This is a genomic window from Pseudomonas sp. BP8 (assembly GCF_017875955.1).
Classification (GTDB): Bacteria; Pseudomonadota; Gammaproteobacteria; order Pseudomonadales; family Pseudomonadaceae; genus Aquipseudomonas.
The window spans coordinates 5,962,791-6,004,477 of the sequence record NZ_JAGINK010000001.1 but is presented as its reverse complement, the minus strand read 5'-3'; the positions used below and the strand labels follow the sequence as shown (position 1 = coordinate 6,004,477).

Genomic DNA, 41,687 nt, shown 5'->3' with positions numbered 1-41,687 from the left:
GTCTTTGCACGTTGAAAAATCGGCGGTGAGATGCCTATCCCGGGTACTCCACCCAGACGCTTGCGTGCCACTGCCAGGCTGTCGCCGCATGAGCGCTCAGCATGCCCTTTTCCTATGCAAGCCCTCAGGCCATAGCTATCATTCCAGCCTTATTCCAAGTCGAGACTGGCATGCTGAAGTTGTTGAATCTCCTCAAGGATGGCCGGTTTCATTCCGGACAAGCGCTCGGGGAAGCTCTCGGGGTGAGCCGTAGCGCCGTTTGGAAGCAGCTGCAGCACCTGGAAACCGAATTGAACCTGACCATCCACAAGGTTCGCGGGCGTGGCTACCAGTTGGCGGCGCCGTTGGCGTTGCTTGAGTCACAGGCGATCGCCGGCTATTCAGAAGGCGAAGTCTGGCCGCTGTATATCCATGATGCGATCGATTCGACCAATGCCGAGGCTTTGCGCGGCGTCGCGCAGGGTCGTGCTGCGCCATTCCTGGTACTGGCTGAACGGCAGAGTGCCGGTCGCGGCCGTCGAGGTCGGCAGTGGGTCAGCCCTTTCGCAGAGAACCTCTACTACAGTCTCGTGCTGCGGGTTGAGGGTGGCATGCGCCAGCTGGAGGGCTTGAGCCTGGTGGTCGGCCTGGCTGTCATGCGCGCGCTGCAGGCCTTTGGTGTTAAAGGTGCAGGCTTGAAGTGGCCCAACGACGTGCTGGTCGGCGATCAGAAGATTGCCGGCATCCTGTTGGAGTTGGTCGGCGATCCGGCCGACGTATGTCATGTGGTGCTCGGTATCGGCATCAATGTGAACATGCAGGCGAATGAGCAGGTCGATCAGCTGTGGACCTCGATGAGAAAAGAAGCGGGGCTACCGATTGATCGCAATCAGCTCGTCGCGAGGCTCAATCAGCAGCTGCAGCATGAGCTGGCCCGGCATCGTCGTTATGGTTTCCCGGCCTTCCAGGAAGAATGGGAGCAGGCCCATCTATGGCAGGGGCGCAAAGTGTCGCTGATTGCGGGTAGTAGCCATACCGACGGCGTAGTGCGCGGTGTGGATGGTCAGGGTGGCTTGCGTCTTGAGGTCGAGGGTGTGGAAAAGAGCTTTAGTGGTGGTGAGCTCAGTCTGAGGTTGCGTGATGATTCTTGAGCTCGATTGCGGAAACAGCTTTATCAAGTGGCGGGTGATTCATGCTGCTGACGCGACGATCGTCGGAGGTGGCATCGTCGATTCGGATCAGGCGCTGTTGGCTGCGGTTTCAGCATTGCCTTCCTTGCGCCTGAATGGCTGTCGAATTGTCAGTGTGCGCAGTGAGCAAGAAACTGAAGAGCTCCGGTCTGTCCTGCTCGCAGGCTTCGCCATCCAGGCGTGCATTGCATTGCCCGCGCAGGAAATGGCCGGGGTGCGTAATGGTTACGATGACTATGAACGGCTGGGGATGGATCGCTGGTTGGCTGCCCTGGGGGCATACCACCTGGCCAAAGGGGCATGCCTGGTGATTGATCTGGGCACAGCAGCCAAAGCCGACTTTGTCGCTGCCGATGGTGAGCACCTGGGCGGCTACATCTGTCCGGGCATGCCTCTTATGCGTAGTCAGCTGCGTACGCACACCCGCAGGATCCGCTATGACGACGCTTCCGCCGAGCGCGCCGTGAGCACGCTCGAGCCGGGGCGTTCTACCGTTGAGGCGGTTGAGCGTGGCTGCGTGCTCATGTTGCAAGGCTTTGCCCGAACTCAGATCGAGCAGGCGAGGGCGCTCTGGGGCGATCACTTCACTGTGTTCCTGACCGGGGGGGATGCGCCGTTGGTGCGTGAAGCCGCGCCGCAGGCCCGGATCGTGCCTGACTTGGTGTTTGTTGGCCTGGCCATGGCTTGTCCATTGGATTGAGGTGCCTATGCGTTGGTTGTTTCTGTTGTTGCTGGTGCTCAACGGTGTCTATTACGTCTGGCATCAACAAGAGGCGCCATTGAGGGTGAAAGAAGTGGCGCCGCTTTCTCTTTATAAAGGTAGCCAGCAAGAAATCCGCTTGTTGCGCGAAACGGTTGCCGCTACGCCAGCCAAGCGCCGTGATGAATGCCTGGTGGTGGGTGGTCTGGCTTCCCGCGAGCAGCTCGATGCGCTTCGTCAAAGGCTACTGACCCTGGATATCACGACCCAAATGGTGTCTGGACAGCTCCCAGGTGCCGACGGCCAGTGGCTCAAGGTTGATGCGCAAAGCGAGCGTTTGCTGGACCAAACCGTCCTTGGCAGTCTTTCTAAGGATTTCAAAGACTTAAAACATAAAATTATTTACTGCGGGGGTATTGCAACTGGCGGATAGCTTGATAGAATGGCGCCCGCTTCACAGGGAACACCACTCAGGTGGTTGAACCGGAAGCTGTTGTCAACGCAGCTAACTTCAAGATTTAATTGAAAAAAAAGCTTGACAGCAGGACGGCAAAAGCTGAAAATGCCGCCCACGCTCAGGAGGGGTTCCCGAGCGGCCAAAGGGAGCAGACTGTAAATCTGCCGTCTTCGACTTCGAAGGTTCGAATCCTTCCCCCTCCACCATTTTAGCGAGAGCAGCAAGCTCGCGGGTATAGTTTAGTGGTAGAACCTCAGCCTTCCAAGCTGATGATGCGGGTTCGATTCCCGCTACCCGCTCCAAGTTTGCTGTTATTGCACAATGTGTTTCGCTCTTGTAGCTCAGTTGGTAGAGCACACCCTTGGTAAGGGTGAGGTCAGCGGTTCAAGTCCGCTCAAGAGCTCCATATAACAAGGCAGATATGAAAATATCTGCCTTTGTTTTATCGGTAGTAGTGACTATTTTCTTCTGCGGAGGACTGCATAGATGGCTAAGGAAAAGTTTGATCGTTCCCTACCTCACGTTAACGTTGGCACTATTGGCCACGTCGACCACGGTAAGACCACTCTGACCGCAGCTCTGACTCGCGTCTGCTCGGAAGTCTTCGGTTCCGCAATCGTTGACTTCGACAAGATCGACTCGGCTCCAGAAGAGAAAGCTCGCGGTATCACCATCAACACCGCGCACGTTGAGTACAACTCGACCATTCGTCACTACGCTCACGTTGACTGCCCGGGTCACGCTGACTACGTGAAGAACATGATCACCGGTGCTGCCCAGATGGACGGCGCGATCCTGGTTTGCTCGGCTGCCGATGGCCCGATGCCACAAACCCGTGAGCACATCCTGCTGTCCCGTCAGGTTGGCGTTCCGTACATCGTGGTCTTCCTGAACAAGGCTGACCTGGTAGACGACGCTGAGCTGCTGGAACTGGTCGAGATGGAAGTTCGCGACCTGCTGTCCACCTACGACTTCCCAGGCGACGACACTCCGATCATCATCGGTTCCGCTCGTATGGCCCTGGAAGGCAAAGACGACAACGAAATGGGCACCACTGCCGTTCGTAAACTGGTTGAAACTCTGGATACCTACATCCCTGAGCCAGTGCGTCTGATCGACAAGCCGTTCCTGATGCCAATCGAAGACGTATTCTCGATCTCGGGTCGTGGCACCGTTGTTACCGGTCGTATCGAGCGTGGCATCGTCCGCGTTCAAGACGCCCTGGAAATCGTTGGTCTGCGTGACACCACCACCACCACCTGCACTGGTGTTGAGATGTTCCGCAAGCTGCTGGACGAAGGTCGTGCTGGCGAGAACTGCGGCGTGCTGCTGCGCGGCACCAAGCGTGACGACGTTGAGCGTGGCCAGGTTCTGGTCAAGCCAGGTTCGGTCAAGCCGCACACCAAGTTCGAAGCTGAAGTGTACGTACTGTCGAAAGAAGAAGGCGGTCGTCACACTCCGTTCTTCAAAGGCTACCGTCCACAGTTCTACTTCCGTACCACCGACGTAACTGGCAACTGCGAGCTGCCAGAAGGCGTTGAAATGGTCATGCCAGGCGACAACATCAAAATGGTTGTCACCCTGATCAAGACCATCGCGATGGAAGACGGTCTGCGTTTCGCTATCCGTGAAGGCGGTCGTACCGTCGGCGCTGGTGTTGTAGCGAAAATTATTGAATAAGTAGTTGATTTCATAAGATCAGGTCGGCATAATGGTCGGCCTGGTACAGTGTTAAAGGTCAGTAGCTCAATTGGCAGAGCGACGGTCTCCAAAACCGTAGGTTGGGGGTTCGATTCCCTCCTGACCTGCCATTCACCTCGGTGTGATTGGCTTTCTTCTCACAGGATCCTCCTCAATGACTCCCAAAACTGAAGCCCAAGATTCGCGTTTTGATCTTTTCAAGTGGCTCGCTGTTGTTGCACTGGTAGTCGTTGGTGTCGTGGGTAATCAATATTACTCCGCCTCTCCGATTCTGTATCGCGTACTCGCACTGCTTGCTCTGGCTGCTGCTGCTGGCTTCGTTGCCCTGCAGACCGCGAAGGGTAAGTCGTTCTTTGCGTTGGCGAAGGAAGCTCGTACCGAGATCCGTAAAGTCGTGTGGCCGACCCGCCAGGAAACCATGCAAACCACGCTTATCGTCGTGGTTGTTGTATTGGTTATGGCGCTGCTGTTGTGGGGTCTCGACTCCCTGCTCGGCTGGGCGGTCTCCTTGATTGTTGGCTAAGGGTGTCCCGTGGCTAAGCGTTGGTACGTTGTGCATGCTTACTCGGGTTACGAGAAGCATGTAATGCGCTCTTTGACTGAGCGTGTGAAGCTGGCTGGCATGGAAGACGGTTTCGGCGAGATCTTGGTTCCGACCGAAGAAGTCGTCGAAATGCGCAATGGCCAGAAGCGCAAGAGCGAGCGTAAGTTCTTCCCTGGCTACGTGTTGGTCCAGATGGAAATGAACGAAGGTACTTGGCACCTTGTCAAGGATACCCCTCGTGTAATGGGCTTCATTGGTGGTACTGCAGATAAACCTGCGCCGATCACCGATAAAGAAGCTGAAGCTATCCTGCGTCGCGTTGCCGACGGCAGCGACAAGCCGAAGCCCAAAACGCTCTTTGAGCCAGGTGAAGTGGTTCGCGTCGTTGACGGTCCCTTCGCTGATTTCAACGGTACCGTTGAAGAAGTTAACTACGAAAAGAGCCGGCTCCAAGTGGCGGTGCTCATTTTCGGCCGCTCCACTCCGGTGGAGCTCGAGTTCGGCCAGGTCGAGAAGGTCTAGGCGAACGACGCATCCCATACCCCGCAGCCCTATGTGCTGCGGGGTTTTGTCGTCACTGGGATAAAACGCATGTCATCCGGGGAGCCATCTGGCGTTCGTACCCGATATTGGAGTAGCTCATGGCTAAGAAGATTCAGGCTTACATCAAGCTGCAAGTAAAGGCCGGCCAGGCCAACCCAAGCCCACCCGTTGGTCCAGCACTGGGTCAACACGGTGTGAACATCATGGAATTCTGCAAGGCCTTCAACGCCCGTACTCAGGGTCAAGAAGCCGGCCTGCCGACTCCTGTGATCATCACTGTTTACAGTGACCGTAGCTTCACCTTCGAAACCAAAAGCACCCCTGCTTCGGTTCTGCTGAAGAAAGCAGCTGGCCTGACCAGCGGTTCCGCGCGTCCGAACACCGTCAAGGTGGGTACTGTGACTCGTGCTCAGTTGGAAGAGATCGCCAAGACCAAACAGGCTGATCTGACTGCCGCTGACATGGATGCAGCCGTGCGTACCATCGCCGGTTCTGCTCGCAGCATGGGCCTCAACGTGGAGGGTGTGTAATGGCTAAGCTGACCAAGCGCCAAAAGGCCATTGCTTCGAAACTCGAAGCTGGCAAAATCTACAACTTCGAAGACGCAGCAGTGCTGCTGGCCGAACTGTCCACCGTGAAGTTCAGCGAATCCTTCGACGTTGCCGTCAACCTCGGTGTTGACCCGCGTAAATCCGACCAGGTCGTTCGTAGCGCTACCGTGCTGCCACACGGTACTGGCAAGACCGTACGCGTTGCTGTCTTCACCCAGGGTCCAGCTGCTGAGGCCGCTCTGGCTGCCGGCGCTGACCGTGTAGGCATGGACGACCTGGCTGCCGAGATGAAAGCCGGCGACCTGAACTACGACGTAGTCATCGCATCCCCGGATGCCATGCGCGTTGTTGGTCAGCTGGGTCAGGTTCTGGGTCCTCGCGGCCTGATGCCTAACCCGAAGGTTGGTACCGTAACTCCAGACGTAGCCACCGCGGTTAAAAACGCCAAGGCTGGTCAGGTTCGCTACCGCACCGACAAAAACGGTATCATTCACACTTCCGTTGGCAAGGTTGGCTTCGAAGCCGGCAAGCTGAAGGAAAACGTTGAAGCCCTGATCGCTGATCTGAAGCGTATCAAGCCAGCTTCCTCGAAAGGCATCTACGTCAAGCGCGTTACCCTGAGCACCACTATGGGCCCAGGTCTGGTCATCGACCAGAGCTCGCTGGACGCGTAAGACAATGCCGGCGTGCGTAAGCACGCCAGCAGCAAAAATTGGGGTCCCTGCCTGGCGGGGGCTATCCAAGACCGTAGGCGGCTCAAGCCTTAAACACCCAGCCTACGCAGATGGTGCTCCCGGTTCCTTACCGAATCAGACACCAAAACGACATCCGGCTTCGGCCAGATGAAACGGTAACAAGCAGGAGTTTTACCCGTGGCAATTAAACTCGAAGACAAGAAGGCCATCGTCGCTGAAGTCAACGAGGCTGCCAAAGTCGCTCTGTCCGCTGTCGTGGCTGATGCCCGTGGTGTGACTGTAGGCGCAATGACCGGACTCCGTAAAGAGGCTCGTGAAGCTGGCGTATACGTACGTGTCGTACGTAACACCCTGCTCAAGCGCGCTGTTGCTGACACTGAATTCAGTGTCCTCAACGACGTGTTCACTGGCCCTACCCTGATCGCGTTCTCCAACGAACACCCGGGCGCTGCTGCTCGTCTGTTCAAGGAATTCGCCAAGGGTCAGGACAAGTTCGAGATCAAGGCAGCTGCGTTTGACGGCAAGTTCATTGCAGCGAACGAAATCGACGTGTTGGCTACCCTGCCGACTCGCGACGAAGCCATCGCAAGGCTGATGAGCGTCATTCAAGGCGCTACCAGCAAGCTGGCTCGTACCCTGGCAGCCATTCGCGACCAGAAAGAAGCTACCGCTGCCTAAGGCAACGAAGCACTTTCAAAATCATACGTTTAATTTGATGGCTGCGTAGGCCTTCACCCCAATACAGGATTTAAGTCATGTCCCTGACTAACGAACAAATCATCGAAGCAATCGGCCAGAAAACCGTTCTGGAAGTTGTTGAACTGATCAAAGCAATGGAAGAAACCTTCGGCGTGACCGCCGCTGTTGCCGCTGCTGGCCCAGCTGCTGCTGCTGCCGTTGTTGAAGAGCAGACCGAATTCAACGTCGTTCTGCTGGAAGCTGGCGAAAAGAAAGTCAACGTGATCAAGGCCGTTCGTGAACTGACCGGTCTGGGCCTGAAAGAAGCCAAAGAGAAAGTTGACACCGCTCCTCAGGTCGTTGCTGAAGGCGTTTCGAAAGAAGCTGCTGAAGACGCCAAGAAGAAGCTGGAAGAAGCAGGCGCTAAAGTCGAACTCAAGTAATTTCGACTTTGCGACTCCAGCCGGAGCTTTAGCGTACGGCTGATGGCTGGTGGCTTTTGCCACCGGCCTTTTTCCGTTATTGGCGGCCGACCAGGTCGGCCCCGATAACGTGCAGTAACCACCTAGAGGGTGGAGCAAACCACGGGGTTTGCACGATTTTCTGGCTGCTCCCGCCGGGAGAAGCCAAACAAGCAGGTGACCAAGCTGGGGAACGCTGATGGCTTACTCATACACTGAGAAAAAACGTATCCGCAAGGACTTTAGCAAGTTACCGGACGTGATGGATGTGCCTTATCTCCTGGCCATCCAGCTGGATTCGTATCGCGAATTCCTGCAAGCGGGAGCATCCAAGGATCAGTTCCGCGACGTCGGTCTGCATGCTGCCTTCAAGTCGGTCTTCCCGATCATCAGCTACTCCGGCAATGCTGCCCTGGAGTACGTTGGCTATCGTCTGGGCGAGCCGGCTTTCGACGTCAAGGAGTGCGTCCTGCGCGGCGTGACCTTCGCCGTGCCGCTGCGGGTGAAAGTCCGTCTGATCATCTTCGACAAAGAATCGTCGAACAAAGCGATCAAGGACATCAAAGAGCAAGAAGTCTACATGGGTGAAATCCCCCTGATGACTGAGAACGGTACCTTCGTAATCAACGGTACCGAGCGTGTGATCGTTTCCCAGCTGCACCGTTCGCCGGGTGTGTTCTTCGACCACGACCGTGGCAAGACGCACAGCTCCGGCAAGCTGCTGTACTCGGCTCGTATCATTCCTTACCGCGGTTCCTGGTTGGACTTCGAGTTCGATCCGAAGGACTGCGTATTCGTGCGTATCGACCGTCGCCGCAAACTGCCGGCCTCGGTACTTCTGCGCGCGCTGGGCTACAGCACCGAAGAGGTTCTGAACGCCTTCTACAGCACCAACGTGTTCCACGTGTCGGGCGAATCGCTCAGCCTGGAGCTGGTACCTCAGCGTCTGCGCGGTGAAGTTGCGGTCATGGATATCCATGACGAAAATGGCAAAGTCATCGTCGAGCAGGGCCGTCGTATCACTGCGCGTCACATCAATCAGCTCGAGAAGGCTGGCGTCAAGCAGCTGGACGTGCCGATGGAGTACGTCCTGGGTCGCACCAGCGCCAAGGCTATCGTGCATCCGGCTACCGGCGAGATCCTTGCCGAGTGCAACACCGAGCTGACCACCGAGCTGCTGATCAAGATCGCCAAGGCTCAGGTTGTACGCATCGAGACGCTGTACACCAACGACATCGATTGCGGTCCGTTCATTTCGGACACCCTGAAGATCGACACCACCAGCAACCAACTGGAAGCGCTGGTCGAGATCTACCGCATGATGCGTCCAGGCGAGCCACCGACCAAGGATGCCGCCGAGACCCTGTTCAACAACCTGTTCTTCAGCGCCGAGCGCTACGACCTGTCCGCTGTCGGTCGCATGAAGTTCAACCGTCGTATCGGTCGCTCCGAGATCGAAGGTTCGGGCGTGTTGAGCAAGGAAGACATCGTTGACGTGCTGAAGACCCTGGTCGACATCCGTAACGGTAAAGGCATCGTCGACGACATCGACCACCTGGGTAACCGTCGTGTGCGTTGTGTCGGCGAGATGGCCGAAAACCAGTTCCGGGTTGGCCTGGTACGCGTCGAGCGTGCGGTCAAAGAGCGTCTGTCGATGGCCGAAAGCGAAGGCCTGATGCCGCAAGACCTGATCAACGCCAAGCCGGTTGCGGCGGCGGTGAAAGAGTTCTTCGGTTCCAGCCAGCTCTCGCAGTTCATGGACCAGAACAACCCGCTCTCGGAAATTACCCACAAGCGTCGTGTCTCTGCACTCGGCCCTGGCGGTCTGACCCGTGAGCGCGCTGGCTTTGAAGTCCGTGACGTACACCCGACCCACTACGGCCGTGTGTGCCCGATCGAGACCCCTGAAGGTCCGAACATCGGTCTGATCAACTCCCTGGCAGCCTATGCCCGCACCAACCAGTACGGCTTCCTCGAGAGCCCGTACCGCGTGGTGAAAGAGGGTGTTGTTTCCGACGACATCGTGTTCCTGTCGGCGATCGAAGAAGCTGATCACGTCATCGCTCAGGCTTCGGCCACGATGAACGCCGAGAAGCACCTGATCGACGAGCTGGTTGCTGTTCGTCACCTGAACGAATTCACCGTCAAGGCGCCGGAAGACGTCACCTTGATGGACGTTTCGCCGAAGCAGGTTGTGTCGGTTGCAGCGTCGCTGATTCCGTTCCTCGAGCACGACGACGCCAACCGTGCGTTGATGGGTTCGAACATGCAGCGTCAGGCTGTACCCACCCTGCGTGCCGACAAGCCGCTGGTAGGTACCGGCATGGAGCGCAACGTTGCCCGTGACTCCGGCGTCTGCGTCGTGGCTCGTCGTGGCGGCGTGATCGACTCGGTCGATGCCAGCCGTATCGTGGTCCGTGTTGCCGATGACGAAGTAGAAACCGGTGAAGCCGGTGTCGACATCTACAACCTGACCAAATACACCCGTTCCAACCAGAACACCTGCATCAACCAGCGTCCGCTGGTGAGCAAGGGTGATGTGGTTCAGCGTCACGACATCATGGCCGACGGTCCGTCCACCGACATGGGTGAACTGGCGCTGGGTCAGAACATGCGCATCGCGTTCATGGCGTGGAACGGCTTCAACTTCGAAGACTCCATCTGTCTGTCGGAGCGTGTGGTCCAGGAAGATCGCTTCACCACCATCCACATTCAGGAACTGACCTGTGTGGCGCGTGACACCAAGCTTGGCCCAGAGGAAATCACCGCAGACATCCCGAACGTGGGTGAAGCTGCGCTGAACAAGCTGGACGAAGCCGGTATCGTCTACGTGGGTGCTGAAGTCGGCGCTGGCGACATTCTGGTTGGTAAGGTCACTCCCAAAGGCGAGACCCAGCTGACTCCAGAAGAGAAGCTGCTGCGCGCAATCTTTGGTGAAAAAGCCAGCGACGTTAAAGACACCTCCCTGCGCGTGCCGACCGGCACCAAAGGTACTGTCATCGACGTCCAGGTCTTCACCCGTGATGGCGTAGAGCGCGACAGCCGTGCCCTGGCCATCGAGAAGATGCAGCTGGACGAGATCCGCAAGGACCTCAACGAAGAGTTCCGCATCGTCGAAGGTGCAACCTTCGAACGTCTGCGTTCTGCCCTGAACGGCCAAGTGGTCGACGGTGGCGCGGGCCTGAAAAAAGGCACCGTGGTCAGCGACGAAGTACTGGACGGTCTGGAGCACGGCCAGTGGTTCAAACTGCGCATGGCCGAAGACGCGCTGAACGATCAGCTGGAAAAGGCCCAGGCCTACATCGTTGATCGCCGCCGTCTGCTCGACGACAAGTTCGAAGACAAGAAGCGCAAGCTGCAGCAGGGCGATGACCTGGCTCCGGGCGTACTGAAGATCGTCAAGGTCTACCTGGCTATCCGCCGCCGCATCCAGCCGGGCGACAAGATGGCTGGTCGTCACGGTAACAAAGGTGTGGTCTCGGTGATCATGCCGGTCGAAGACATGCCGCACGACGCCAACGGTACGCCGGTCGACGTCGTACTGAACCCGTTGGGCGTACCTTCGCGTATGAACGTCGGTCAGATCCTTGAAACCCACCTGGGCCTCGCGGCCAAAGGTCTGGGCGAGAAGATCGATCGCATGATCGAAGAGCAGCGCAAAGCCGCTGAACTGCGCAGCTTCCTGACCGAGATCTACAACGAGATCGGCGGTCGTCAGGAAAGCCTGGAAGAGTTCACCGACGCAGAGATCATCGCCCTGGCGAACAACCTGAAGAAAGGCGTGCCTATGGCTACTCCGGTCTTCGACGGTGCCAAGGAAAGCGAGATCAAGGCCATGCTGAAACTGGCAGACATGCCAGAAAGCGGTCAGATGGTGCTGTTCGACGGCCGTACCGGCAACAAGTTCGAGCGTCCGGTGACCGTTGGTTACATGTACATGCTCAAGCTGAACCACTTGGTGGACGACAAGATGCACGCGCGTTCCACTGGTTCGTACAGCCTGGTTACCCAGCAGCCGCTGGGTGGTAAGGCGCAGTTCGGTGGTCAGCGTTTCGGGGAGATGGAGGTGTGGGCGCTGGAAGCATACGGCGCGGCATACACCCTGCAAGAAATGCTCACAGTGAAGTCGGACGACGTGAACGGCCGTACCAAGATGTACAAGAACATCGTGGATGGCGATCACCGTATGGAGCCGGGCATGCCCGAGTCCTTCAACGTGTTGATCAAAGAGATCCGTTCGCTCGGTATCGACATCGATCTGGAAACCGAATAACACGTGACGCGAAGGGGGGCGGGGCTGTAACAGCCCGCTCCCTGCTCCGCCAGGAGGAAAGGCCTTGAAAGACCTACTGAATTTGCTGAAAAACCAGGGTCAAGTCGAAGAGTTCGACGCCATCCGTATCGGTCTGGCGTCACCTGAGATGATCCGTTCGTGGTCGTTCGGTGAAGTTAAGAAGCCGGAAACCATCAACTACCGTACGTTCAAACCTGAGCGTGACGGGCTGTTCTGCGCCAAGATCTTTGGCCCAGTCAAGGACTACGAGTGCCTGTGCGGTAAGTACAAGCGCCTCAAGCACCGTGGTGTGATCTGTGAGAAGTGCGGCGTTGAAGTCGCCCTGGCCAAGGTTCGTCGTGAGCGCATGGCGCACATCGAACTGGCCTCGCCGGTTGCCCACATCTGGTTCCTGAAGTCGCTGCCGTCCCGTATCGGCTTGCTGATGGACATGACCCTGCGTGATATCGAGCGCGTTCTCTACTTCGAGAGCTACGTCGTTATCGACCCGGGCATGACCACCCTCGAGAAGGGTCAGCTGCTCAATGACGAGCAGTACTTCGAAGCGCTGGAAGAGTTCGGTGATGACTTCGACGCCCGCATGGGTGCCGAGGCTGTCCGCGAGCTGCTGCACGCTATCGACCTGGAGCACGAGATTGGCCGCCTGCGTGAAGAAATTCCGCAGACCAACTCGGAAACCAAGATCAAGAAGCTGTCCAAGCGCCTGAAGCTGATGGAAGCTTTCCAGGGCTCGGGCAACCTGCCTGAGTGGATGGTCCTGACCGTTCTGCCAGTACTGCCGCCGGACCTGCGTCCGCTGGTACCGCTGGACGGTGGTCGTTTCGCGACCTCCGACCTGAACGACCTGTACCGCCGGGTGATCAACCGTAACAACCGTCTGAAGCGCCTGCTCGATCTGTCGGCGCCGGACATCATCGTGCGCAACGAAAAGCGCATGCTGCAGGAAGCGGTCGACGCCCTGCTCGACAACGGCCGTCGCGGTCGCGCCATCACTGGCTCGAACAAGCGTCCGCTGAAGTCGCTGGCCGACATGATCAAAGGTAAGCAAGGTCGCTTCCGTCAGAACTTGCTCGGTAAGCGCGTGGACTACTCCGGTCGTTCGGTAATTACCGTAGGCCCGACCCTGCGTCTGCACCAGTGCGGTCTGCCGAAGAAGATGGCACTCGAGCTGTTCAAGCCGTTCATTTTCGGCAAGCTGGAAATGCGTGGTCTGGCGACCACCATCAAGGCCGCCAAGAAGATGGTCGAGCGCGAGCTGCCTGAGGTATGGGACGTACTCGCCGAGGTTATCCGCGAACACCCCGTACTGCTCAACCGTGCACCGACCCTTCACCGTCTGGGTATCCAGGCCTTTGAACCGGTACTGATCGAAGGTAAGGCTATCCAGCTGCACCCGCTGGTCTGTGCTGCGTACAACGCCGACTTCGACGGTGACCAGATGGCCGTTCACGTGCCGCTGACGCTGGAAGCCCAGCTCGAAGCGCGCGCGCTGATGATGTCGACCAACAACATTCTGTCGCCAGCCAACGGTGAGCCAATCATCGTTCCGTCGCAGGACGTTGTACTGGGTCTGTACTACATGACCCGTGAAGCCATCAACGCCAAGGGCGAAGGTCGCGTATTCGCTGACCTGCAGGAAGTCGACCGCGTATTCCGCGCCGGCGAAGCTGCCCTGCACGCGAAGATCAAGGTTCGTATCAACGAAACCGTGAACGACCGTGATGGCGGCAGCGTCAAGAACACCCGTATTGTCGACACCACCGTCGGCCGTGCGCTGCTGTTCCAGGTTGTACCACCAGGTCTGTCGTACGACGTGGTCAACCAGCCGATGAAGAAGAAGGCGATCTCCAAGCTGATCAACCAGTGCTACCGCGTGGTTGGTCTGAAAGAGACCGTGATCTTCGCTGACCAGCTGATGTACACCGGCTTTGCCTACTCGACCATTTCCGGCGTTTCGATCGGTGTTAACGACTTCGTTATCCCGGACGAAAAAGCCCGCATCATCGGTGCAGCCACCGACGAAGTGAAGGAAATCGAGAGCCAGTACGCCTCCGGCCTGGTTACCCAGGGCGAGAAGTACAACAAGGTCATCGACTTGTGGTCCAAGGCGAACGACGAAGTTTCCAAGGCGATGATGGCCAACCTCTCGAAAGAGAAGGTCATCGACCGCAATGGCGACGAAGTCGACCAAGAGTCCTTCAACTCGATGTACATGATGGCTGACTCCGGTGCCCGGGGTTCGGCAGCTCAGATTCGTCAGTTGGCTGGTATGCGTGGTCTGATGGCCAAGCCGGACGGCTCGATCATCGAGACGCCGATCACCGCGAACTTCCGTGAAGGCCTGAGCGTTCTGCAGTACTTCATCTCGACGCACGGTGCTCGTAAGGGTCTGGCGGATACCGCACTGAAGACTGCGAACTCGGGTTACCTGACTCGTCGTCTGGTCGACGTGGCGCAAGATCTGGTGGTTACCGAGATCGATTGCGGCACCGATCACGGCCTGCTGATGACCCCGCACATCGAAGGCGGTGACGTCGTAGAGCCGCTGGGTGAGCGCGTACTGGGTCGAGTCATCGCCCGTGACGTATTCAAGCCTGGCACCGAAGACGTCATCGTTCCGGCCGGTACGCTGGTCGACGAGAAGTGGGTCGAGTTCATCGAACTGAACAGCATCGACGAAGTTATCGTTCGTTCGCCGATCAGCTGCGAAACCCGCTTTGGTATCTGCGCCAAGTGCTACGGTCGTGACCTGGCTCGCGGTCACCAGGTGAACATCGGTGAAGCGGTCGGCGTTATCGCTGCCCAGTCCATCGGTGAGCCGGGTACCCAGCTGACCATGCGTACGTTCCACATCGGTGGTGCTGCAAGCCGGACCTCGGCTGCCGACAGCGTCCAGGTGAAGAACGGCGGTATGGTGCGTCTGCATAACCTGAAGCAGGTCGAGCGTGCTGACGGCAACCTGGTTGCTGTGTCGCGTTCCGGCGAGCTGGCCATTGCCGACGAGTTCGGTCGTGAGCGTGAGCGCTACAAGCTGCCTTACGGTGCAGTGATTTCGGTCAAGGAAGGTGACAAGGTCGAAGCTGGCGCAATCGTCGCCAAGTGGGACCCGCACACCCACCCGATCGTTACCGAGCTGAAAGGTACCGTGACCTTCGTGGGCATGGAAGAAAACATCACCATCAAGCGTCAGACTGACGAGTTGACTGGTTTGACCAACATTGAAGTCCTGGACGCCAAGGATCGCCCTGCCGCTGGCAAGGAAATCCGTCCGGCCATCAAGATGGTCGACGCCAATGGCAAGGATCTGATGCTGCCAGGTACCGACGTACCTGCTCAGTACTTCCTGCCAGCCAACGCCTTGGTTGGTGTGGCCGACGGTGCACAGATCGGTGTTGGTGACGTTATCGCGCGTATCCCGCAAGAAACGTCCAAGACCCGTGACATCACCGGTGGTCTGCCACGGGTTGCCGACTTGTTCGAAGCCCGTCGTCCGAAAGAAGCCTCGATCCTGGCAGAAGTCAGCGGTACCATTGCGTTCGGTAAAGAGACCAAGGGCAAGCGCCGTCTGGTCATCACGCCGACCGACGGTAGCGATCCGTACGAAGAGCTGATTCCAAAGTGGCGCCACCTGAACGTCTTCGAAGGCGAACAGGTAAACCGCGGCGAAGTTATCTCCGACGGCCCGAGCGATCCGCACGACATCCTGCGTCTGCTGGGTGTCAGCGCGCTGGCGAAGTACATCGTCAACGAGATTCAAGACGTTTACCGTCTGCAAGGCGTTAAGATCAACGACAAGCACATCGAGACCATCCTGCGTCAGATGCTGCGTAAAGTTGAGATTGCCGAGTCGGGCGACTCCAGCTTCATCAAGGGCGACCAGATGGAACTGACTCACGTGCTGGTCGAGAACGAGCGTCTCGCAGCCGATGACAAGTTCATCTCCAAGTTCACCCGTGTGCTGCTGGGTATCACCAAGGCCTCGCTGTCCACCGAATCGTTCATCTCGGCGGCTTCCTTCCAGGAAACCACCCGTGTACTGACCGAGGCGGCGGTAACCGGCAAGCGCGATTACCTGCGCGGCCTGAAAGAGAACGTGGTCGTGGGTCGACTGATCCCGGCTGGTACTGGTCTGGCTTACCACAGCGAGCGCAAGCGTCGCCGTGAAGCCGACAAGCCGCTGCGCGTGAGTGCCAGTGAGGTGGAAGCCGCACTGACCGAAGCGCTGAATTCCAGCGGTAACTAAGTACAGGGCGGGGCCCCGGCCCCTCTCCGCGGTGTCCGGTGACATGCAATGTTACCGATCACCGGGCGGGGAGGGCCGGGGCCTTGTCTTGACTGGGTGCAAGAACCTCTTTAGACTTTTGTACCCTTAAATTTGGTGAGGCTCCGTCTCGTCAATTTTTGGCTTTCTTGCAAGACAATAGCGTCGCAAGACAATCAGTGGAGCTAGTAGATGGCAACTATCAACCAGCTGGTACGTCAGCCGCGTAAGCGTACCGTCGAGAAATCCGACGTACCTGCGCTGCAGAACTGCCCGCAACGTCGTGGCGTGTGCACCCGTGTGTACACCACCACGCCGAAAAAACCTAACTCGGCACTGCGTAAAGTATGCCGTGTGCGTCTGACCAACGGTTTCGAGGTTTCCTCGTACATCGGCGGTGAAGGCCACAACCTGCAAGAGCACAGCGTCGTCCTGATTCGTGGCGGCCGTGTAAAAGACTTGCCAGGTGTTCGTTACCACACCGTTCGCGGCTCTCTGGATACCTCCGGCGTCAAAGGCCGTAACCAGGGTCGTTCGAAGTACGGTACCAAGCGTCCGAAGTAATCGGCCGTTTGCACACAATCATTTTTTTCAGTCGATAAGAGTAAGGTCGGGCAGGGGTCGAAGACCCACGTCCCGGGCTAACCTGAAGACCGTTTGAGGGCTTATCATGCCAAGACGTCGTGTAGCAGCAAAACGTGAGATTCTGGACGATCCAAAATACGGCTCCCAGATCCTCGCCAAGTTCATGAACCACGTGATGGAAAGCGGCAAGAAGGCCGTTGCCGAGCGTATCGTTTACGGTGCGCTGGACAAGGTCAAAGAACGCAAGAACAGCGATCCCCTGGAAATCTTCGAGAAAGCTCTCGACGCCATCGCTCCGCTGGTCGAAGTCAAGTCCCGCCGTGTCGGCGGTGCCACTTACCAGGTCCCGGTCGAAGTTCGCCCATCCCGTCGTAACGCGCTGGCAATGCGCTGGCTTGTAGACTACGCCCGCAAGCGCGGCGAGAAGTCCATGGCCCTGCGTTTGGCTGGTGAGCTGCTGGATGCTGCTGAAGGCAAAGGTGCTGCAGTCAAGAAGCGTGAAGACGTGCACCGTATGGCTGAAGCCAACAAAGCATTCTCGCACTACCGCTTCTAATTCAAGCATCAATCATTTTGCGAGGGCTTTATGGCTCGTACTACAGCAATCAACCGCTACCGTAACATTGGTATTTGCGCGCACGTTGACGCGGGCAAAACTACCACTACCGAGCGGATCCTGTTCTACACAGGCCTGAGCCACAAGATGGGCGAGGTGCATGACGGCGCCGCGACCACCGACTGGATGGTGCAGGAGCAGGAGCGGGGTATTACCATTACCTCCGCTGCCGTTACCACCTTCTGGAAAGGTTCTACCGGTCAGTACGACAACTACCGCGTAAACGTCATCGATACCCCCGGCCACGTTGACTTCACCATTGAAGTTGAGCGTTCGCTGCGTGTACTCGACGGCGCGGTCGTTGTGTTCTGCGGTACCTCCGGCGTTGAGCCACAGTCCGAAACCGTATGGCGTCAAGCCAACAAGTACGGTGTTCCACGTGTTGTTTACGTGAACAAGATGGACCGTGCCGGCGCTGACTTCCTGCGCGTTGTTGGCCAGATCAAGAACCGCCTGGGTCACACCCCGGTTCCAATCCAGCTGGCTATCGGCTCCGAAGACAACTTCCAGGGTCAGGTCGACCTGATCAAGATGAAGGCTGTCTACTGGAACGACGACGACAAGGGTACTTCGCCGCGCGAGGAAGAAATTCCTGCCGACATGCTTGAGATGGCTCAAAAGTACCGTTCCGACATGGTCGAAGCGGCTGCCGAGTCCAGCGAAGAGCTGATGAACAAGTACCTGGAAGGCGAAGAGCTGACCGTCGAAGAGATCAAGGCTGGTCTGCGTGCGCGCACCCTGGCTGGCGAGATCGTTCCAGCGGTCTGCGGTTCGTCGTTCAAGAACAAGGGCGTTCCCCTGGTTCTCGACGCCGTAATCGAGTTCCTGCCTGCTCCTACCGAAATCCCGGCGATCAAAGGTATTCACCCTGATCTGATCGAGAAGTCGAAAGAAGAGCTGGTCGATGCCGACTTCGACGAGCGTCACGCTTCCGACGAGGAGCCGTTCTCGGCTCTGGCGTTCAAGATTGCCACCGACCCGTTCGTTGGTACTCTGACTTTCGTGCGCGTCTACTCGGGCTTCCTGAGCTCGGGCGACTCCGTGATCAACTCGGTCAAGGGCAAGAAAGAACGCGTTGGTCGTATGGTGCAAATGCACGCCAACCAGCGTGAAGAGATCAAAGAAGTACGTGCAGGCGACATCGCTGCTCTGATCGGCATGAAGGACGTCACCACCGGTGACACCCTGTGCAACGCCGACAAGCCGATCATCCTTGAGCGTATGGACTTCCCGGAGCCTGTAATTTCGGTTGCTGTTGAGCCGAAAACCAAGCAGGACCAGGAAAAGATGGGTATCGCACTGGGCAAGCTGGCTCAGGAAGACCCGTCGTTCCGCGTCAAGACCGATGAAGAAACCGGTCAGACCATCATCTCCGGTATGGGTGAGCTGCACCTGGACATCCTCGTTGACCGCATGAAGCGCGAGTTCAACGTCGAAGCCAACATCGGCAAGCCGCAGGTTTCGTACCGCGAGAAGATCACCAAGTCCAACGTCGAGATCGAAGGCAAGTTCGTTCGTCAGTCGGGTGGTCGTGGTCAGTTCGGTCACTGCTGGATCCGTTTCTCGGAGCCGGACGTGGACGACAAAGGCAACATCACCGAAGGTCTGGTGTTCACCAACGAAGTCGTTGGTGGTGTGATTCCTAAGGAATTCATCGCCCCGATCCAGAAGGGTATCGAAGAGCAGATGAAGAACGGCGTCGTTGCCGGCTATCCTCTGATCGGCCTGAAGGCCACGGTATTCGACGGTTCGTACCACGACGTCGACTCCAACGAAATGGCGTTCAAGATCGCTGCTTCGATGGCAACCAAGCAGCTGGCCCAGAAGGGCGGCGGCGTGGTTCTCGAGCCGATCATGAAGGTTGAAGTTGTAACCCCGGAAGACTACATGGGTGACGTGATGGGTGACCTGAACCGTCGTCGTGGTCTGATCCAGGGTATGGATGATTCGGTCTCCGGCAAGGTTGTCCGTGCTGAAGTGCCGCTCGGGGAGATGTTCGGTTATGCGACCGACGTTCGTTCCATGTCTCAGGGTCGCGCGAGCTACTCCATGGAATTCTCCAAATACGCCGAAGCTCCGTCGAACATCGTCGAAGCTCTCGTTAAAAAACAAGGCTGATTCAGCCCCTTTAGGCTAGGAGTTCACTGTCGTGGCTAAAGAAAAATTTGATCGTTCCCTTCCGCACGTTAACGTTGGCACCATCGGCCACGTTGACCACGGTAAAACCACTCTGACTGCAGCTCTGACTCGCGTCTGCTCGGAAGTCTTCGGTTCCGCAATCGTTGACTTCGACAAGATCGACTCGGCTCCAGAAGAGAAAGCTCGCGGTATCACCATCAACACCGCGCACGTTGAGTACAACTCGACCATTCGTCACTACGCTCACGTTGACTGCCCGGGTCACGCTGACTACGTGAAGAACATGATCACCGGTGCTGCCCAGATGGACGGCGCGATCCTGGTTTGCTCGGCTGCCGATGGCCCGATGCCACAAACCCGTGAGCACATCCTGCTGTCCCGTCAGGTTGGCGTTCCGTACATCGTGGTCTTCCTGAACAAGGCTGACCTGGTAGACGACGCTGAGCTGCTGGAACTGGTCGAGATGGAAGTTCGCGACCTGCTGTCCACCTACGACTTCCCAGGCGACGACACTCCGATCATCATCGGTTCCGCTCGTATGGCCCTGGAAGGCAAAGACGACAACGAAATGGGCACCACTGCCGTTCGTAAACTGGTTGAAACTCTGGATACCTACATCCCTGAGCCAGTGCGTCTGATCGACAAGCCGTTCCTGATGCCAATCGAAGACGTATTCTCGATCTCGGGTCGTGGCACCGTTGTTACCGGTCGTATCGAGCGTGGCATCGTCCGCGTTCAAGACGCCCTGGAAATCGTTGGTCTGCGTGACACCACCACCACCACCTGCACCGGTGTTGAGATGTTCCGCAAGCTGCTGGACGAAGGTCGTGCTGGCGAGAACTGCGGCGTGCTGCTGCGCGGCACCAAGCGTGACGACGTTGAGCGTGGCCAGGTTCTGGTCAAGCCAGGTTCGGTCAAGCCGCACACCAAGTTCGAAGCTGAAGTGTACGTTCTGTCGAAAGAAGAAGGCGGTCGTCACACTCCGTTCTTCAAAGGCTACCGTCCACAGTTCTACTTCCGTACCACCGACGTAACTGGCAACTGCGAGCTGCCAGAAGGCGTTGAAATGGTCATGCCAGGCGACAACATCAAAATGGTTGTCACCCTGATCAAGACCATCGCGATGGAAGACGGTCTGCGTTTCGCTATCCGTGAAGGCGGTCGTACCGTCGGCGCTGGCGTCGTAGCCAAAATCATCGAGTAATCACTCGATCGGTTAAAAAGACCCCCGCTCAGCGGGGGTTTTTTTTATTGGGTTGACACTAAATTGAGCCGTCTATAGAATCACGCCTCCTTTTAGCGGGCGTAGTGCGTCCGTTGGGAACAGCCTGGAGTCTGAAATCCAATGCAAAATCAGCAAATCCGAATCAGGTTGAAGGCTTTCGACCATCGCCTGATCGACCAATCCACCCAGGAAATCGTGGAAACCGCGAAACGTACTGGGGCACAAGTGCGTGGTCCAATTCCACTGCCTACCCGCAAAGAGCGGTTCACCGTTCTGGTCTCCCCGCACGTCAACAAAGACGCGCGTGACCAGTACGAGATCCGTACTCATAAGCGCGTTCTGGACATCGTCCAGCCAACGGATAAAACCGTTGATGCGCTGATGAAGCTCGATCTCGCGGCAGGCGTGGAAGTGCAGATCAGCCTCGGCTAAGACTTCGGTCTTGTCCGTGTAACGCTCTGAAATGGGCGGCCATAGCGGGTGAAAGCCCCGTACACTCATGAGGTTTACAACATGACTATTGGTGTAGTCGGTCGTAAATGCGGTATGACCCGTATTTTCACCGAAGAAGGTGTCTCCATTCCGGTCACGGTCGTTGAGATCGAGCCGAATCGCGTCACCCAGTTCAAAACCGAAGAAACTGATGGCTACCGTGCAGTGCAAGTCACTGTAGGCGAGCGTCGTGCTTCGCGTGTGACTGCTGCTCAAGCTGGTCACTTCGCTAAAGCAAACGTTGCCGCTGGTCGCGGTGTCTGGGAGTTCCGTCTTGAAGAAGGCGATTTCCAGGCTGGCGATCTGATCAAAGCTGAACTCTTCACTGCAGGCCAGCTGGTAGACGTCACCGGTCAGTCGAAAGGTAAAGGCTTCGCCGGTACCATCAAGCGCTGGAATTTCCGTGGCCAAGATAACACCCACGGTAACTCCGTATCGCACCGTGTTCCGGGTTCCATCGGCCAGTGCCAGACTCCTGGTCGTGTGTTCAAGGGCAAGAAAATGTCCGGTCACATGGGCGCCGAGCGCGTTACTGTGCAGTCCCTGGAAGTAGTTCGCGTCGACGCTGAACGCAACCTGCTGCTGATCAAGGGTGCCGTTCCTGGCGCTACTGGCGGCGACGTGGTTGTACGTCCAGCTGTCAAGGCTCGCGGTTAAGGGGAAACTGACATGCAACTTAATGTAAATGACGCTCAGGCGATCGAAGTTTCCGAACTGACTTTCGGTGGCGAATTCAACGAGACGCTGGTACACCAAGCAGTCGTGGCCTACATGGCCGGCGGCCGTCAGGGCACCAAGCAGCAGAAAACCCGTTCCGACGTATCCGGTGGCGGTAAGCGCCCATGGCGTCAGAAGGGTACTGGTCGCGCTCGTGCCGGTACCATCCGTAGCCCGATCTGGCGCGGCGGTGGCACCACCTTCGCAGCTCGTCCTCAGGACCACTCGCAGAAGCTCAACAAGAAGATGTACCGCGCAGCAATGCGTTCCATCCTCGCTGAGCTGGTGCGTACCGACCGTCTGGTCGTTGTCCAGGACTTCGCTGTTGAAGCGCCGAAGACCAAAGATCTGCTGAACAAGCTGAATGGCATGGGCCTGACTGACGTCCTGATCGTATCGGACGCTGTTGATCAGAACCTGTACCTGGCTGCTCGCAACCTGCCGCACGTCGACGTTCGTGACGTACAAGGTTCCGATCCGGTCAGTCTGATCGCCTATGACAAAGTGTTGATCACTGTGTCGGCCGTGAAGAAATTCGAGGAGCTGCTGGGATGAACCAGGAACGCGTATTTAAAGTCCTCCTTGGCCCGCATGTTTCCGAGAAGGCTACCGTTCTGGCTGAGAAAAAAGGCCAGTTCGTATTCAAGGTTGCTACTGACGCAACCAAGCTGGAAATCAAGAAAGCTGTCGAAGGCCTGTTCGGCGTAAAAGTCGAAAACGTGTCGACTGTTAACGTTCTGGGTAAAACCAAGCGTACCGCACGTGGTCTGGGCAAGCGTAATGACTGGAAGAAGGCGATCGTCTCCCTTCAGCCAGGCCAAGATCTCGATTTCAGCAGCAGTGCTGAGTAAGGAAGGGGTGCATCATGGCAATCGTTAAATGCAAACCGACTTCCCCTGGCCGCCGTTTCGTGGTCAAGGTGGTCAACAAGGAGCTGCACAAAGGCGCTCCTCACGCACCGCTGCTCGAGAAGAAATCGAAGTCTGGTGGTCGTAACAACAATGGCCGTATTACCACGCGTCACGTTGGTGGTGGTCATAAGCAGCATTACCGTCTGGTCGACTTCCGTCGCAACGATAAAGATGGCATTCCAGCCACTGTCGAGCGTATCGAATACGATCCAAACCGTACTGCTCACATCGCCCTGCTGTGCTACGCAGACGGTGAGCGTCGCTACATCATCGCCCCTAAAGGCGTGAGTGCTGGCGATCAGCTGATCGCAGGTGCCCTGGCTCCAATCAAGCCCGGTAACTCCCTGCAGCTGCGCAACATCCCAGTAGGTAGCACCATTCACGGCATCGAGCTGAAGCCGGGTAAAGGTGCACAGATCGCTCGTTCCGCTGGTGCTTCGGCTCAGCTGATCGCTCGCGAAGGTGTCTACGTGACCCTGCGTCTGCGCTCTGGTGAAATGCGTAAAGTATTGGCCGAGTGCCGTGCGACCCTGGGCGAAGTCTCGAACTCCGAGCACAGCCTGCGTTCGCTGGGTAAAGCTGGTGCCAAACGCTGGCGTGGCGTTCGCCCAACCGTTCGTGGTGTTGCCATGAACCCGGTTGACCACCCGCATGGTGGTGGTGAAGGTCGTACCTCCGGTGGTCGTCATCCGGTATCGCCATGGGGCTTCCCAACCAAGGGTGCGAAGACTCGTGGTAATAAGCGTACCGACAATATGATCGTCCGTCGTCGCAAGTAAATAGAGGGATACGACAGTGCCACGTTCTCTGAAAAAAGGTCCTTTTATCGATCTTCACCTACTGAAGAAGATCGAAGTGGCGACGGAGAAGAACGATCGCAAGCCAGTTAAAACCTGGTCGCGCCGTTCGATGATCCTGCCACAAATGGTCGGTCTGACCATCGCGGTACATAACGGTCGTCAACATGTCCCAGTTCTCGTGAACGAAGACATGGTCGGCCACAAACTGGGCGAGTTTGCCGGTACCCGCACTTATCGCGGGCACGTGGCTGACAAGAAAGCCAAGCGTTAAGGGGTTAGGAAATGGAAGTAGCCGCTAAGTTGTCGGGCGCTCGAATCTCCGCCCAGAAAGCCCGCTTGGTCGCCGACCAGATCCGCGGGAAGAAGGTGGGCGAAGCGCTCAACCTGTTGGCCTTCAGCAGCAAAAAAGCCGCTGAAATCATGAAGAAAGTCCTCGAGTCGGCCGTTGCCAACGCCGAACACAACGAAGGCGCAGACGTTGATGACCTGAAGGTCTCCACCGTTTTCGTCAACGAAGGGCGTTCGCTGAAGCGCATCATGCCGCGTGCCAAAGGCCGCGCTGATCGCATCGTCAAGCGGTCTTGCCATATCACTGTCAAGGTTGCGGACAAGTAACGGAGTCGATCAGATGGGTCAGAAAGTACATCCCACTGGCATTCGCCTGGGAATCGTCAAGGAGCACACGTCCGTCTGGTATGCAGACGGCGCTACTTACGCAGATTACCTGTTGAAGGATCTGAAAACACGTGAGTACCTCCAAGACAAACTAAAAAGCGCGTCCGTAAGCCGTATCGATATCCATCGTCCGGCCCAAACTGCACGCATCACCATCCACACCGCTCGTCCAGGTATCGTTATCGGGAAGAAAGGTGAGGACGTTGAGAAGCTGCGTCAGGACCTGACCAAGCAGATGGGTGTGCCTGTGCACATCAACATCGAAGAGATCCGCAAGCCGGAACTCGACGCCATGCTGGTTGCGCAAAGCGTAGCTCAGCAGCTGGAGCGCCGCGTAATGTTCCGTCGTGCTATGAAGCGCGCCGTGCAGAACGCCATGCGTATTGGTGCCAAGGGCATCAAGATCCAGGTGAGCGGTCGTCTCGGCGGTGCTGAGATTGCTCGTACCGAGTGGTATCGCGAAGGTCGTGTGCCTCTGCACACCCTGCGTGCCGATATCGACTACAACACCTACGAAGCTCACACCACTTACGGTGTGATCGGTGTGAAGGTTTGGATCTTCAAAGGCGAAGTTATTGGTGGTCGCCAAGAAGAACTGAAACCACAAGCACCAGCGCCTCGTAAAAAAGCTGCTAAGTAAGGGGTACGCCAAATGTTGCAACCTAAGCGTACAAAATTCCGCAAGCAGATGACTGGCCACAACCGTGGTCTGGCACTGCGCGGTAGCAAGGTCAGCTTCGGCGAATTCGCCCTGAAAGCTGTCGCCCGCGGTCGCCTCACCGCTCGCCAGATCGAGTCGGCACGTCGTGCTCTGACTCGTCACGTTAAGCGTGGCGGCAAGATCTGGATCCGTGTGTTCCCGGACAAGCCGGTTACCAAGAAGCCTCTTGAAGTGCGGATGGGTAAAGGTAAGGGTTCCGTGGAATACTGGGTTGCCCAGATCCAGCCAGGCAAAGTCCTGTATGAGATCGAGGGTGTTTCTGAAGAGCTGGCGCGCGAAGCTTTCGCCCTGGCTGCTGCAAAGCTGCCTCTCGCCACCTCCTTTGTTAAGCGGACGGTGATGTGATGAAAGCGAATGAACTTCGTGAAAAATCGGCACAGCAGCTGAACGAGCAACTGCTCGGCCTGCTGCGCGACCAGTTCAATCTGCGTATGCAGAAAGCAACTGGCCAGTTGGGGCAGTCGCACCTGCTCTCGCAAGTTAAGCGTGACATCGCTCGCGTGAAAACTGTGCTCAACCAGCAGGCAGGTAAGTGATCATGGCTGAAGCTGAAAAAACCGTCCGTACGCTGACTGGCCGTGTCGTCAGCGACAAAATGGACAAGACCATCACCGTTCTGATCGAGCGTCGCGTTAAGCACCCGATCTACGGTAAATACGTTAAGCGTTCGACTAAGCTGCACGCGCACGACGAAGCCAACCAGTGCAAGATCGGCGACAAGGTTTCCATTAGCGAAACCCGTCCGCTGGCCAAGACCAAGTCCTGGGCACTGGTTGAAGTCCTCGAACGCGCTGTTGAAGTCTAAGGGCTAGGGGTCGGAGAAATTTTATGATTCAGACTCAATCCATGCTCGATGTGGCCGATAACAGCGGCGCTCGTCGCGTCATGTGCATCAAGGTGCTCGGCGGTTCCCACCGTCGTTACGCCGGCATCGGTGACATCATCAAAGTAACCGTCAAGGAAGCAATTCCGCGCGGTAAGGTCAAAAAAGGCCAGGTGATGACCGCTGTAGTCGTCCGTACCCGTCACGGTGTACGTCGCGCTGACGGTTCCATCATTCGTTTCGACGGTAACGCTGCTGTTCTGCTGAACAACAAGCAAGAGCCGATCGGCACTCGCATCTTCGGGCCAGTGACCCGTGAACTTCGTAACGAGAAGTTCATGAAGATCGTCTCGCTCGCCCCTGAAGTGCTCTAAGGAGATCCGACATGCAAAAGATTCGTCGTGACGACGAGATCATCGTGATCGCCGGCAAAGACAAAGGTAAGCGCGGTAAGGTGCTGAAGGTTCTCGCTGACGACCGTCTGGTCATCGGTGGTGTGAACCTGGTCAAGCGCCATACCAAGCCTAACCCGATGGCGGGCGTACAGGGCGGTATCGTCGAGAAAGAAGCGCCTCTGCACGCTTCCAACGTTGCCATTTTCAATGGTGAAACCAACAAGGCTGACCGCGTTGGCTTCAAGGTTGAAGACGGCAAGAAAATTCGTGTCTTCAAGTCGACCCAGAAAGCGGTTGATGCTTGAACACTGCTAGGTAGAAGACAATGGCACGACTCAAAGAGATTTACCGGAACGAAATCGCTCCCAAGCTTAAGGAAGAACTTAAGCTCGCGAACGTGATGGAAGTTCCTCGCGTAACCAAGATCACCCTGAACATGGGTCTGGGCGAAGCGGTCGGTGACAAGAAAGTCATCGAAAACGCCGTTGCCGACCTGGAAAAGATCACCGGCCAAAAAGCCGTTGTGACGTTCGCTCGCAAGTCGATTGCGGGTTTCAAGGTTCGTGAAGGTTGGCCGATCGGCGTTAAAGTTACTCTGCGCCGTGACCGTATGTACGAGTTCCTGGACCGCCTGCTGGCGATCTCCCTGCCTCGGGTTCGCGACTTCCGCGGCCTGAATGCCAAGTCCTTCGATGGTCGTGGCAACTACAGCATGGGCGTGAAAGAGCAGATCATCTTCCCGGAAATCGACTACGACAAGATCGATGCTCTGCGCGGTCTGGACATTACCCTGACCACCACTGCTCGTTCGGATGACGAAGGCCGCGCTCTGCTGCGTGCATTCAAATTCCCGTTCCGCAACTGATTGGAGTAGGAAAATGGCCAAGAAGAGCATGAAAAACCGCGAGCTGAAGCGTCAGCTCACGGTAGCCAAGTTCGCCAAAAAGCGTGCTGAGCTGAAAGCGACCATCGTCAACCTGAACGCTTCGCCTGAAGAGCGTTTCGCCGCCGTCGTCGCACTGCAAAAGCAGCCGCGTGACGCCAGCGCCGCTCGTCTGCGCAACCGTTGCCGCCTGACCGGCCGTCCTCACGGTGTATACCGTAAGTTCGGTCTGGGCCGTAACAAGCTGCGTGAAGCTGCAATGCGCGGTGACGTTCCAGGTCTGGTCAAAGCCAGCTGGTAATCCCCGCTGGTGTGATCCCGGTGGAAGGGGAGCAATCTTCCGACCGCCGGTGACCTCACTACGAAACAAGCCCCTATATGGGGCTTGTTTCGTTTCTACCTTGTGTCTAGAATGACCGGCTCACCTGAGCCCGGGTTTTTTACCCTGAGCGACCAGGTGGTTGTGATAGCCGCAAGGCTAATAATTCTTGTATCAGGAGCATCTAGCCCATGAGTATGCAGGACCCGTTAGCGGACATGCTAACTCGCATCCGTAATGCCCAGATGGCTGAAAAGTCCGTCGTAAGCATGCCATCTTCGACTCTGAAGGTAGCGGTTGCCAAAGTTCTGAAGGACGAAGGTTACATCGCTGGCTACCAGGTTAGCAGCGAAGTGAAGCCCTCCCTGTCGATCGAGCTGAAGTACTTCGAAGGCCGTCCGGTCATCGAAGAGCTGAAGCGCGCTAGCCGACCAGGCCTGCGTCAGTACAAGGCCGTTACAGATCTGCCGAAAGTTCGTGGCGGTCTGGGCGTGTCTATCGTCTCCACCAACAAAGGTGTGATGACTGATCGTGCTGCACGTGCTGCCGGTGTTGGTGGCGAAGTTCTGTGCACAGTGTTCTAAGGGGGGATAAGCATGTCTCGCGTCGCTAAGAACCCCGTTAAGCTGCCATCCGGTGTCGAAGTCAAATTCGCCGGCCAACAGCTTTCGGTGAAGGGTGCCAAGGGCACTCTCGAACTGAACGTTCACTCGTCTGTTGAAGTTACCGAAGAGTCTGGTGAGCTGCGTTTCGTCGCTCGCAATGGTGACCAGCAAGCTCGCGCCATGGCCGGTACTACCCGCGCTCTGGTGAACAACATGGTCCAAGGCGTAAGCCAAGGCTTCGAGCGTAAGCTCCAGCTGGTCGGTGTTGGTTACAAGGCACAGGCAAAGGGCACCGTCCTGAACCTGGCTCTGGGCTTCTCTCACCCAGTGGACTACGAACTTCCAGCCGGCATCACCGCTGAAACTCCTAGCCAGACCGATATCCTGATCAAGGGCATCGACAAGCAGCTGGTAGGTCAGGTGGCCGCTGAAATCCGCGACTTCCGTCCACCAGAGCCTTACAAAGGTAAAGGTGTGCGCTACGCGGACGAAGTAGTCCGTCGTAAAGAAGCCAAGAAGAAGTAGGGCCTAGCAAATGACCGACAAAAAAGTTACTCGACTGCGTCGCGCTCGCAAAGCACGCCTGAAAATGCACGAGCTCGAAGCCGTGCGTCTGTGCGTGTTCCGCTCCTCGCAGCACATTTATGCCCAGGTCATCTCGGCCGACGGCAGCAAGGTTTTGGCAAGCGCCTCGACCTTGGACAAAGAACTGCGTGATGGCGCCACCGGCAACATCGACGCGGCCACTAAGGTTGGCAAGCTGGTAGCTGAGCGTGCGAAAGCCGCCGGTGTATCTCAAGTTGCCTTTGACCGTTCCGGCTTCAAGTACCATGGCCGCGTCAAAGCGCTGGCTGATGCTGCTCGTGAAGGCGGGCTGGAGTTCTAAGTTATGGCAAATAACGATCAAAAGCGCGACGAAGGCTACATCGAGAAGCTGGTTCAAGTTAACCGCGTAGCCAAAACCGTCAAAGGCGGCCGTATCTTCACCTTCACCGCGTTGACCGTGGTTGGTGATGGTAAAGGTCGCGTAGGCTTCGGCCGTGGCAAATCGCGCGAAGTACCTGCCGCGATCCAGAAAGCCATGGAAGCTGCCCGTCGCAACATGATTCAGGTTGACCTGAAGGGCACCACCCTGCAGTACGCCACCAAGGCCGCCCACGGCGCCTCGAAGGTTTACATGCAGCCTGCCTCGGAAGGTACCGGTATCATCGCTGGCGGCGCAATGCGTGCTGTCCTGGAAGTTGCTGGTGTCCAGAACGTTCTGGCCAAGTGCTACGGTTCGACCAACCCAGTGAACGTGGTTTACGCCACTTTCAAGGGTCTGAAAGCCATGCAATCTCCTGAATCCATTGCTGCCAAGCGCGGCAAGAGCGTCGAGGAGATCTTCTGATCATGGCAACCGTTAAAGTCACGTTGATCAAAAGCACCGCCGGCCGTCTGCCTAACCACAAACTGTGTGTTAAAGGCTTGGGTCTGCGTCGCATCGGTCACACTGTAGAAGTCCTGGATACTCCCGAGAATCGCGGGATGATCAACAAGGCTTACTACATGCTGCGCGTCGAGGGTTAATCGATGAAACTCAATGATCTGAGTCCAGCGCCGGGTTCCCGTCGCGAGAAGCATCGTCCGGGTCGTGGTATCGGTAGCGGTTTGGGTAAGACTGGTGGCCGCGGCCACAAAGGTCAGACCTCCCGTTCCGGTGGCACCATCGCTCCGGGCTTCGAAGGCGGTCAACAGCCGCTGCACCGTCGTCTGCCGAAATTCGGCTTCGTTTCGCTGAAGGCCATGGACCGCGCAGAAGTGCGTCTGTCCGAGCTGGCTAAAGTGGAAGGCGATGTTGTCACCGTGCAATCCTTGAAGGATGCAAACGTGATCAACCAGAACGTACAGCGTGTGAAAATCATGCTGTCTGGCGAAGTCACTCGCGCAGTCACCATCAAGGGTATCGCAGCCACCAAAGGTGCGCGTGCGGCTATCGAAGCAGCTGGCGGCAAATTCGAGGAATAAATGGCTAAGCAAGGTGCTCTCTCTTCGCTCGGTAAGGGCGGGATGTCGGAACTCTGGGCTCGTCTGCGCTTTCTGTTCATGGCGATCATCGTCTATCGGATAGGTGCACATATCCCGGTGCCCGGTATCAACCCGGACCGTCTGGCGGATCTGTTTCGGCAGAATGAGGGGACCATTCTTAGCTTGTTCAACATGTTTTCCGGTGGCGCGCTGGAGCGCATGAGCATTTTTGCACTGGGGATCATGCCGTACATCTCGGCATCGATCATCATGCAGCTCATGACCGCTGTCAGCCCGCAGCTGGAGCAGTTGAAGAAGGAAGGTGAAGCTGGCCGTCGCAAGATCAGCCAGTACACCCGCTACCTCACTGTTATCCTGGCGTTGGTTCAAGCCATTGGCATGTCCATTGGCCTGGGCAACCAGGGCGTGGCGTTTTCTGCAGGTCTGGGCTTCCATGTCGTTGCCGTCTCCACCTTCGTGGCAGGCGCGATGTTCATGATGTGGCTCGGCGAGCAGATCACCGAGCGCGGTGTGGGCAACGGTATCTCGATGTTGATTTTTGCGGGTATCGTTGCCGGTCTTCCGAGAGCAATCGGGCAGTCTTTCGAGTCTGCGCGCACAGGCGATATCAACATTTTCGCCCTGGTCGCTATCGGTTTGCTGGCAGTAGCGATTATCGGTTTCGTGGTGTTCATTGAGCGTGGTCAGCGTCGTATCGCCGTTCACTACGCCAAGCGTCAGCAGGGCCGCAAGGTCTTTGCTGCGCAGACCAGCCACTTGCCGCTCAAGGTGAACATGGCAGGGGTAATCCCGGCCATTTTCGCCAGCAGCATTCTGCTGTTCCCGGCTTCGCTGGGTGCCTGGTTCGGTCAGTCCGAAGGTATGGGCTGGTTGCAGGACATCTCGCAGTCGATCGCTCCTGGTCAGCCGTTGAACATTCTGCTGTTTAGTGCAGGGATCATTTTCTTCTGCTTCTTCTACACAGCGTTGATGTTCAACCCGAAAGACGTAGCGGAAAACCTGAAGAAGTCCGGTGCCTTTATTCCGGGTATCCGTCCTGGTGAGCAGTCGGCGCGCTACATTGATGGCGTTCTGACCCGTCTGACCATGTTCGGTGCTCTTTACATGATGGCCGTATGCCTTCTGCCCCAGTTCCTGGTGGTGGCAGCAAACGTGCCGTTCTACCTTGGCGGGACCTCGTTGCTGATCGTGGTAGTGGTTGTGATGGACTTCATGTCCCAAGTACAATCGCACCTCGTTTCACACCAGTACGAATCCCTGATGAAGAAAGCCAACCTGAAAGGCTATGGCGGCAGCAGCTTGCTGCGCTGACAGGCCCCTAAGGTTCGAGGAGTTGGTGATGAAAGTTCGTGCATCGGTGAAAAAGCTGTGCCGCAACTGCAAGATTATTCGCCGCGAAGGCATCGTGCGAGTAATTTGCAGCGCGGAACCGCGTCACAAACAGCGCCAAGGCTGAGTGTGATCCGCGCTACAAGCCCAGCAGCTAGTGCGCTGCTGGGTTGATTAATTGTTTCTACAGCGATATTATCTCGCGCCCTATTTCTTGGCTTCCGGGGCGTAGGTAGCTGTCAATTGGAGTCCCACTGAATGGCCCGTATTGCAGGCGTCAACATTCCAGATAACAAGCATACTGTTATCTCGCTGACCTACATCTATGGTGTCGGTCGCACAACTGCACAGAAGATCTGTGCAGACACTGGGGTCAACCCAGCCGCAAAGATCAAGGATCTGAGCGACGAGCAAATCGAAACCCTGCGTAGCGAAGTTGCGAAGTTCACCACTGAAGGTGACCTGCGTCGTGACGTAAACATGAAGATCAAACGCTTGATGGACCTGGGCTGCTACCGCGGTCTGCGTCATCGTAAAGGTCTGCCGGTTCGCGGTCAGCGTACCAAGACCAACGCACGCACCCGTAAGGGCCCGCGTAAGCCGATCCGCAAGTAATCGCCCAGGAATATAGACATGGCAAAACCTGCTGCTCGTCCTCGTAAGAAAGTCAAAAAGACAGTGGTTGATGGCATCGCCCACATCCATGCGTCTTTTAACAACACCATCGTGACCATCACCGACCGTCAGGGCAATGCTTTGTCCTGGGCGACCTCCGGTGGTTCGGGTTTCCGTGGTTCGCGCAAATCCACCCCGTTCGCAGCACAGATCGCTGCTGAGCGTGCTGGTCAAGCTGCGCTGGAATACGGTCTGAAGAACCTCGACGTAAACGTCAAGGGTCCAGGTCCAGGTCGTGAGTCCGCCGTTCGTGCTTTGAACAGCTGCGGCTACAAGATCGCCAGCATCACCGACGTGACGCCAATCCCGCATAACGGGTGCCGTCCGCCGAAGAAGCGTCGCGTGTAATCAGGAGACAGATAAATGGCACGTTACATTGGTCCAAAATGCAAACTGTCTCGTCGTGAAGGCACCGATCTGTTCCTGAAGAGCGGCGTTCGCGCTCTGGAATCGAAGTGCAACATCGAAGCAGCCCCAGGTATCCACGGCCAGCGCCGTGGCCGTCAGTCCGACTACGGTACCCAGCTGCGCGAGAAACAAAAAGTCCGTCGTATCTACGGTGTTCTGGAGCGTCAGTTCCGCGGTTACTACCAAGCTGCAGCCTCGAAAAAAGGCGCAACTGGTGAGAACCTGCTGCAACTGCTCGAGTGCCGCCTGGATAACGTCGTCTACCGTATGGGCTTCGGCTCGACTCGTTCCGAGTCCCGTCAGCTGGTTTCGCACAAAGCGATCAGCGTCAACGGTAAGACTGTAAACATTCCATCCTACCAAGTTCGTCCGGGTGACGTGGTCTCGGTTCGTGAGAAGTCGCTGAACCAGCTGCGCATTGTTCAAGCCCTTGAACTGTGCTCTCAGCGTGGCCGCGTTGAGTGGGTAGACGTGGATGCTGCTAAAAAGTCGGGCGTTTTCAAGAACGTTCCTGCTCGCAGCGACCTGTCCGCCGACATCAACGAAAACCTGATTGTCGAGCTCTACTCCAAGTAAGGGCTAGAAAATAGGTGCATCCATGCAGATTTCGGTAAATGAGTTCCTGACGCCCCGCCACATTGATGTGCAGGTCGTCAGTCCGACCCGCGCCAAGATTACGCTCGAGCCTCTCGAGCGTGGTTTCGGCCATACCCTGGGCAACGCGCTGCGCCGCATCCTGTTGTCCTCCATGCCTGGCTGTGCAGTAGTCGAGGCCGAGATCGATGGCGTACTCCATGAGTACTCCGCGATCGAAGGTGTACAGGAAGACGTAATTGAAATCCTGTTGAACCTGAAAGGCCTGGCTATCAAACTGCACGGTCGTGACGAAGTTACGCTGACCTTGTCGAAAAAGGGTTCGGGGGTGGTTACCGCTGCCGATATTCAGCTGGATCACGATGTCGAGATCGTCAACCCCGATCACGTAATCGCGAACTTGGCGTCCAACGGCGCCTTGAACATGAAGCTCACTGTAGCTCGTGGTCGCGGTTACGAGCCGGCCGACTCTCGTCAGACTGACGAAGATGAAAGCCGCAGCATTGGCCGTCTGCAGCTGGACGCCTCGTTCAGCCCGGTGCGTCGTATCGCCTATGTGGTCGAAAACGCCCGTGTTGAACAGCGTACCAACCTGGACAAGCTGGTCATTGATCTGGAAACCAACGGTACTCTGGATCCTGAAGAGGCTATCCGTCGTGCCGCGACCATCCTGCAACAGCAGTTGGCCGCGTTCGTCGACCTCAAAGGTGACAGTGAGCCGGTAGTGGTCGAGCAGGAAGACGAGATCGATCCGATCCTGCTGCGTCCGGTTGACGACCTGGAACTGACCGTACGGTCGGCCAACTGCCTGAAGGCGGAGAACATCTACTACATCGGCGACCTGATTCAGCGCACCGAAGTAGAGCTGTTGAAAACTCCTAACCTCGGCAAGAAGTCCCTGACTGAAATCAAGGACGTTCTGGCTTCCCGTGGTCTGTCCCTCGGCATGCGCCTCGACAACTGGCCGCCTGCAAGTCTTAAGAAGGACGACAAGGCGACTGCCTGATCGTCGTAATCACCGAACGTAGTGTTTGGTAAGGAATGAATCATGCGTCATCGTAAAAGTGGACGTCACCTGAGCCGTACCAGCTCTCACCGCAAGGCTATGTTCCAGAACATGGCAGTGTCGTTGATCGAGCACGAGCTGATCAAAACTACTCTGCCAAAAGCCAAGGAACTGCGCCGCGTTGCCGAGCCGCTGATCACCCTGGCCAAGGAAGATAGCGTAGCCAACCGTCGTCTGGCTTTCGACCGTACTCGTTCGAAATCCGCTGTTGGTAAGCTCTTCAACGATCTGGGCAAGCGCTACGCCACCCGTCAGGGCGGCTACCTGCGTATCCTGAAGTGCGGTTTCCGCACTGGCGACAACGCGCCTATGGCGTACGTCGAGCTGGTTGATCGTCCAGTCGGTGGTGCTGTAGAAGCCGCCGAGTAAGACGTTCTGTCTGCTACAGAAAACCGGGCCTAGTGCCCGGTTTTTTGTGCCTGTAACTATTTGAATTTTCTATCGATGCTAATGGATCAATGAATTTGTTCTTGAAGTGCTTCTTTTGGATACTGTTCAGCAAGCCGATTAGCCGGCAACTGAAGACCGATAAGGAGAGCCCATGAGCAAGATTCTCACCACCGCCAGCGGTGCACCTGTAGCCGATAACCAGAATTCCCGCTCTGCTGGCCCACGCGGCCCGCTCCTGCTTGATGACTTCCATCTGCTTGAGAAGCTCGCTCACTTCAACCGCGAGAACATTCCTGAGCGTCGCGTGCATGCCAAGGGCTCTGGCGCCTATGGCACGTTCACCGTGACCCGTGATGTCACGTCCTATACCAGTGCCAAGCTGTTCGAGTCGATCGGCAAGCAAACCGAGACCTTCCTGCGTTTCTCGACTGTCGGTGGCGAGCGCGGTTCGGCGGATACCGAGCGGGATCCTCGAGGTTTTGCCCTCAAGTTCTATACCGAAGAAGGTAACTGGGACATCGTTGGCAACAACACCCCGGTATTCTTCATTCGCGATCCCCTCAAGTTTCCGGACTTTATCCACACCCAGAAGCGCCACCCGCAAACCAACCTGAAGAACGCACAGATGATGTGGGACTTCTGGTCGCACTCTCCAGAAGCGCTGCACCAGGTCACCATTCTGTTTTCTGATCGCGGTATTCCTGATGGCTACCGTCACATGCACGGTTTCGGCAGCCATACCTACAGCTTGATCAGCGCCAGTGGTGAGCGGACTTGGGTCAAATGGCACTTCAAGACCCAGCAAGGCATCAAGAACCTGGCACCGGCCGAAGCTGCGCGGCTGGCAGGGGTTGAGCCGGACTACGCTCAGCGCGACCTGTTCGAGGCCATTGAGCGAGGCGATTACCCACGCTGGACAGTGTGCATCCAGGTAATGAGCGAGCAGGAGGCGGCTACGCGTCAGGAGAACCCGTTTGACGTGACCAAAACCTGGTCGCAGAAAGACTACCCGTTGATCGAAGTAGGCGTGCTGGAGCTCAACCGCAACCCGCAGAATTACTTTGCCGAGGTCGAGCAGGCTACCTTTGGCCCAAGCAATATGGTTCCAGGCGTGGGCCTGTCGCCCGATCGTATGCTCCAGGGGCGCGTGTTCGCTTATGCCGATGCTCACCGCTACCGCGTCGGCACCAATCACCAGCATTTGCCGGTGAATGCCCCGCGTAGCCCGGTCAACAGCTATCAGCGTGACGGCGCCATGGCGTTCGGCGCTTATGGCAGCGCGCCGAACTACGAGCCCAACAGCTACGGCGACGCGCCGAAGCAATCGCCCCGCCACGCTGAGCCGGGCTTGGCGCTCAGCGGCGCCGCCGACCGGCATGATCATCGCGACGATAGCGACTATTACAGCCACGCCGGCGCGTTGTTCCGCCTGATGAACGGCGAGCAGCAGGCGCTGCTGATCAGCAACATCGCCGGGGCCATGGCTGGCGTGAGCGAGGATGTGCTGCAGCGCCAACTGCAGTATTTCTTCAGGGCTGATCCGGCTTATGGAGAAGGGATCGCCAAGGCGTTGGGGATAGATCTCGCCTGAGTCGGAATGAGAAGTAGAACCGCCCTCATTTGGGCGGTTTTTCAATGAATATCACTACTGTTTAGTGCTTTTTTTGCATGTTATTGCGCATTTTTCAGTGACCTTGGATCTTTCCTGGTTCACACTATGGACCTATTAGCGCATTCACATGGAGATGCAGGGCGATGCAAGGTCACCCGGACGTAATCGATTACCTCAACACGTTGCTGACGGGCGAACTGGCAGCGCGCGATCAGTACTTCATCCATTCACGCATGTACGAAGACTGGGGCCTGGCCAAGCTCTTCGAACGCATCAATCACGAGATGGAAGAAGAGGCGCAGCATGCCGACGCATTGATGCGTCGTATCCTCATGCTTGAAGGCACTCCGCGGATGCGTCCGGACGATCTGGACGTCGGTACTACGGTGCCGGAGATGATCGCCGCTGACCTGCGTCTGGAATACAAGGTGCGCGCCGCGCTGTGTAAAGGCATTGAGTTGTGCGAACTGCACAAGGACTACATCAGCCGTGACATCCTGCGTGCGCAACTGGCTGATACCGAAGAAGATCACACCTACTGGCTGGAGAAGCAGCAGGGGCTGATCAAGGCTATTGGTCTGCAGAATTACCTGCAATCGCAGATGTGATCCGGGCTGTTTAAGACGGCCCTACAAAAAAGCCCCTGGTATTTCAGTACCAGGGGCTTTTTTTCATTTACTCAGGCCCGGTCGCGTTCAAGCAGTGGCTTGAGGTAATGCCCAGTGTAGGACTGCTTCATTTCAGCCAGCTCCTCAGGCGTACCAAAGGCGATGATCTGGCCGCCTTTGGAGCCGCCTTCCGGCCCCAGATCGACCAGCCAGTCAGCCGTCTTGATCACATCCAGGTTGTGCTCGATCACCACCACGGTGTTGCCGTGGTCGCGCAGACGGTGCAGCACGTCGAGCAGTTGCTGGATGTCGGCGAAGTGCAGGCCGGTGGTCGGTTCGTCAAGGATGTACAGGGTCTTGCCGGTATCGCGCTTGGACAGCTCGCGGGACAGCTTGACCCGCTGCGCCTCACCACCGGACAAGGTTGTCGCCGACTGCCCCAGCTTGATGTACGACAAGCCTACATCGACCAGCGTTTGCAGCTTGCGCGCCAGCGCCGGCACCGCGTCGAAGAACTCGCGGGCATCCTCGATGGTCATTTCCAGCACCTCGTGGATGTTCTTGCCCTTGTACTTGATCTCCAGGGTTTCACGGTTGTAGCGCTTGCTCTTGCACACGTCGCACGGTACGTAGATGTCAGGCAGGAAATGCATCTCGACCTTGATCAGGCCGTCGCCCTGGCACGCCTCGCAGCGGCCGCCCTTGACGTTGAACGAGAACCGCCCGGGGCCGTAGCCACGTGCGCGTGACTCTGGCACGCCGGCAAACAGCTCACGCACCGGGGTAAAGATGCCCGTGTAGGTCGCCGGGTTCGAGCGCGGGGTACGGCCAATCGGGCTCTGGTCGATGTCGACCACTTTATCCAGGTGTTGCAGGCCATCCATGCTGCTGTGCGCGGCGGCTTCGTGGCTGGTCGCGCCATTGAGCGCGGTGGCGGCCAGCGGGAACAGGGTGTTGTTGATCAGCGTCGACTTGCCCGAACCGGATACCCCGGTCACGCAGGTGAGCAGGCCGATCGGGATTTCCAGGTCAACGTTCTGCAGGTTGTTGCCGCGTGCACCCTTGAGCTTGAGCGAGAGCTTCTTGTTGCGCGGCGTGCGCTTGCCCGGGACGGCGATCTTCTTGCGCCCGGAGAGGTACTTGCCGGTCAGCGAGTCTGGGTGGTCCATGACCTCCTGTGGCGTGCCCTCGGCGACGATCTGCCCGCCGTGCACCCCAGCACCCGGGCCGATGTCCACCACGTAGTCAGCCAGGCGAATGGCGTCCTCGTCATGCTCTACCACGATCACCGTGTTGCCCAGGTCGCGCAGGTGATTGAGCGTGCCCAGCAGGCGGTCGTTGTCGCGCTGGTGGAGGCCGATGGACGGCTCGTCGAGGATGTACATCACGCCCACCAGGCCGGCACCGATCTGGCTAGCCAGGCGGATACGCTGGGCTTCGCCGCCGGACAGGGTATCGGCGCTGCGGTCGAGGGTCAGGTAATCCAGGCCGACGTTGACCAGGAACTGCAAGCGTTCGCAGATTTCCTTGAGGATCTTTGCCGCGATCTCGCCGCGCCGGCCGACCAGGGTCAGGTCGCTGAAATAGGCGCTGGCATCGCCGATCGGCAGGTTGGTGACCGCCGGCAAGGTCTTCTCGCCAACCCACACATGACGCGCCTCACGGCGCAGACGGGTGCCACGGCAATCGGGGCAGGGCTGGGTGCCGAGGAACTTGGCCAGCTCTTCGCGCACGGTGGCCGACTCGGTTTCGCGGTAGCGCCGCTCCAGGTTCGGCACGATGCCCTCGAAAGGGTGCGAACGCTTGACGATATCGCCGCGGTCATTGAGGTACTTGAAGTCGACGTTCTGCTTGCCGCTGCCCTGCAGGATGACTTTTTGATCGTCTACCGAGAGTTCGCCGAACGGCACTTCCAGGCTGAAGCCATACTGCGCGGCGAGTGAGCCGAGCATCTGGAAGTAGTAGACATTGCGCCGGTCCCAGCCGCGAATGGCGCCCTCGGCGAGGGTCAGATCGGTGTTGACCAGGCGCTTGGTGTCGAAGTACTGCTTGACCCCCAGGCCGTCGCAGGTCGGGCAGGCGCCAGCCGGGTTGTTGAAGGAGAACAGCTTGGGTTCCAGCTCGCTGATCGCATGGCCACAGATCGGGCAGGCGAAGCGTGCGGAGAAGATTATCTCTTCACCCGGATCGTCATCCATTGGCGCCACCAGGGCGATGCCGTCGGCCAGCTTCAGTGCGGTTTCGAACGACTCAGCCAGACGCTGCTGGAGATCGGCACGGACCTTGAAGCGGTCGACCACCACGTCGATGCTGTGTTTTTTCTGTTTGTCGAGCTTGGGCAGTTCGTCGAGCTCGTACAGCTTGCCGTTGACCCGTGCACGAACGAAGCCCTGCGCACGCAGCTCGTCGAATACCGCCAGGTGCTCGCCTTTACGTTCACGGATCACCGGCGCCAGCAGCATCAGCTTGCTGCCCTCAGGCTGCTCGAGCACCAGGTCGACCATCTGGCTGACCGTCTGCGCCTCGAGCGGGATATCGTGATCCGGGCAGCGCGGCGTACCAACGCGGGCGTATAGCAGGCGCAGGTAGTCGTAGATCTCGGTGATGGTGCCGACGGTCGAACGCGGGTTGTGCGAAGTCGACTTCTGCTCGATGGAGATGGCCGGGGAGAGACCCTCGATGGTGTCGACATCGGGTTTTTCCATCATCGACAGAAATTGCCGAGCGTAGGCCGACAGCGACTCCACATAGCGGCGCTGGCCTTCAGCGTAGAGCGTATCGAATGCCAGGGACGACTTGCCGGAACCGGACAGGCCGGTGATCACGATCAGCTTGTCCCTGGGCAGGGTCAGGTCGATGTTCTTCAGGTTGTGGGTACGTGCCCCACGAATCAGGATCTTGTCCACTGCGGCCTCGCTCGGCGGGCATAAACAGAGAAGTATACGGCGCGCTGCCATTACGCGGCAAAGCGTCGCGTGTATGCCGTCAAGGCGTCGGACTGATAGAATCGCCGCCGGTTCACACGAGGTTATTCCATGCACGACACCCACAACGAGCGCATGAGTGGTAGCGAGACCCGCGCCGCAGGTGGCCTGGCGCTGGTCTTTGCCTTTCGTATGCTGGGCATGTTCATGGTCCTGCCGGTGCTCGCCACCTATGGCATGGACCTGGCCGGTGCCACGCCAGCGCTGATCGGCCTCGCCATCGGTGCCTATGGCCTGACCCAGGCGTGCTTGCAGATCCCGTTCGGTATGGTTTCCGACCGCATCGGCCGACGCCCGGTCATCTACCTGGGGCTGGTGATTTTCGCCCTGGGCAGTGTACTGGCGGCACAAGCCGACTCCATTTGGGGCGTGATCGCCGGGCGAATTCTGCAGGGCGCAGGGGCGATTTCCGCTGCGGTCATGGCGCTGCTGTCCGACCTTACCCGCGAGCAGCACCGGACCAAGGCCATGGCCATGATCGGCATGAGCATCGGCTTGTCGTTCGCCGTGGCAATGGTGGTTGGCCCGCTTCTCACCAGTGCCTTTGGCTTGTCAGGATTATTCCTCGCCACGGCAGGACTTGCCCTGGTGGGTATCCTGCTGATCGCCTTTGTCGTGCCCAACAGTCACAGCACCTTGCAGCATCGTGAATCGGGTGTGGCGCGCCAGGCAATCGGCCCGACCCTGCGCCATCCGGACCTTCTACGCCTGGACATCGGTATTTTCATTCTCCACGCCATCCTCATGGCCAGCTTCGTCGCACTGCCGCTGGCCTTCGTCGAGCGCGGGGGGCTGCCCAAGGAAGAGCACTGGTGGGTCTACCTGACCGCGCTGTTCGTCTCATTTTTTGCAATGGTCCCGTTTATCATCTACGGCGAAAAGAAGCGCAAAATGAAACGCGTGCTGGCCGGAGCGGTCGGTGTATTGCTGCTGGTGGAGGTGTTCTTCTGGCAGTGGGCTGACAACTTGCGCGGACTGGTGATTGGCACCGTGGTATTCTTTACTGCATTCAACCTGCTGGAGGCATCGCTGCCTTCACTGGTGAGCAAAGTGTCGCCTGCTGGTGGCAAAGGAACGGCGATGGGGGTGTATTCCACCAGCCAGTTCCTGGGTGCTGCTCTGGGAGGAATCCTGGGTGGCTGGCTTTTCCAGCACGGTGGACTGAACACGGTGTTCCTCGGTTGCGCGGTGCTGTGTGCCGTGTGGTTGTTCGTCGCCTTGCGCATGAACGAGCCGCCCTATGTGACCAGTCTGCGCATGCCACTGACGCCTGAGGCGGTCCGGGAAGCCGGGCTGACCGAACGCCTGATGGCTGTGCCGGGTGTGACCGACGCCGTGGTGGTAGCTGAAGAAGCCGCCGTCTATATCAAACTTGATACGAAAATTTTGGACCGTACGACCCTCGAGCGCCTGGTAAACCCAGCCTCTTCGGCGTGCGAAGCCTAGGAGAACGTTATGGCCCGTGGGGTTAACAAAGTCATTCTGGTCGGTACCTGTGGCCAGGATCCCGAAGTCCGCTACCTGCCCAACGGTAACGCCGTGACCAACCTGAGCCTGGCCACCAGCGAGCAGTGGACCGACAAGCAGTCCGGTCAGAAGGTCGAGCGTACCGAATGGCACCGCGTATCGATGTTCGGCAAGGTTGCCGAGATCGCCGGTGAATACCTGCGCAAGGGTTCTCAGGTCTACATCGAGGGCAAGCTGCAGACCCGCGAGTGGGAAAAAGACGGCATCAAGCGCTACACCACTGAAATCATCGTCGATATACAGGGCACCATGCAGTTGCTCGGCGGCCGTCCGCAGAACCAGCAGGGCGGTGGTGACCAGTACAACCAAGGTGGTGGTAACAACTACAACCAGGGTGGTGGCCAGCCACAACAGTACAACCAGCAGCCGCAGCAGGCACCGCGTCAGCAGGCCCAGCGCCCGCAACAGGCGCCACAACGCCCAGCGCCGCAACAGCCAGCGCCACAGCCGGCTGCTGACTTCGACAGCTTTGATGACGACATTCCGTTCTGATTGATTGCGAGTTG

49 protein-coding genes and 4 tRNA genes are annotated in these 41,687 nt (G+C 57.5%); 52 read left to right on the top strand and 1 reads right to left on the bottom strand.

From position 1 onward, the window contains the following. The first annotated feature begins 170 nt into the window (after nucleotides 1–170). From birA to bfr, 50 genes are all read left to right on the top strand, one after another. Nucleotides 171–1,130 carry a bifunctional biotin--[acetyl-CoA-carboxylase] ligase/biotin operon repressor BirA gene (gene birA / locus J3B00_RS26480; RefSeq protein WP_209874467.1) on the top strand — a complete coding sequence of 320 codons (960 nt, stop codon included), beginning with the start codon at nucleotides 171–173 and terminating at the stop codon, nucleotides 1,128–1,130. Further along, entirely contained in the window at nucleotides 1,120–1,869 is a 750-nt protein-coding gene (locus tag J3B00_RS26475; protein ID WP_209874464.1) for a pantothenate kinase, read from the top strand. Before birA ends, J3B00_RS26475 begins: the two co-directional genes overlap by 11 nt. Nucleotides 1,870–1,876: 7 nt before the next feature. Then, entirely contained in the window at nucleotides 1,877–2,302 is a 426-nt protein-coding gene (locus J3B00_RS26470; protein ID WP_209874461.1) for a hypothetical protein, read from the top strand. Nucleotides 2,303–2,447: 145 nt separating this feature from the next. After that, nucleotides 2,448–2,532, top strand: a tRNA-Tyr gene (locus J3B00_RS26465). Between the two features lie 22 nt (nucleotides 2,533–2,554). Further along, nucleotides 2,555–2,628: transfer RNA gene (locus J3B00_RS26460), tRNA-Gly, on the top strand. Nucleotides 2,629–2,656: 28 nt separating this feature from the next. Continuing rightward, a tRNA-Thr gene (locus J3B00_RS26455) sits at nucleotides 2,657–2,732 on the top strand. An 80-nt stretch (nucleotides 2,733–2,812) separates the two neighbouring features. After that, the gene (gene tuf / locus J3B00_RS26450) at nucleotides 2,813–4,006 is read left to right on the top strand and encodes an elongation factor Tu (protein ID WP_038998486.1); all 1,194 of its coding nucleotides are present in this window, start codon (nucleotides 2,813–2,815) and stop codon (nucleotides 4,004–4,006) included. Nucleotides 4,007–4,061: 55 nt separating this feature from the next. Continuing rightward, nucleotides 4,062–4,137: transfer RNA gene (locus tag J3B00_RS26445), tRNA-Trp, on the top strand. A gap of 44 nt (nucleotides 4,138–4,181) precedes the next feature. Continuing rightward, a complete protein-coding gene (gene secE, locus J3B00_RS26440; protein ID WP_101322354.1) occupies nucleotides 4,182–4,550 on the top strand; it encodes a preprotein translocase subunit SecE in 369 nt (122 codons plus the stop codon). A gap of 9 nt (nucleotides 4,551–4,559) precedes the next feature. Further along, nucleotides 4,560–5,093, top strand: coding sequence for a transcription termination/antitermination protein NusG (nusG, locus tag J3B00_RS26435; protein ID WP_101322353.1), 534 nt, complete (start codon nucleotides 4,560–4,562; stop codon nucleotides 5,091–5,093). Between the two features lie 119 nt (nucleotides 5,094–5,212). Further along, on the top strand, nucleotides 5,213–5,644 hold the full coding sequence (rplK, locus tag J3B00_RS26430) for a 50S ribosomal protein L11 (protein WP_115085065.1): 432 nt from the start codon (nucleotides 5,213–5,215) through the stop codon (nucleotides 5,642–5,644). Then, nucleotides 5,644–6,339 (top strand): 50S ribosomal protein L1, encoded by a 696-nt coding sequence (gene rplA, locus J3B00_RS26425; protein WP_209874458.1) that lies wholly within the window; start codon nucleotides 5,644–5,646, stop codon nucleotides 6,337–6,339. Before rplK ends, rplA begins: the two co-directional genes overlap by 1 nt. 198 nt (nucleotides 6,340–6,537) lie before the next feature. Then, the gene (rplJ, locus tag J3B00_RS26420) at nucleotides 6,538–7,038 is read left to right on the top strand and encodes a 50S ribosomal protein L10 (RefSeq protein ID WP_209874455.1); all 501 of its coding nucleotides are present in this window, start codon (nucleotides 6,538–6,540) and stop codon (nucleotides 7,036–7,038) included. 77 nt (nucleotides 7,039–7,115) lie between these two features. Then, a complete protein-coding gene (gene rplL / locus J3B00_RS26415; protein WP_119138212.1) occupies nucleotides 7,116–7,481 on the top strand; it encodes a 50S ribosomal protein L7/L12 in 366 nt (121 codons plus the stop codon). Nucleotides 7,482–7,698: 217 nt separating this feature from the next. Continuing rightward, complete coding sequence (rpoB, locus tag J3B00_RS26410; RefSeq protein ID WP_209874452.1) at nucleotides 7,699–11,772, top strand: DNA-directed RNA polymerase subunit beta; 4,074 nt, start codon at nucleotides 7,699–7,701, stop codon at nucleotides 11,770–11,772. Nucleotides 11,773–11,836: 64 nt separating this feature from the next. Next, nucleotides 11,837–16,036, top strand: a complete 4,200-nt coding sequence (gene rpoC, locus J3B00_RS26405) for a DNA-directed RNA polymerase subunit beta' (protein WP_209874449.1) — start codon at nucleotides 11,837–11,839, stop codon at nucleotides 16,034–16,036. 210 nt (nucleotides 16,037–16,246) lie between these two features. Continuing rightward, nucleotides 16,247–16,618 carry a 30S ribosomal protein S12 gene (rpsL, locus tag J3B00_RS26400; protein ID WP_003257088.1) on the top strand — a complete coding sequence of 124 codons (372 nt, stop codon included), beginning with the start codon at nucleotides 16,247–16,249 and terminating at the stop codon, nucleotides 16,616–16,618. A gap of 106 nt (nucleotides 16,619–16,724) precedes the next feature. After that, complete coding sequence (gene rpsG / locus J3B00_RS26395; RefSeq protein WP_008089143.1) at nucleotides 16,725–17,195, top strand: 30S ribosomal protein S7; 471 nt, start codon at nucleotides 16,725–16,727, stop codon at nucleotides 17,193–17,195. Between the two features lie 30 nt (nucleotides 17,196–17,225). Beyond that, nucleotides 17,226–19,373, top strand: a complete 2,148-nt coding sequence (gene fusA, locus J3B00_RS26390; protein WP_209874445.1) for an elongation factor G — start codon at nucleotides 17,226–17,228, stop codon at nucleotides 19,371–19,373. A gap of 31 nt (nucleotides 19,374–19,404) precedes the next feature. Then, nucleotides 19,405–20,598 carry an elongation factor Tu gene (tuf, locus tag J3B00_RS26385; RefSeq protein ID WP_038998486.1) on the top strand — a complete coding sequence of 398 codons (1,194 nt, stop codon included), beginning with the start codon at nucleotides 19,405–19,407 and terminating at the stop codon, nucleotides 20,596–20,598. 141 nt (nucleotides 20,599–20,739) lie between these two features. Continuing rightward, on the top strand, nucleotides 20,740–21,051 hold the full coding sequence (rpsJ, locus tag J3B00_RS26380; protein WP_003186070.1) for a 30S ribosomal protein S10: 312 nt from the start codon (nucleotides 20,740–20,742) through the stop codon (nucleotides 21,049–21,051). Nucleotides 21,052–21,132: 81 nt separating this feature from the next. Beyond that, a complete protein-coding gene (gene rplC, locus J3B00_RS26375) occupies nucleotides 21,133–21,768 on the top strand; it encodes a 50S ribosomal protein L3 (protein WP_186519368.1) in 636 nt (211 codons plus the stop codon). Nucleotides 21,769–21,780: 12 nt separating this feature from the next. Continuing rightward, a complete protein-coding gene (gene rplD, locus J3B00_RS26370; RefSeq protein ID WP_101322344.1) occupies nucleotides 21,781–22,383 on the top strand; it encodes a 50S ribosomal protein L4 in 603 nt (200 codons plus the stop codon). After that, nucleotides 22,380–22,679: a 50S ribosomal protein L23 gene (gene rplW, locus J3B00_RS26365; protein WP_010220306.1), complete on the top strand. Its 300-nt coding sequence runs from the start codon at nucleotides 22,380–22,382 to the stop codon at nucleotides 22,677–22,679. The genes rplD and rplW overlap by 4 nt, the downstream gene beginning before the upstream one ends. 14 nt (nucleotides 22,680–22,693) lie before the next feature. Further along, nucleotides 22,694–23,518, top strand: coding sequence for a 50S ribosomal protein L2 (gene rplB / locus J3B00_RS26360; protein WP_209874442.1), 825 nt, complete (start codon nucleotides 22,694–22,696; stop codon nucleotides 23,516–23,518). A gap of 16 nt (nucleotides 23,519–23,534) precedes the next feature. Beyond that, a complete protein-coding gene (gene rpsS, locus J3B00_RS26355; protein ID WP_119138201.1) occupies nucleotides 23,535–23,810 on the top strand; it encodes a 30S ribosomal protein S19 in 276 nt (91 codons plus the stop codon). Nucleotides 23,811–23,821: 11 nt separating this feature from the next. After that, entirely contained in the window at nucleotides 23,822–24,154 is a 333-nt protein-coding gene (rplV, locus tag J3B00_RS26350; protein ID WP_003103908.1) for a 50S ribosomal protein L22, read from the top strand. A 13-nt stretch (nucleotides 24,155–24,167) separates the two neighbouring features. Beyond that, nucleotides 24,168–24,854, top strand: a complete 687-nt coding sequence (gene rpsC / locus J3B00_RS26345) for a 30S ribosomal protein S3 (protein WP_003255481.1) — start codon at nucleotides 24,168–24,170, stop codon at nucleotides 24,852–24,854. 12 nt (nucleotides 24,855–24,866) lie between these two features. Further along, complete coding sequence (rplP, locus tag J3B00_RS26340) at nucleotides 24,867–25,280, top strand: 50S ribosomal protein L16 (protein WP_009397508.1); 414 nt, start codon at nucleotides 24,867–24,869, stop codon at nucleotides 25,278–25,280. Continuing rightward, nucleotides 25,280–25,471, top strand: coding sequence for a 50S ribosomal protein L29 (rpmC, locus tag J3B00_RS26335; protein WP_002555481.1), 192 nt, complete (start codon nucleotides 25,280–25,282; stop codon nucleotides 25,469–25,471). The genes rplP and rpmC overlap by 1 nt, the downstream gene beginning before the upstream one ends. Before the next feature lie 2 nt (nucleotides 25,472–25,473). Next, the gene (gene rpsQ, locus J3B00_RS26330) at nucleotides 25,474–25,740 is read left to right on the top strand and encodes a 30S ribosomal protein S17 (RefSeq protein WP_209874439.1); all 267 of its coding nucleotides are present in this window, start codon (nucleotides 25,474–25,476) and stop codon (nucleotides 25,738–25,740) included. A gap of 23 nt (nucleotides 25,741–25,763) precedes the next feature. Then, nucleotides 25,764–26,132, top strand: a complete 369-nt coding sequence (gene rplN, locus J3B00_RS26325; protein ID WP_011063774.1) for a 50S ribosomal protein L14 — start codon at nucleotides 25,764–25,766, stop codon at nucleotides 26,130–26,132. 11 nt (nucleotides 26,133–26,143) lie between these two features. Continuing rightward, nucleotides 26,144–26,458, top strand: coding sequence for a 50S ribosomal protein L24 (gene rplX, locus J3B00_RS26320; RefSeq protein WP_003255476.1), 315 nt, complete (start codon nucleotides 26,144–26,146; stop codon nucleotides 26,456–26,458). Between the two features lie 20 nt (nucleotides 26,459–26,478). After that, complete coding sequence (gene rplE, locus J3B00_RS26315; RefSeq protein WP_186557313.1) at nucleotides 26,479–27,018, top strand: 50S ribosomal protein L5; 540 nt, start codon at nucleotides 26,479–26,481, stop codon at nucleotides 27,016–27,018. A 13-nt stretch (nucleotides 27,019–27,031) separates the two neighbouring features. Further along, entirely contained in the window at nucleotides 27,032–27,337 is a 306-nt protein-coding gene (gene rpsN, locus J3B00_RS26310; RefSeq protein ID WP_119138197.1) for a 30S ribosomal protein S14, read from the top strand. A gap of 209 nt (nucleotides 27,338–27,546) precedes the next feature. Continuing rightward, on the top strand, nucleotides 27,547–27,939 hold the full coding sequence (gene rpsH, locus J3B00_RS26305) for a 30S ribosomal protein S8 (protein ID WP_119138195.1): 393 nt from the start codon (nucleotides 27,547–27,549) through the stop codon (nucleotides 27,937–27,939). 12 nt (nucleotides 27,940–27,951) lie between these two features. Then, nucleotides 27,952–28,485 carry a 50S ribosomal protein L6 gene (gene rplF, locus J3B00_RS26300; protein ID WP_003255469.1) on the top strand — a complete coding sequence of 178 codons (534 nt, stop codon included), beginning with the start codon at nucleotides 27,952–27,954 and terminating at the stop codon, nucleotides 28,483–28,485. 10 nt (nucleotides 28,486–28,495) lie between these two features. After that, nucleotides 28,496–28,846, top strand: coding sequence for a 50S ribosomal protein L18 (gene rplR / locus J3B00_RS26295; protein ID WP_011531893.1), 351 nt, complete (start codon nucleotides 28,496–28,498; stop codon nucleotides 28,844–28,846). 3 nt (nucleotides 28,847–28,849) lie between these two features. Continuing rightward, nucleotides 28,850–29,350: a 30S ribosomal protein S5 gene (gene rpsE, locus J3B00_RS26290; protein WP_003255465.1), complete on the top strand. Its 501-nt coding sequence runs from the start codon at nucleotides 28,850–28,852 to the stop codon at nucleotides 29,348–29,350. Between the two features lie 2 nt (nucleotides 29,351–29,352). Beyond that, nucleotides 29,353–29,529 carry a 50S ribosomal protein L30 gene (gene rpmD, locus J3B00_RS26285; RefSeq protein ID WP_010220317.1) on the top strand — a complete coding sequence of 59 codons (177 nt, stop codon included), beginning with the start codon at nucleotides 29,353–29,355 and terminating at the stop codon, nucleotides 29,527–29,529. A gap of 3 nt (nucleotides 29,530–29,532) precedes the next feature. Further along, nucleotides 29,533–29,967: a 50S ribosomal protein L15 gene (rplO, locus tag J3B00_RS26280; RefSeq protein WP_010220318.1), complete on the top strand. Its 435-nt coding sequence runs from the start codon at nucleotides 29,533–29,535 to the stop codon at nucleotides 29,965–29,967. Then, the gene (secY, locus tag J3B00_RS26275) at nucleotides 29,968–31,299 is read left to right on the top strand and encodes a preprotein translocase subunit SecY (RefSeq protein WP_209874434.1); all 1,332 of its coding nucleotides are present in this window, start codon (nucleotides 29,968–29,970) and stop codon (nucleotides 31,297–31,299) included. Between the two features lie 28 nt (nucleotides 31,300–31,327). Next, nucleotides 31,328–31,444 carry a 50S ribosomal protein L36 gene (gene rpmJ, locus J3B00_RS26270; protein WP_011531897.1) on the top strand — a complete coding sequence of 39 codons (117 nt, stop codon included), beginning with the start codon at nucleotides 31,328–31,330 and terminating at the stop codon, nucleotides 31,442–31,444. Nucleotides 31,445–31,575: 131 nt separating this feature from the next. Further along, nucleotides 31,576–31,932 carry a 30S ribosomal protein S13 gene (rpsM, locus tag J3B00_RS26265; protein ID WP_209874431.1) on the top strand — a complete coding sequence of 119 codons (357 nt, stop codon included), beginning with the start codon at nucleotides 31,576–31,578 and terminating at the stop codon, nucleotides 31,930–31,932. Nucleotides 31,933–31,950: 18 nt separating this feature from the next. Next, the gene (rpsK, locus tag J3B00_RS26260) at nucleotides 31,951–32,340 is read left to right on the top strand and encodes a 30S ribosomal protein S11 (protein ID WP_003255454.1); all 390 of its coding nucleotides are present in this window, start codon (nucleotides 31,951–31,953) and stop codon (nucleotides 32,338–32,340) included. 15 nt (nucleotides 32,341–32,355) lie between these two features. Further along, nucleotides 32,356–32,976, top strand: coding sequence for a 30S ribosomal protein S4 (gene rpsD, locus J3B00_RS26255; protein WP_101322335.1), 621 nt, complete (start codon nucleotides 32,356–32,358; stop codon nucleotides 32,974–32,976). A gap of 22 nt (nucleotides 32,977–32,998) precedes the next feature. Further along, nucleotides 32,999–34,000 (top strand): DNA-directed RNA polymerase subunit alpha, encoded by a 1,002-nt coding sequence (gene rpoA, locus J3B00_RS26250; RefSeq protein ID WP_003255452.1) that lies wholly within the window; start codon nucleotides 32,999–33,001, stop codon nucleotides 33,998–34,000. A gap of 42 nt (nucleotides 34,001–34,042) precedes the next feature. Beyond that, the gene (gene rplQ / locus J3B00_RS26245; RefSeq protein ID WP_209874427.1) at nucleotides 34,043–34,429 is read left to right on the top strand and encodes a 50S ribosomal protein L17; all 387 of its coding nucleotides are present in this window, start codon (nucleotides 34,043–34,045) and stop codon (nucleotides 34,427–34,429) included. 172 nt (nucleotides 34,430–34,601) lie between these two features. Next, the gene (locus J3B00_RS26240; RefSeq protein ID WP_209874424.1) at nucleotides 34,602–36,041 is read left to right on the top strand and encodes a catalase; all 1,440 of its coding nucleotides are present in this window, start codon (nucleotides 34,602–34,604) and stop codon (nucleotides 36,039–36,041) included. Between the two features lie 164 nt (nucleotides 36,042–36,205). Further along, complete coding sequence (gene bfr / locus J3B00_RS26235) at nucleotides 36,206–36,670, top strand: bacterioferritin (protein ID WP_209874421.1); 465 nt, start codon at nucleotides 36,206–36,208, stop codon at nucleotides 36,668–36,670. Between the two features lie 71 nt (nucleotides 36,671–36,741). On the opposite strand, the gene uvrA is transcribed toward bfr, so the two are convergent. Continuing rightward, a complete protein-coding gene (uvrA, locus tag J3B00_RS26230; protein ID WP_209874418.1) occupies nucleotides 36,742–39,576 on the bottom strand; it encodes an excinuclease ABC subunit UvrA in 2,835 nt (944 codons plus the stop codon). Nucleotides 39,577–39,705: 129 nt separating this feature from the next. Here uvrA and J3B00_RS26225 point away from each other — a divergent pair, with 129 nt between their 5' ends. Together J3B00_RS26225 and J3B00_RS26220 are read left to right on the top strand one after the other, a co-directional pair. Further along, nucleotides 39,706–41,100 carry an MFS transporter gene (locus J3B00_RS26225; protein ID WP_209874402.1) on the top strand — a complete coding sequence of 465 codons (1,395 nt, stop codon included), beginning with the start codon at nucleotides 39,706–39,708 and terminating at the stop codon, nucleotides 41,098–41,100. A gap of 9 nt (nucleotides 41,101–41,109) precedes the next feature. Further along, on the top strand, nucleotides 41,110–41,673 hold the full coding sequence (locus J3B00_RS26220) for a single-stranded DNA-binding protein (protein ID WP_209874399.1): 564 nt from the start codon (nucleotides 41,110–41,112) through the stop codon (nucleotides 41,671–41,673). Nucleotides 41,674–41,687: the final 14 nt, after the last annotated feature.

Excerpts from the sequence above, each read along its gene's own strand:
- birA (WP_209874467.1), top strand. The coding sequence starts at position 171 with ATGCTGAAGTTGTTGAATCTCCTCAAGGATGGCCGGTTTCATTCCGGA.
- J3B00_RS26475 (WP_209874464.1), top strand. The coding sequence starts at position 1,120 with ATGATTCTTGAGCTCGATTGCGGAAACAGCTTTATCAAGTGGCGGGTG.
- J3B00_RS26470 (WP_209874461.1), top strand. The coding sequence starts at position 1,877 with ATGCGTTGGTTGTTTCTGTTGTTGCTGGTGCTCAACGGTGTCTATTAC.
- tuf (WP_038998486.1), top strand. The coding sequence starts at position 2,813 with ATGGCTAAGGAAAAGTTTGATCGTTCCCTACCTCACGTTAACGTTGGC.
- secE (WP_101322354.1), top strand. The coding sequence starts at position 4,182 with ATGACTCCCAAAACTGAAGCCCAAGATTCGCGTTTTGATCTTTTCAAG.
- rplK (WP_115085065.1), top strand. The coding sequence starts at position 5,213 with ATGGCTAAGAAGATTCAGGCTTACATCAAGCTGCAAGTAAAGGCCGGC.
- rplA (WP_209874458.1), top strand. The coding sequence starts at position 5,644 with ATGGCTAAGCTGACCAAGCGCCAAAAGGCCATTGCTTCGAAACTCGAA.
- rplL (WP_119138212.1), top strand. The coding sequence starts at position 7,116 with ATGTCCCTGACTAACGAACAAATCATCGAAGCAATCGGCCAGAAAACC.
- rpoB (WP_209874452.1), top strand. The coding sequence starts at position 7,699 with ATGGCTTACTCATACACTGAGAAAAAACGTATCCGCAAGGACTTTAGC.
- rpsL (WP_003257088.1), top strand. The coding sequence starts at position 16,247 with ATGGCAACTATCAACCAGCTGGTACGTCAGCCGCGTAAGCGTACCGTC.
- rpsG (WP_008089143.1), top strand. The coding sequence starts at position 16,725 with ATGCCAAGACGTCGTGTAGCAGCAAAACGTGAGATTCTGGACGATCCA.
- fusA (WP_209874445.1), top strand. The coding sequence starts at position 17,226 with ATGGCTCGTACTACAGCAATCAACCGCTACCGTAACATTGGTATTTGC.
- rpsJ (WP_003186070.1), top strand. The coding sequence starts at position 20,740 with ATGCAAAATCAGCAAATCCGAATCAGGTTGAAGGCTTTCGACCATCGC.
- rplC (WP_186519368.1), top strand. The coding sequence starts at position 21,133 with ATGACTATTGGTGTAGTCGGTCGTAAATGCGGTATGACCCGTATTTTC.
- rplD (WP_101322344.1), top strand. The coding sequence starts at position 21,781 with ATGCAACTTAATGTAAATGACGCTCAGGCGATCGAAGTTTCCGAACTG.
- rplW (WP_010220306.1), top strand. The coding sequence starts at position 22,380 with ATGAACCAGGAACGCGTATTTAAAGTCCTCCTTGGCCCGCATGTTTCC.
- rplB (WP_209874442.1), top strand. The coding sequence starts at position 22,694 with ATGGCAATCGTTAAATGCAAACCGACTTCCCCTGGCCGCCGTTTCGTG.
- rplV (WP_003103908.1), top strand. The coding sequence starts at position 23,822 with ATGGAAGTAGCCGCTAAGTTGTCGGGCGCTCGAATCTCCGCCCAGAAA.
- rpsC (WP_003255481.1), top strand. The coding sequence starts at position 24,168 with ATGGGTCAGAAAGTACATCCCACTGGCATTCGCCTGGGAATCGTCAAG.
- rplP (WP_009397508.1), top strand. The coding sequence starts at position 24,867 with ATGTTGCAACCTAAGCGTACAAAATTCCGCAAGCAGATGACTGGCCAC.
- rpmC (WP_002555481.1), top strand. The coding sequence starts at position 25,280 with ATGAAAGCGAATGAACTTCGTGAAAAATCGGCACAGCAGCTGAACGAG.
- rpsQ (WP_209874439.1), top strand. The coding sequence starts at position 25,474 with ATGGCTGAAGCTGAAAAAACCGTCCGTACGCTGACTGGCCGTGTCGTC.
- rplN (WP_011063774.1), top strand. The coding sequence starts at position 25,764 with ATGATTCAGACTCAATCCATGCTCGATGTGGCCGATAACAGCGGCGCT.
- rplX (WP_003255476.1), top strand. The coding sequence starts at position 26,144 with ATGCAAAAGATTCGTCGTGACGACGAGATCATCGTGATCGCCGGCAAA.
- rplE (WP_186557313.1), top strand. The coding sequence starts at position 26,479 with ATGGCACGACTCAAAGAGATTTACCGGAACGAAATCGCTCCCAAGCTT.
- rpsN (WP_119138197.1), top strand. The coding sequence starts at position 27,032 with ATGGCCAAGAAGAGCATGAAAAACCGCGAGCTGAAGCGTCAGCTCACG.
- rpsH (WP_119138195.1), top strand. The coding sequence starts at position 27,547 with ATGAGTATGCAGGACCCGTTAGCGGACATGCTAACTCGCATCCGTAAT.
- rplF (WP_003255469.1), top strand. The coding sequence starts at position 27,952 with ATGTCTCGCGTCGCTAAGAACCCCGTTAAGCTGCCATCCGGTGTCGAA.
- rplR (WP_011531893.1), top strand. The coding sequence starts at position 28,496 with ATGACCGACAAAAAAGTTACTCGACTGCGTCGCGCTCGCAAAGCACGC.
- rpsE (WP_003255465.1), top strand. The coding sequence starts at position 28,850 with ATGGCAAATAACGATCAAAAGCGCGACGAAGGCTACATCGAGAAGCTG.
- rpmD (WP_010220317.1), top strand. The coding sequence starts at position 29,353 with ATGGCAACCGTTAAAGTCACGTTGATCAAAAGCACCGCCGGCCGTCTG.
- rplO (WP_010220318.1), top strand. The coding sequence starts at position 29,533 with ATGAAACTCAATGATCTGAGTCCAGCGCCGGGTTCCCGTCGCGAGAAG.
- secY (WP_209874434.1), top strand. The coding sequence starts at position 29,968 with ATGGCTAAGCAAGGTGCTCTCTCTTCGCTCGGTAAGGGCGGGATGTCG.
- rpmJ (WP_011531897.1), top strand. The coding sequence starts at position 31,328 with ATGAAAGTTCGTGCATCGGTGAAAAAGCTGTGCCGCAACTGCAAGATT.
- rpsM (WP_209874431.1), top strand. The coding sequence starts at position 31,576 with ATGGCCCGTATTGCAGGCGTCAACATTCCAGATAACAAGCATACTGTT.
- rpsK (WP_003255454.1), top strand. The coding sequence starts at position 31,951 with ATGGCAAAACCTGCTGCTCGTCCTCGTAAGAAAGTCAAAAAGACAGTG.
- rpsD (WP_101322335.1), top strand. The coding sequence starts at position 32,356 with ATGGCACGTTACATTGGTCCAAAATGCAAACTGTCTCGTCGTGAAGGC.
- rpoA (WP_003255452.1), top strand. The coding sequence starts at position 32,999 with ATGCAGATTTCGGTAAATGAGTTCCTGACGCCCCGCCACATTGATGTG.
- rplQ (WP_209874427.1), top strand. The coding sequence starts at position 34,043 with ATGCGTCATCGTAAAAGTGGACGTCACCTGAGCCGTACCAGCTCTCAC.
- J3B00_RS26240 (WP_209874424.1), top strand. The coding sequence starts at position 34,602 with ATGAGCAAGATTCTCACCACCGCCAGCGGTGCACCTGTAGCCGATAAC.
- bfr (WP_209874421.1), top strand. The coding sequence starts at position 36,206 with ATGCAAGGTCACCCGGACGTAATCGATTACCTCAACACGTTGCTGACG.
- J3B00_RS26225 (WP_209874402.1), top strand. The coding sequence starts at position 39,706 with ATGCACGACACCCACAACGAGCGCATGAGTGGTAGCGAGACCCGCGCC.
- J3B00_RS26220 (WP_209874399.1), top strand. The coding sequence starts at position 41,110 with ATGGCCCGTGGGGTTAACAAAGTCATTCTGGTCGGTACCTGTGGCCAG.